A 57671-nucleotide genomic window follows, 5' to 3' on the forward strand; every position below is an offset into this window, starting at 1 on the left:
CATATTGCTAGAATCTTGGCATTCTAAGATTGTGCTGCTAGTTTGGGGGTTGTCAAGAAAATCGCGATTGAGCTTACTAGAGGTAAGTGATTGAGCGATTTTCGCAGACTCCGCCGAAATAGCAGTGCAAGCTGAATGCCCCTTAGGCGCATTTAGTCCCCATTTATCTTCACATATAAGCTTTGCTCCAATCATCGCTGGCACACCTGTCGTATAGCTCACACCTTGCGCATTAACTTCTTTATAACAAGCCTCGTGGTCGCAAATATTATAGATATAAATTGTGCGTTCTTTGCCGTCCTTCACACCCTTCATATAGCAGCCAATGTGCGTTTGCCCCTTTGTGCGAGAAGCTAGACTTGCAGGATCTGGCAGAAGCGTCTTTAGCACTTCAATAGGCACGATTTTGCCGCCCTTATGTGCCACTTCATCAATGCGTAAAAAGCCGATGTTTTCTAAGCATTTCATATGTGTGAGATAGCTCTCGCCAAAAGTCATAAAAAAGCGGATTTTTCGCAAACCTTTGATATTGCGGATAAGCGATTCTAGCTCTTCGTGGTAGAGTAAATAGCTATTTTTCACGCCAACTTCTGGGTAATCCCACTCTTTCATCAAAGCTAGGGGTGCAATATCTCGCCATTGTCCGTTAAAGTAAGATTCTACTTTCAAACCCTGCGTATTAGAATCTAGCGTAAAATGCTTTTCTTCTCGCTCAAACTTGCGATAAATGGTGTCTTGCTTTAAATCAGGGTTTAAGGCTAAGTCAGCTTGTGAAACAAGGCTGTTAGATTCTGTATTAGAACCCGCTTTTTGAGATTCCATATTGCTAGAATCTTGGCATTCTAAGATTGTGCTGCTAGTTTGGGGGTTGTCAAGAAAATCGCGATTGAGCTTACTAGAGGTAAGTGATTGAGCGATTTTCGCAGACTCCGCCGAAATAGCAGTGCAAGCTGAATGCCCATCTTTTACCCAATATCGTGCTTTAGAGCTAACCTCTCTCAAATTAATTTCAGGGTTAAAGTTTGTAGCAAACGCATAGCCGTGATCCCCTGCATTACAATCTAAAATATCAATGCTATAAATCTCATCAAAATAGTGCTTCTGCGCATAGGCACAAAATACATTTGTAACGCCCGGATCAAAGCCACTACCAAGCAAAGCAAAAATCCCTGCTTGTTTATAACGCGTATCATACGCCCACTGCTCTTTATACTCAAAATGCGCTGAATCTGGATGCTCATAATTTGCCGTGTCTAAATAATGCGTTTTTGTGCGAAGACAGGCTTCCATAATGCTTAAATCTTGGTAAGGCAGCGCGACATTTACCACGAGTTTTGGGCGGTATTTTTCAATCAAAGCCACCACAGATTCTACACTATCAGCATCGACAGAATCTATCTCAATCTCACCTAAGCCTTTTTCTCTAATAGAATCTGCTATCGCTTGGCATTTGCTAAGGGTGCGAGAAGCTAAGATAATGCGAGTAAAACTCTCCCTATTCATCGCCATTTTATGCGCTACCACACCGCCAACTCCACCTGCACCAATCTGTAAAACACAAGCCATAATTGCTCCTTATGTAGATATTTTCTAATACGCCATTTCATATACGATTTTATACGAGTGGCTGAATTATACACAATTTCATTCAATTATGACTACAAAACCCTTAGCATTAGGTTTTACACCCACTTATCGGTTTGTAAGATTTTTGTAATGTTTATGCTATGATTGCGTCTTTATTCCACATTTGAAAGGATTAGCAATGCTCCTATCCCAAGCCATAAGCACAGCTTTCAAAGGCTATCTTACCTTGCAAAATACCATACAAAATGACTTTGAACTTAGCGGTATCGCCCCATTAGAATCTGCCACCCCCACGCAAATAAGCTACATAGATCAGGATAAATATATCTCTTCTCTTGCGGATTCACAAGCTGGAGCGGTGCTTATCCGCAAAGAGTTAGAATCACAAGTGCCTAGCCACATTCAGCCCCTTATCGTGGCAAATCCACATCTTGCCTTTGCTCTGCTTTCACATCTCTTTGCCTCAAGCGATTTTAGTCAGCAGACACAGGGCAGTATCCACCCAAGCGTGAAACTCGCCCCCAATGTCAGCATAGGGGAAAACTCTAGCATAGGGCAAGATTCTAGCCTTATGCCCGGCGTGGTAGTAGGCGATAATGTCCGTATTGGTAAAAACTGCAAAATCTACCCAAATGTTGTAATTTATGGCAATACACATATCGGCGACAATGTCATTATCCACGCTGGAAGTATCATCGGCTGCGATGGCTTTGGCTACGCACATACCGATAAGGGAGAGCATATCAAAATCACACATAATGGCAGAGTGGTGATTGAAGATGATGTAGAGATTGGAGCGAATAATACCATTGATAGGGCGGTGTTTGGAGAGACAATTATCAAAAAAGGAGCAAAGATTGATAATCTCGTGCAAATTGGGCATAACTGCGTCATTGGCGAACATAGCATTCTTGTTTCACAAGTGGGCTTGGCTGGTTCCACCACAACCGGACGCAATGTCATCTTTGGCGGACAGGCTGGAACAGGCGGACATATCCATATCGGCGATTTTGTGCAAGTAGCCGGAAGAGGAGCGGTAGGTAAAAATCTCCCTGCCAATACAAAATGGGGCGGACACCCACTTATGGAGCTTGATGAGTGGATGAAATTTTATGTCTCTTTACGCAGAATGTTAAAAAAATCCACGCCACGCTAAATTTTTTAGAATCTTTTGAAAAAAGTTAAAGAAATAGCAAGATTTCTAGTATAGAATAAATCCAAATTCACAACTTACAAAGGAGCGTTATGCAAAAATGGAATGCTTTTGATACCCGCTGGATGCTCTCTCTCTTTGGCACGGCAGTGGGAGCTGGGATCTTATATCTGCCTATCAAGGCTGGAGGCGGGGGCTTTTGGCCTGTTGTAGTGATGTGTTTTGTCATCTTTCCTATGGTGTATTTAAGCCACAGGGCGTTAAGCCGCTTTGTCTGCCAAGCAAATGGTAATGACAGAGACATCACCCACGCCGCAGAAGAGTATTTTGGACGCAATGTGAGTGTGTTTATCTCTATTTTGTATTTCTTTGCGATTTTCCCTATTTGCTTGGCGTATTGTGTAGGGATCACCAACACATTTGAAAGCTTTATTTACAATCAGCTTTTGCCCCTGCTAGATTCTAATGGCTCTCTAGCTATGTTTATCAGCTCTATTTACACAACCGAACTCAATGACAAAGGCACACAAGTAGCACATTTGTTGCCATTATGGCGGGCGATTTTGGTATTTTTAGGTGTAAGTGCATTTATGTTGATTATGCTTTTTAGCGAAGAGTTTATTACCAAAGTGTGCGAATGGCTTGTGTATCCGCTATGTGCGATACTTTTTCTCTTTTCACTCTATCTTATCCCGCATTGGAATCTAGGCAGTTTAAGTGAAGTGCCAAATGTTAAAGAGTTTCTTACAATCGTGTGGCTTACCTTGCCTGTGCTTGTCTTTAGCTTCAATCACTCTCCGGCGATTTCTACATTTTCTTTGAGTGTGAAGCGTGAATATGGGGAGCATTCTGTGGCAAAAGCAAATCAGATTCTATTCCGCACGGCTACTATGTTGCTAATTTTTGTGATGTTTTTTGTCTTTTCTTGTGTGCTGTGTCTAAGCCCAGCGGAGCTTGCAGAAGCAAGGGCGCAAAATATCCCTGTGCTATCCTACTTTGCTAATAAGCTTGATAATCCTATCATCTCTTATGGCGGTCCTTTGATAGCGTTTTTGGCGATTTCTAGCTCATTTTTTGGGCATTATTTTGGAGCGCGTGAAGGGGCATATGGAATCGTGCGTAAGTGCTGTAAAATCGCCGGGAATGAAACTCCAAACCTTAAAGCCATAGCCATGATAAGCACAAGTGTGATGTATGTGGTAATGCTGCTTGTAGCCTATATCAATCCTAGTGTGCTTGGCTTTATTGAAGACTTAGGCGGTCCAATCATCGCAGCGATTTTATTCCTTATGCCAATTATTGCTATTTATAGCGTGTCAAAAATGAAGCAGTTCAAAAACCCAGCCCTAGATACCTTTGTGTTTATCACAGGGCTTTTGACAATCTTCACCGTGGCTTATAAGCTTGTCGCTTAAAACTTCTTCTCTAGATTCTATCCCTTAGAATCTAGAGCAAATCATCTTGCAGTTTTCTATCCTTATCAAGTGCAATAAATCAGTTTAAAAGCGTTGTGAGAAATTGAGGCAGATAAAATTTGCGACAAGGTAACTTCGCGTAGCAAAGCAACCCTGCATTTATAAAAGTGTCAAAAAAATAAGAATCTTAATCTTATTTTTCTTGCTTTTCAGTGTGAGTGATGTTTAGCATAATAAATTTGTAGCACACATAAATCACCACAGGCCACAAGATAAGCATAAAAATTGAAGTTCCCATTGTGTTTCTCCTTACAATATTCCTAAGATTCTAATAGGCGTGAGTGTCATTACTCATCTCTTCTTTTGTGATTTTTACCCTATCCATTGCACGCCACACATACGCAATATAAGCCAATACAAAGGGCACAAGCAGGGAGACATAGCCCATTACTGAAAGCGTATAATAACTTGAAGAGGCATTTTGTATGGTGAGAGAGCTTTGTAAATCAGCAATGGAAGGATAAAATGCACTATTGCCTAAGCCGACATTTAAAAACACCATCATCACTACAAGCACACTCCCCACACCAAGCGGAAAAATACCCTTTGTGCTACGCTTAAAGACATTAAGAAAAATTCCAAATAGCACCGCTAATACGCCAAGTAATAGCCCCACAATCAAATAAGGCTGGGATAAAAAATTATGTAAATACACATAAGATTCTAAGCTGACACTACCATCTTCACCCACATAGAATCCACTTTTAAGGCATATCCACGCCAAAAAGCCCAAAACACAAGGCAAAAACGCTAAAGTCGCTACAAACATAGCCTTTCTTGCGCGTTTAGCAATAATCTCATCATTGATATTATTGAGAAAATAACTCGCTCCTAGAATCTGGCTTAAAAACACCAAACTTAAGCCTAAGAGATAATTTGCCGGCTCAAGCAATGCCTCAAGCCCCCTACTTGCCTTGCTCCATTCTACAAAATTCCGTGAATCTAGCACAAAATGTGAGCCGCTAAAAAATGTGCTTACCGCCACACCGATTAAAAACACGCCAAACACACCATTAATCCACAAAAAGACTTCATACACCTTTGAGCCAAGCAGATTGCCTTCTTTTTTGCGATATTCATAGCTTACCGCTTGAATAATAAAGCAAAATAAAATCATTAGCCACACCCAATACGCCCCGCCAAAACTCACGCTATAAAATAATGGAAATGCCGCAAAACACGCTCCACCAAATAGCACCAATGTGGTAAATCCTAGCTCCCACTTTCGCCCCAAAGAATTGATAAGCATAGTCTTTTCTAACTCATCTTTTGCGATGATATGTAATAAACTCTGCCCACCTTGCACAAAAAACATAAACACCAAAAGTCCGCCAAGCAGACTTACAATAATCCACCAATAAATTTGTAGCCCACTCAATTCAAGTCCAAAAAACATCACTTGCCCCCTTTATGCGTAGAATCTACGCTATGCTCTTCCACAAAGCCTTTTTTAATGCTTTTAATCATAATGCCAATCTCCGCACAAAGCAAAGTCGTAAAAAGAAAAGCAAAGATAAAAAATGAGACTTGAATATGCACACTTGAAAGGTGTGTAGCGGCAATACCCACAGGGAGCAAGTCTTGTATCGCCCAAGGCTGTCGCCCAACTTCTGCGACAATCCACCCCGCTTCTGCGGCGATATAGCCAAAAGGTATAGCAACAACACAAAGCCACAGAATCTTGCGGAACTGCACGACATTATTTGCCATTGCCAAGTAAAGCACAATAATAAATAGCACAAAAAATGCACTTCCCAAAGCCACCATTATGTGAAAACTATAAAATGTCAAAGCAATCGGCGGAATAGCATCTTCGGGCTTTTCTAAATACCCATAGCCAAAGTTTGGCATATTAGATTCTAAAATCCCACGATTAAAATTCATCGCTTCGGTATCATTTTGTGCTTTTGCTTCCTTGTAGTCTTTGAGAGCAGATAAGGCTAGTTTGCCACTTTGGATTCTAGAATCTATGCCGGTTATGCCTTGCTTTTCATTGCCGTGTAATAAGTCTTCAATACCCGGTACAAAGCTATTTGGACTGCGATTGCCAAGGATTGAAAGTGCATAAGGAATGGTAATATCAAATAGGAATACTTCCTTGTCATCGCCGGGCTTTTTATCGGGGTTTAAGATTCCAAATGCGGTGATTCCCGCTCTATGTTCCCCTTGATAAATGCCCTCCATTGCAGCAAGTTTCATCGGCTGATGTTGTGTTACACGATAAGCGCTCTCATCACCACTAAAGAATAAAAACATTGAAGTGATAAGCCCAAAACTCGCCCCCACAATCAAGCTCTTTTTCGCCTCACTTATAAATCTCCCTCTTAAAAGATACAAGGCAGAAATCCCCATTACAAAAAGAGCAGAGATAACATAGCCACTTGCCACTGTGTGTAAAAACTTTGAAACAGCCACGGGTGAAAGTGCTACTTCAGCAAAGCTACTCATTTCATTTCGTGCGGTATCGGGGTTAAAAATCGTGCCAATGGGATATTGCATCCAGCCATTTGCCACTAGAATCCAAAAGGCTGAAAGATTGCTGCCAATGGCGACAAACCAAGTGGAGAGTAAATGGAATTTTTTAGAGACTTTATCCCAGCCAAAAAACATTACAGCAAAGAAAGTCGCTTCCAAGAAAAATGCCATAATGCCTTCAACCGCTAAAGGTGCGCCAAAAATATCGCCCACAAACCAGCTGTAATTCGCCCAATTCGTGCCAAACTCAAACTCCATAATAATACCCGTAGCCACACCAATGGCAAAATTTATCGCAAAGAGTGTGAGCCAAAAGCGTGTGATTTTACGCCATTGTGGATTGCCTGTTTTGACATAGATAGTCTCCATTATCGCCACGATAAAAGAAAGTCCCAAAGTCAAAGGCACAAACAAAAAGTGATACAACGCCGTCAAGGCAAACTGCGCTCTCGCCCAATCCACACTTGCAAGTTCATTTACCATATCCATAGCAACTCCTTAAGGTTTTGTGGGGGATTGTGTGAAGTTATGTAAGGGTGCAAGATTCTGTATAGGTCTCTGTGATTGCGTGAGATTATCCAAAACAAAGGCACTTCTTTCTTCAAAATCGCCCATTTGTGAAAGATTCTTATCATATACAAAAACCTTTAGCACAGCAAAAATCACAAGGAGTTTAATAAAAATGACTTTCCATAGAATCTTGCCAACTTTTAGATTCTTAAATCCATCGACATAGAGCAGTAAAGCCTTTTTGAAAAACCCCACACAAACCTCCAGATTTCACACTTCATTTTTTTATGCCTTTGTAGCCCCATAGCACAATAAGCCCATAGCCACAAAATGCAAGAGTGATTGTATCAAATTTTATACAGCTTTGAAAATGGTAAAATGTGCGTTTTTTGCAAAAAACTCCCTGCATTTTCTAAGATAATTATGCTTTTATTTTACTTTTTACATTTTGGGGTAAAATTCCCAAATCAAATTTCTATTCATTCTCTATGGAGTTTTTCAAATGTCTGTTTTGCAACATTTTTTTAATAGCTTTCATCATTTGCCCCCGCCAATGCAGCAAAATCTCCCCTTTATCACAGATTCTTCAAAAAATGCTCTAAGTATTGTTTTATGCGTCAATGCCAATAATATTGAGCTTTTTATGCAATGTCCAAGTTTTGTGAATCTCCTGCCAGATTCAAGGCAGATTCCATCAAATCTAGCTCTTGGTTATACTTCTAATCCGCTTGATTATATCCTTGCTATGCAGACAAGTATCATTACGCAAAATCCACATATTTTTGAAGAGCTTATGCCTTATTTTGCGAATCTTAATCTCGCAGGGGTGATTGATGATGAGCAACTGCGACTTTTTAGCTTGCTGAAACACACCGCCCCTTCACACATAAACACAAGCACAAATAAGTCAAGCAAAACCAAGCATTTAAAAGAGTTTCACGCTAAATTTCACACCCTTTTTGAGCTTCTCACACCACTTTTAAGTAAAGATTCCTTGCTTCAGGCAATGGATAAGAATCTTGCTAAATTACAAGAGCAGCGGTTTTGCATAGGCATTACAGGGGTTTTAAGTGCGGGGAAATCTACATTTTTAAACGCTCTTTTAGGGCAGGAGGTTTTAGGGACTTCAAGTGTGCCAGAGACGGCAAATCTTAGTATTTTGCGTTATGGAGAGACACCAAGGGCAAGGGTGCATTTTTGGAGCAAGGAGCAATGGGAGGATTTAGAATCTCAAGGTGCGTATGATGCCCATCTTCAAGCATTTGTAAAAGAGAGCAGGGAGCATTTTAAAGATAAATTACAAGATTTTATCACTTCGCCAAAATATACCAAAGACATTGAACTCAATGAGCTAAGTGCCTACACTTCGGCTAATCACACAAGCAAGTTTTGTAATCTCGTAGAAAAAGTGGAGCTTTTTATGCCCTTAGCGTTTTTGGAAAATGGTGTGGAGATTGTAGATACACCCGGGCTTGATGATCCTATCACAAAAAGAGAGGATATTACGCGGGAATATATTGAACATTGCGATATGCTTATACATATTATGAATGCCAGCTGTGCGGCGACACAAAAGGATATTGATTTTATCTTAGAAGCCCTTTTAGAGCAGAATATCTCTCGTCTGCTTGTGGTGCTTACACGCATTGATTTACTGACACAAAAGGAGCTAGAATCTAGCCTTGAATACACCAAATCAAGCCTTATAGCCCAGCTTAAAAATGCCAAATATAAAGGCGATATACAATCCCTTATCCAAAGGATTGACTTTATCCCATTAGCAGGGTATGCGGCATTGCTCCATCGCATACAGGGCGGGGATTCTAAAAATTCCAAAGATTCTAAAGATAAGCCTGTAATGAGCCTTGAAGAAAGTGGGATTTTAGAGATTGAATCTTATCTCCAAACAATGCTTTTAGGGCAGGATAGCCTTAAGGCAAAAGACAAGCTTTATCTTGCCTTTAAAGCAATGCTAAAAATCGCCCAAGATGAGAAAGAATTGACAGAGATAGAATCTACCTTGCTTTGTGCGAGTGGGGAAGAGCTAGATTCTCTTATTAGCAAATACACCGCTCAAAATCAAACCCTTTTAGATACACTTCAAAACTTTGAATCTCATCTATCCGTGCTGAATACGGATTTAGCGGATTTTCTTAGCTCACTTGAGATTCTAAGCCATAATACCCTATCAAAAGCCGCCACACTTATCAAAGATAAGGTCTTTAATGACATTCTCTATGATTTTGAACGAGAGGCAAAGCCCCAAGCTCAAGCCTTTTGCGTGATGATAGAGCAGGGGCTAAAGGACTGCTTTGCTGATATTTTGCGTGAGTATAAGTATAAGCTTAGTCGCAAAATCACACAGCTTAAAAGTGATATTGTCCCACAAGATTCCATAAATGCTATGGAATCTTCACAGAGCGATACCCTGCCAAGCATACATTTTCAGCTTAAAAGCAGTGAGATTGCACATATTTTGCAAACTTTAGAATCTTTGCCTCAAGCCTTAAGCCCTAAGCCGGAGCGTTTAAAAGCAAATTTAGATTCTTTATTTAAAAATATTTTTGAAAGCTTTGATGGGCTGATAAAAGAAAAAAATGCAGAAATCAAAACGCTTTTTATGACGCATTTTGAGCAAATAGCAATGCAGAAAAAGCAAGAGATTGAAAAAGAGATTAAAAATAAGCAAGAGAGTTTAGAATCTGCGTTGGCTACAAAAAATAATGGCAATGCTGAAGTCCAAAAAGATAGGATTCAATCTAAACAAAGCCAGATTCAAGATATTGCAAAGCAAATCACACATACTTTAGAGGAGCTAAGCTAATGGAAACCTTGAAGCAAACAGCACAAGATTCACAAGATTTAAATAGCACTTTGCTTGAAACTTTTATCAATGAATATTTAGAAGCAAAAAACAAAGCACTGCAAAGGAGCAATCCGCTGTATGCGTTGATTGACAAGACGCGTTATGTGATTCAGCAAATGATGCCCCTAAGCTCTCGCACTTCTACAACACTTAAAAATCTCACCCAAAGCATACAAGAGCCGATGAAAATTGCCATTATCGGGCAGTTTAGTAGCGGAAAATCTACATTTTTAAACGCCCTTTTAGGACAGGAGATTCTCCCTAGTGGCATCACACCCATCACGGCTAAAATCTGCCATATCGTCTATGGCAACGACTACGCCCTAGAATTGCATTACAAAAATGGCAATATCGCCACAAAACCGCTGTATTATATGAATGAAGTGAGCGTTGCTGAGAATGCTAAAATCGCCTTTTACAAGCTTTATGCACCACTAGAGCTACTTAAATCTATGAGTTTTTTAGACACGCCGGGCTTTAACTCACAAAATCAAAGCGACACAGACACGACAAATGCGGTGCTAGAAAGTGTAGATGGAATCATTTGGCTAACCCTTATTGATAATGTCGGCAAACAAAGTGAGAAAGAAATCATCAACGCACATATTAGACGCTATGCGAGTAAAAGCCTATGTGTGCTTAATCAAAAAGATAGGCTTAAAAATGAAGATGAGATAAACACAAGCCTAGAATATGCTAAAAAGGCGTTTAGTGGGCTGTTTGGGGATATTATTGCTATCTCGGCAAAAAACGCCCTGCAATCTTATAGTCATAATAATGAGCTAAACGCAAAGAAAGCAGGGGAATTGCTTTTAGATTCTAATATTCAATCTGTCGTGGCATTTTTACAAACACATATCACGCCTTTAGCTGAATCTGCCAAGACACGCACAATATGCACGCAGCTCCGCACACTTTTGCTTCGCTATGCTCGTTTGAGCTTGCACGCTAAGTTGCTATTTTCTCACCTTGAATCTTTACTTCAAGATTCAATTCAAAGTTTGAATAACAACGCCATACAAAGCCCATTTTATAAGGATTTTCCCAAGCTTTTTGATACTTTTTCTTCTCATTTAGAATCCCTTAGCCAACATATCTATAATGCTATTGAAAGAACCCCACAGGAATTTACCCGCATAGAAAAAAGCTTTGGATTCACAAAAGAGATAAAGCAAAGCAAGGAAGTGGCATTTTTGCCTAAGGAGCGGTTATCTTTAAGCTTAAATAACGCAGATTCTACTTTTGCTAGGGATTTTACAAAGCTTGGATTTGACATTATGGAGAGTGGGAAAGAGTTTGAATCCTTGCTAGATACGCACACAAAGCTAATACAAGACTTATTCATACAATGGTATGCTGCCTTTCTCCCACCATTGCAAAGCCCACTTTTGGAAAAAACCCTTGATGAAATGACACAATCTTTTCACACCCTTGCCTTAAAACACACCGCCGAATTGAAAGCTCATCTTATGCTCTTTCACAAGATTCTAAGTCTTAATTACCCTTTAAGTATAGCCTTATGCCTTAGCCACATAGGTTTAAAAATTGAAGAAGCAAAAACAAAGCATAGCAAAAGCCCAGATACACTGCCCCTTTTTAACCCAAGCTTAGAAAATATCCGCGATGAGCTAAGTCTAGGCTTTCATTTTCATTTCTTACAGGAAAATCTCCTAACCCAGCCCCTGCATAAAAAAAGCATTTGGCATTTTGAGCGAGAATATACCGAGCTTTGCAAAACTCAAGGTGAGCTACTCACGCAATATGCAGAAAAATACGCCCATCATCTTAAGCAGTTTCAAAGCCTTATAGCCACGCTTAAATCCTATCCGCAAGAGCAAGAATCGCAGAAATAAAGTGGCACTTTAAACTTATTTGCTAGTCTCAATAATATAGGGTAGATAGGAGATTCTAGCTTTGGCTAATTCTTTATACATATCCATAGCATTTTTGTCATCATCTTTGACTGGGGGCAAAAATGCTATGGATATGTATAAGTGTTTGAAGCTTGGCGATTTTATCCTCTTGACTTTTATGTTTATAGCCTTGCATTGCCGCATATAAGGACATCACTTTATGATAAGCTTCATTATTTGCTGCCACAAAAATGATTTTTATATGTGCTTGTTCTGTGAGCCTTGCTAGGTTTCTTATCTTTTCATTACAAGGCTCACAAAATGGGGCAAGGAGCATATAAAGTGTTGTTTTTGTCTTACTTGTTGCTTTAAAGTCTAGCACATATTGCGGATATGTTTTAAATATCTTTAGAATCTTAGATTCTCGCACAGACGCATTATGCTGTGTGAATATCTCATAAGCTTTATTGAAAGCTTCCATACTTGCAAACGAGGCGGAGAAAAAATCCGCGGGGCTATTGATACTCACATTTGTCTTATCATCGCCCAAATACAGCGTATAAAAGCCATCTTCATCAGTTAGAATCTTAAACTTCATCCCGCCCAAATTCGCAGGTATCACTTCCACAGGCTCTGCCTTTATCTCTGCGATTTTTTGAGCGATGTTTATTTGTGTCTCAAGCCTTTTTTCAACTGAAGGCGTTTCTCTCCATTCTTTTGCATTAATAAAGCCAAAAAAGCCCACAATGGCAAATACTGCTAAAAATCTCATTGTATTCATTTCTTTCACAGCAAGTGGCGATTTTAGATTTTAAAATACGCCATATAGTTTTTCAGTGAATCTGAGATATTTCTTAGCTCACTGATTGCTTTGTTTGCATTTTCAAGTGATAGGCTTGTCTCTTGTGAGAGTGTAGAGATACCTTGCATATCATTTGAGATACTTTGCATTGTGTCTTCTTGCTGACTTGATGAACTCGCCACAACTTTAGCTTTTTGGAGTGAATCTTGGGCTTGATTTTGAATCTCTTCAAGCGTTTGGACTGAATCCATAATCAGCTTTTGCCCTTTGTCAATTTGAGGCACAATGGCTTCAATAGCATCAACAGAAGTGCCTATGCCATCTTGGATAAGCTTTATCATATTGGCAATTTCCGCTGTCGTTGAGGCGGTGCGTTCAGCAAGTTTCCGGACTTCATCGGCAACGACTGCAAAGCCCCTGCCGTGTTCTCCAGCACGAGCGGCTTCAATAGCAGCATTAAGGGCTAAAAGGTTAGTTTGATCGGCAATTTCAGCAATCAAGCTTGCACTTCCGCCAATCTCCACAGACTGCTGCTGTAAGCCACGGATATTTTCCGCAGAAGAGCTAATCATCTCTGTAATCTTGCCAATCTCTTCAGCGGTAATATTAATAATCTCCACACCTTTTGTTGAAATCTCCACACTTTTTGTGGAATTTTCTTCAGTTTGTTGAGCGATGTTTGAGACTTCAATCACTGCCTTGTTCATCTGCCCTATTCTATCTGCTACTTGCGTTGAGCTTTGCATTTGTGTCCTAGCAGCGTCTTGAGCTTGATTTGAGATTTGAGATACTTTTAATGCAACTTCGTTGATTTGGTTTGAAGAGCGTGTGATAAACTCCACAATTTCTTTGAGTTTTTCCTGCATTGTCGCAATGGAAGAGAGCATAGAATCTTCACCCTTGTATGCTACAGATTCAGAAAGGTTGCCATTGGCGATTTTGCTGATAATTTGTGAAGCGATATGTGGCTCTCCACCGAGCAAACGCAATAATGAGCGTATAATCACAATCGCCACAATCACACCAAAAATAACGCTCAAAGCCAAAAGCACCAAAAGCACGATTCTAAACTCATTCACATCGCTTCTTAGCTCCGCAGTCAAAGCAGAATTCGTATCTTCTTGATAGTCAATAAACTGATTAATCTCGGCAAGCCATTGTGTAAAATATGGGGATAGCGTTTTTAAGAGATTATAAGCTTTTTGTGAATCTCCAGCAAGTTTAGCTTGGCTAATTTGCACGATAAGCGGAATGGACTTAGCTTGAGTAGCCTCAATAGCTTGTAAAATACTAAGCTCCTTTTCATCAAGCAGATTTGTATTGATGAATTTCTCTTTCATATTATCTTCTGCTTCTTTGTAGAATTTTTCCAATGTGGCTATTTGCTCCAAAAGCTGTTGCAAACCTTTTGTATCCTCACTATCAATCAGCACCACATCACGCACAGCAATCGCCCTATCGTGCACACTTCCACGAAAATTAATCGCATAGCGTTGAGCTAGGGCGTTGATGTCATTAATTTGACTAAGCGAAGCGTTTATCTCACTCACACGATTAAGTGCGATAAATACCATAATACACGAAAATAGAATAAGCACACCAAAGCCAAAGCCTAGCATAACGCCAACACTCACCTTTTTCTTTGGTTTTATTTTTTGTGAATCATTTGACATTTTTATCTCCTTATGTAAGTTTAATCGTGGATTGTATAACTTTTTAATAAATATTATCCATAATACCAATGCAAAAACTACTTTGTTTGACTTCAATTTACAAACTATGCTAGAATCCCCGCCATTTTTCCCACAAATAAAGGCTTAATATGAATACGGAAATGATTGCTGTTATGCTTGGCGTATCGCTTGTGCTTGGGCTATTTGGACTACTTGCTTTTATTTGGGGGCTAAAAAATGGACAATTTGATGATGCAAACAAAATGATGCAAGGCGTGCTTTTTGATTCTGTTGAGGATTTGAATCTTGCAGCAAAGGCTGAAAAAAAACATAAAAATAAGGAGCAAGAATGAATACGATATATGATGTTGTGGTTATTGGGTGCGGACCAGCGGGAATGAGTGCCGCCATAGAAGCAAGGGCGAATAATCTTAGTGTGCTTGTGCTTGAAAAAGGTGAATCTCATAATATGAGTATCCGCAAATTCTACAAAGAGGGCAAACGCGTAGATAGGGACTACAAAGGGCAAGTTGTGGAGCTTCAGGGCAACTTTGACTTTCAAGATGGCAATAGAGAAAGCACTTTAGAGTATTTTGACACGCTTTTAGAACCCATAAATGTGGAGTATCAAAGCGATGTAGAATCTGTCAGTCAAAATAATGGAATCTTTAGTGTCAATACAAGCGATAATCGCAGTTTTAATGCGAAATTTGTCATCATCGCTATCGGTAAAATGGGACAGCCAAACAAGCCAAGCTACGCTATCCCTCCTACAATCCGCAAACTTGTTAATTTTAATGCTAATGAGGCTAAGAGCAGTGAAAAGATTCTCGTTGTAGGTGGAGGAAACTCCGCTGTGGAATATGCCATTGACTTAGCTCAAAATACGCAAAGTGAGCAAGGCGGAAGTGTAACGCTCAATTACCGCCGCAAAGAATTTACACGCATTAATGACATAAACGCAAAAGAGTTAGAATCTGCTTTAAGTAATGGGCGACTTTTGGGGCGATTTGGGATTGATATTGTGGAGTTAAGCGATGAAAGCAGTAAGGTAGGTGTGAAATTTAGTGATGAAAGCAAAGAAGTGTTTGATCGTGTGATTTATGCTATCGGTGGGGCAACGCCGGTGGATTTTCTCAAAAAATGTGGGATTGAGACTGATGAAAAAGGTGTGCCACTTATCTCACAAGATTTGGAAAGCAATGTTAAAAATCTCTTTATCGCAGGGGATATTGCCCTAAAGAGCGGTGGCTCAATCGCTCTAGCCATCAAGCATAGCTATGATATTATGAATGAAATTGTCAAAAGAACAAGTCTATAAACTAAAAATATAAAATCTTATAGAATCTGTGGTTAAATTATGCAAGATTCTATAAAAAAGGCAACACGGATTCTAGATTCTAAAAAAATGTAAAAACAAAATTTATGCTATGCACAGCTTTATCTGTGCCAAAAATAAGCGGATTATCATAAAAACTCGCTCTATACAAAATATCCACATTCCCCACAGGAAACCACTTGAAAAATGCTAGTCCCGCTTCAATATATGAGCCATTGCTTGTTATGTAGCCATTCTCTGTTTGTTTTTGAGCGTTGATAATCCACCCACCACCTAGCACAATTGTAGGCAAAAAAGCAAAAGTTTCAAAGTTCTCACTTACCAAATGCCAATAGCTCACAACGCCTAGTAGATGTGAAGAATACGCACCATATTCATACAGATACCGCACGCGTAAGCCAAAATTTGAAAGATTCCAATACAATGGATTAGGTAGAAGATAATTTACCCCAGCACTTGCCCCCACACTGCCACCACTTTGAATCTTAAAATCTAGCTGTGTAGCATTGTAGCCAAGATGAAAGCTTATGAGTTGTGGCAGGATGCCACCCCAAATCATCGTAGGCAATATGCTGACTTGCATCTCATCTATCTCAAAACCCAGCTTATGAGATTCTATAATTTGCTCTGTATCATTTGGGTGTATTTTGAGTAAATCAGTTGTATTTTCTTGTGATAGGTTTTTGCCCATCAGCACACTTGCAAAACACCATATGCAACACAAAACAAATGCTATGCGATACATACCACTCCTATCTCAATATAAATCTTAGGTGAATCTATCCGCGGAGTTGCTCTAACCTATCGCGTTTTGTGCCAATATCAGTGATTTGAATCCCAAAGTTCCCATCTACAATCACCACTTCGCCTTTGGCAATCACTTTATCATCTACAAGTATATCTAAAGGGTCATTAGCAAGTTGATTAAGCTCTATCACGCTTCCTATATCCATAGCAATGACATCTTTTAAAAGCATTCTTTTCTGCCCGATACGCACCTTGACATTTAATCGCACATCTAAAATCATATTGATATTTTTAAATTCTGTTGGGCTAAGTGCGTGAGCCACAGGAGCAGAGCCAGATTCTGCGTGAGCCACAGGAGCAGCAGCCCCACCCTCAAAAAGCCCCACAAAACTTGTATTGGCTAAAATCGTAAAATTTGACTGAATAGAATCTAGTGAAAAATTAAAAATATATGCCTTATCAAAACGCGATAACTCTATGCTCTGCGTAACAAACTCAATATTACTACACGCAAAGTTAAGTTTTGGCAGCTCTTTTTGTGAGTTTAAAGATGTGGAGATTGCCCCAAAAATATTCGCACTTATCTCTTTTATCGCATCTAAATCATCTTCGCTCATCTCTGGCTTGCTCTCACCCTCGCCACCTAACATCATATCTGCTAGAGCTGTTGCCATAGCCACGGGGATAATCATAGCAAGTTCGCCACTGCCATCACCACTTGCCTGAATATAGCTGATTGAATAGGGGATTGAGAGATTTTCAAGGCTTACATTACTATCGCTTGTGTGGGTTACACTTGGTGTTTTACCCATAAGTCCTTCAATGGTAGCGGTGGCTTCTTGGACGATTAAATCTATAAAAGGCTTCATTCTCCCTCCTCTTCAATATTTGCGATTCTATTTTTGCGTTGAGATTCTAGCATTTCAAGCACTTCTTTGACTTGATCTTTTTCTGTTTTAATCACTTCTTTTACCTGCAATGTCTTGCGATACCTTTGCAAACCGATACTTGCTATATACTTTTCTCGCCCATCAACAGAGACTAAAATCGTATCATCAGCTGCCCTATCAAGCCGCACAATATCGCCAACCTGCAAGTCAAGCACTTCTTTAAGTGAAAGTGTGGCATTACCCAAATAGCCAGAGACAACGACATTCGCTCCAGCAATAAGGGCTTGAAGCTCTTTATTTCTACTCTTTTTTGAGCTTGTATCACTCAGCATCAAATCTCTACTTGCTAGGCGGGATAGCACGGTTTCAAGGGAGATAACAGGATAGCAAATACTCATCATTCCGCTACTATGTCCGATGATAATCTCCATCACCACCATAATAACAATTTCATTTTGTGCCACGATTTGCACGACATTTGGACTAGATTCTTTGGCATCTACGCTGGGGAAAATCTCTGTGATAGAGCTCCACGCCTCTTTAAGATTCTGCATAATCTGTCGCAAAAGCGTATCAAGCAAGTTCAGTTCAATATCGCTAAATTCGCGTGAGTTCTCATACGGGTCGCCCTTACCACCTAAAAGCCTATCAATCATAGGAAAGGCAATGCTTGGATTTATCTCTAAAATCGCCGCACCCTCCAAGGGCTTCATTGAAAAAATATTAAAGCTTGTAGGGGAGGGCAAGCTCATCAAAAACTCCCCATAAGTCATTTGATCCACACTATGGAGTTGAATCTCAACAATACTTCTCATCACCGCAGATACTTGCGAAGAAAGGCTTCTTGCCATTTTGTCGTGGATTGACTTAAACGCACGGAGCTGCTCTTTACTCACACGATTTGGACGCTTGAAGTCATAGAGTGTAACTTGCTTTTGATGCGTAATATCCTGCTTTTCTATCTCGGCAGTATCGCCATCATCATCAACAACCTCTAATAACGCATCAATTTCTTCTTGACTTAGTATATCAGCCATTTATATCTCCTAGTGCTTGTCGTATTTTTTTGATGACTTCTTTTGTGATTTGTGAGATTCTAGATTCAGTAATCTCTAGAATCTCGCCAATCTCTTTAAGATTTAGCTCCTCAAAATAATACAGCTGGATAATCATCTGCTCCCTTTTGCCAAGCTTTTTTAGGACATTGTGGATAATCTCCATTAGCTCATCTTTTTGCACATCTTCTAAGATATTTTCCCCACATATCGCATTATACTGCTCATCAATAGGCACAAGCGCATACACATCAGACGCCACTCTGGCTTCTTTTATCTTAGCAACATCTTCATTTAAAATCTTTGCCAAATACTCATCACTTGGCTCTTCTTGGTAGTCATTAAAATACTTTGAAATCTCATAGTCAATGGCTTTAACAAGTTTGCGGCTAGCACGAGATAGCACATCAAGGCTACGCAAATAATCAAGCATTGCCCCATTCACGCGTGTCTTAGCATAGCCCCAAAAAGAATCATTTAAGCTACTATCATACCGCCTAGCAAGTTTGATAAGCTCCTCTGTGCCGATAGAGACTAAATCCGCCATTTCAATGGAGCTAGGCAAACGCTCTTTTAGGCGGAATGCCATTGCTTTGACTGCGGGAAGATATTGCAGGGCAAGTTCATCTTGCGCGTATTTGAGCGTTTGGTTGTAGCCATTATTACTTTTCATACTTTTCATCTCTTATCCCTCTTTATTTCCTGCTCTTAGTTCGCATTCTGCTGGGCTGCCATTTCTTCATCATCAGATTCTATACTCTTAATAAAATTGCGAATCTTGGCAGATTCTTTTTCACGCTTATCAAATTCAAGGCGGTAGTATTCAAGATTGCTTTCAAGCTTACTTTTCTTTAGCCTAGAGCTTTCAAAATCCAAAAACCAAAAATACAACGCCACGCATACCGCCACAATCAAATATACGCCCATTGTTGTGATAATCGTCCATAGCACCATAAATTCCGGCTCATCAAACTTCGTAATAGAAAACGCAAGTCCAACGAAGAATCCTGCAACAACGCTAAAGCTCATATAATTATCTGGTTTCATTTCTGCCCCATTTCATTCTTACCCCAAAAAGATAAACTCTTTAAAGATTCAAACTATCAAATATAGCCAAGCACCCGCCGCCAAAAATCCGCAAATCGTTGCTTTTGTGGTGAGTTAAGCATATTTTGTTCCAACTTCATAACAACCCCTTGTGCGATATGTTGTATCTCCCCGCTTACCGCACTTAATGGCTCGGCTTTGACAAATAGCTCACGCGAACGCACCGCTTTTGCCACCACTTGACTTTGCTCGATGAATCCAAGATTCTGTAATGTAAGTGCGGGAATATTTTTCTTAGCTAAAGTTGAAATTCTATCAAACACCATTTGGGATTCTCTCTGGCTTTTTACCATATTAAGAATCATAAAAATCTCATTACGCATTTTAGCATTAAGCTTAATAGTCGCATACGCATCAGTGAGTGCTGAAGGATCGGGCATAGTAACGACAATAAGCATATCACTAGCATTCAAAAAGCCCTGCGTGATTCCGCCAATCCCAGCTCCCGTATCAATAATCATATAATCAATAGAATCTAAAATATCGCTCTCTTGTAAAAACCGCTCAAAAATACCGCTATGAGCATATTTTAGAATCTCCTCTCCATTATCACCCGGGATTAGATACAAACCTTCTTCAATGGGATAAATAATCTCCTGAAAACTCACTTCTCCACGCAATGCGTGAAGAATATTTTTTTGTGTCTTAACCCCAAAGATGAGATCAAGGTTAGCTAGTCCAATATCCGCATCAAAGATGGCTACGCGTTTTTTAAGCTTCCATAAGCAATAAGCAAGGTTGGCACTTATGCTTGATTTCCCCACACCACCCTTGCCTGAAGTGATAGCAATAAACTTTGTATTACTAAAGTTGCGTTTATCCTTGCTTTGTATGAGAGATTGTAGCTCGTGGGCTTGATTTTGTATCATATCTTTTCCTATTGAGATTCTACTTAGATTCTGGACGCTTAAACCCATCAAGCAAACAATCTACCAAATAATCATTACTCGCTAAAATCAAGTCATTAGGCACACCTTGCCCGATTGAGAGATATGAAATGGGCTTTTTTGTGTCATATACGAGTGAAAACATATTCCCAAAATTGCGACTTTCATCAAGTTTGCTAAAAATCAAAGTGTCAATATTAAGCTCACTAAAGGCATTATAGGTATCTTTCAAGTCCTCATACTTGGCATTGAGTGCAAGCACTAGGCTAATATCAATTTTATAATCCGTATTCAAATAAGACTTGATATTTTGTAATTTACCCCTATCGTGCTGTGAATGCCCCGCCGTGTCAATCAAAATATAATCACAATGTTTGAGTGAATCTATGGCTTTTGGCAGTTCCTCTGGCTCTACAACAGTATCAATACTTAGCTTCATCATACGCGCATACGCCATAAGCTGATCCACCGCTGCTAAACGATAAGTATCAAGGGTAATCACCCCCACGCGATAGCGTTTATTGAGCATAAGTGAATATCTCGCAGCAAGTTTGGCTAGAGTGGTTGTTTTCCCCACGCCCGTTGGACCAACAAGCATCATAATTTTTTTATCATTATTATTGAGATTCTCACTCCTGCAATAAATCATCTTTCGCAAAACTTCACGGAAATACCGCTTGATAGTCGTTGAGCTTGAACGCATTTTTAAAGGCATAAGCTCTAAGGATAGCTGCATTATCGTGTCTAAATGCTCCCTACTCATTCCGCTACTTTTAGCAATTCTATAAATTTCAGCAAACTCTTGGGGGATATTTATACCTTCATTCTTTGGGCTTTTCTCCTCCCACAGCATATTTTGAATGATTTTTAGCTTATCATTTAAATCATCAAGCTCACTTTTTATCTCTTTAAGCTCTAGCCTTTCATTGATATGCTGCTCTAAACGCGTTTGTTGTAAATCCTGAATCCTTTCATTTGCCCTTTCATCAAGCTTTTGCATAATCTGGGCTTTGCTGGGCTTATTAGTTGTAGTTGTGCTTGTGGGGTATGGTCGTGCGGCATTGGGGCTTAGAGCAGGTGAAGATGATGACAAAGATGGTGTTGAAGGTGGCGGGGTTTGGGGAATAATGCTTGGAGATTCTGGCATATTACTTGGCACATTAGCAATCTGTGAGATTTCTTTGACGGCGTTTGAAAGCTGCAGGGTTACTTCATCGTAGATTCTAGGTTTGTTTGCTTCTTGGCGTTTTTTTGCCATTTTCTTTTCTGCTATTTCATCAAGCTTTTTTTGCACACTATTTTGTGGAATCTGCTGGGCTAAGTCTGTGCTAGATTCTGCTTTTGGCTCTGTGCTTTGCGTATCAGTTTTGCCCTCTATCTCATCAACGGCTATGACAATCTCATATAAGCCCGGTTGGGCTAGGGACTTTTTGCGAATCTCCTTATTCTCAACAAGCAAAATATCGCTCCCAAAGGTTTCTTGTGCTTTTTTAAGAGCTTGGGCTGGAGTGTCGCCCATAAAGGTGTGAAGTTTCTTTGCCATAATATCCGCCTATCAAATAAAAATCCCTGATTATAGCTTGTTTGAGTTTTAGCGAAGTTGAAGTCGGCTAAAGTCGATGTAATTTGTATGAAAAGATTCACATTTTCACCATATTTTTTTATTACATTGTGTAGATTACAAGATATTAAAAATAAGAGTTTTTGTTAATATTTATTTAAGCTTTTTGCTGCTATAAATCCGCCCACAAACTTTTTAAATAATAAGAATTGTTTGTAATTTTAATAAAAGGATTTGCAATGAAGCTTTCAACTTCTCACCGCATTACTCAAAAAACTACTTTTAAAATATCGCTTGTCCTTAGTCTCTCGCTTAGTGGGAGCTTTGCTGATTCTCTTAATACCTTAGAATCTAGCACAACTCGCCCCGACAATGAGACAAGAAAAGTGAATCTTGGGCGATCGGTTGTTACCGCTGCGGGCTATGAGCAGGATATAAAAACCGCTCCAGCGTCCATCTCCATAATTCCCAAAGAAGAGATCTTAACCCGCCCCATTCGCGATATAGGCGATGCGGTGCAAGATGTCCCGGGCGTATATGTGGAGCAGGACAAAACCGGGCAAAACTCAATCTCTATGCGTGGGCTTAGCTCAAGCTACACGCTTATCCTTATTGATGGCAAACGCCAAAATACCACGCGTGGCTTTGTGCAAAATGGGCTTGGGAATCAAACCTCCTTTATGCCACCACCTTCAATGATAGAAAGGATTGAAGTTATTCGTGGTCCTGCCTCCACAATTTATGGTTCTGATGCTATGGGAGGGGTTATCAATATTATCACTAAAAAGCATACAAATACATTCACAAGTGGAATCCAAATGGAAACAAAGCTTTTTGAGCCAAATAGTGAATGGGGGAATGTCTATGGCACAAATGCCTATATGAATATCCCTCTTCTCAAAGATAAGCTCTCGCTGAATCTCCGCGGCTCTGCAAGATACAATGATGCAAATGAATTTTTAAAGCCCTCGTGGGTAAGCCCAAGTAGCAATGGCAATCCTTATGCGGCACACTCCTCCACAGGCTCTCGCAATTTTAGCGGCGGCTTTAGGCTCAACTACACACCAACAAACCGCGATTATATCTATCTAGATTCTGAAATCTATAATGGACGACTTGGAACGCTCAATACCTCTAGTAGGAGTATTACCTCCATACAAGAGCTTTTTAAGGTTAATTCCGTGCTTAGCCACGATGGAAACTACGAGTGGGGCAAACTCTCTAGCTATGTGCAGCACTCTTACAATCTCATTGCCCCACACGCAAATGTTGGCATTGGAGCGGATAAAGGGGATTATATCAACTACGCAAACAAACGCACCGCCCAAAATGCCATATTCCAAAGCACTTATACAAATGACTTTGATTTAAACAATTATGGGGCGATTATTTTTAATGGTGGGGTGTATTATCAGTTTGAGAATCTTATAGGCACAATCTCTAGCAAACACAGGAATATGCACCAAAATCAAGCTGCTATCTTTGCTGAAGGGGAATATCTCATAAGTGAGAGCATAAGCACCACACTTGGCTTACGATATAATTATAGCGACCGCTTCGCCACCGTGCCAAATCCTAGATTCTATGTAAATTATAATCCCACAGATTGGCTGACATTCAAAGCAGGTGTGGCAAATGGTGTGCTTATCCCCACACTTTTACAAACCACTGATGGTGTTATTACCACAAGCTCTAGCAATAGCACTACGACAGAATCTTATGGGAATCCAAACCTAAAACCCGAGCAAAGCTGGAACTACGAGCTTAGTGCGATTGTAGATACAGATCCAGCGATGTTTATTCTCACAGGCTATTACACAGATTTTAATAATCAAATTGAAACATTACAAGGCATAACAGGTGGCACACAAATCCCCGGGACAAACCAAATCTGCCCCGGCAATAGCACAACCTGCTCCACTTATCGCAATGTAGAAAAAAGTCTTGTAAGCGGAGCGGAACTAAGTGCAAAGATTAAGCCTATTGGTGGATTTTCCCTTGATGCAGGATATGGCTACACCTACACAGAAGCTCTAAGTGGCTCGGGCAAAGGAGAGCCGATAAATTCTATCCCGCGACACAGCTTTACTATTACCCCAAAATATCAATATGGTAATTTTGATATGTATGTGCGATGGAGTGGGAAATACAAAACGCCCACACCTTATGCGGGATCTAATGCACGAACAAATGTGCGAGAGATTGTAGGGCAGTATTACAAAGACTATCAGCTTGTAGATGTTGCAGCAAGCTACAAAATCGGCAAACACTATGCCCTAACTCTAGCGGTTAATAATCTCTTTGATGTGTATTTTATGGACTATGCAAGTTACACAAGTGGCAGTAACACAAACGCGCAAAACAGATACCAAAGAATCTTGCCAAGCCGAAACTATTGGATAAGCTTTAGAGCGGACTTCTAGGCTTTAGAGTATAGAATCTCAGCACTATGCACTTCACATTTAACTCACAATCTTTAGATAGGATTGTGAGAATTTATATCATTACTTAAGGACTTTCACATTATGAAACTTCATCGTAAATTTTGGATGCAAATGCACTTGTATTTGAGCCTATTTTTTCTCCCAGCAGCGTTGATATATGCGATAACAGGTGTGCTTTACATCTTTGAAATTCGTCAAAATTCCGGTGCGACCATTATTGATATTCCACTAGATTCTATGCCACAAAAGGGGCAAGAAGAGGAGTTTATCATCACCATTCTTAAAAATAAGAATCTCCAAATCCCCAAAGACACGCAAGTGCGTATGATGAAAGGCAATCTCTCAATGGGGAATATCAAATACAGCGTAAGCTTAAGCAAAGATAAAGAGGGCAAACCTATGCTTCGCACGATAGATAGGGGATTATATGGAATCTTAATGCTTATGCACAAAAGCACTGGAAGCAAACACGAAATAGCTGGATTCAAACTCTCATATTTTGACTTCATCGCCATTGGCTTTGGACTTTCAATGCTCCTATTTTACCTATCAGGGCTTATTGTTACTTCATTTTGTAAGGGCAAACGCAAAGTTGCTTTTAGTGTTTTGGGTGGAGGCTTTATTCTCACAGCCTTAGCAGTGTATGGGAGTATTTAGGGTTTGATACTTAGATTCCAATATGCCTTGTCTGTCTTTTTGAGTAAGATAATATGACAAGGCGTATCAATGACACAACTTTATGGCAGTAAAAAGCCGTATTCATAGACTTTTATTTCTATCTTTTTGGCTAAGTTTTTTAGGGCGTAGTTGAGTATGCCTAGCTTTTCTTTGTAGGCTTCATCATCGGCTTTTTGGGGTGGGTTCATTTTGCCTTTGTCATTAAAGCCTTGAAAGTGGGCTTTGATGTCATAGAGTGCGGCGTTTGGGTTGTAGTCTTTAGAATCTTTTGCTTGTGTGTGATAGTGCTTGAAAATCTCTTTTCCTGCTTGTAGCACTTCTTTTGCTTCATCGCTAAAAATTAGCGGCTTTGTGGGGATAAAGTCTAGCTCATCTTTAAACAAGCTTTTACTATCAGTGCTTTTAGAATCTGGCTTGATTTTGCCTTGCAAAAAGTCTTGCATAAAGTGAGATTCAAAGGCTTCGGCTGCGTCTATATCTTTTTCACTAAAGGGGATAAAGTGATTTATGCCCTCTTTGCAAGTGATTCTATTTTGTCCGTGAAAAAGCATAAAAATAAGGCAGTCGCTATGAAACTCTGTGTCCTTTTCCCATTTTTTATTTGGGGCTAGGAATTGATCTCTATCATTTATCCAAGTGGCTTTAATACAATGGCGGACGGAGAGATAAATACTTGTTGGGATAAGATTGTTTGGTGTGATTGTGTTTGTATGATTATAATTATTTGTACTAGTGATTCTAATGTAATTTTGGTTTTGAAAGTCGTTGCCTCGTGTATTCATTATACCCACTATGTTTGCGTTTTTGTCATAATAAGCACTATACCAATCGTTAATTTTCTTGCTTATATTTTTTGTATAAAATCGCTTTTTTCCTAAACTCGCCCCGTTTTCATCAAAAGTATCTAGGGTTATGCTCTTTTTCATTGAATGCCTTTTAGCATATCGCTTAGAATCTGTTTTAGCTCATCTTTGCTTATCTCATCACTTGCTACGCTTACAATAACATCTTCTAGCTTTTGGTAAAAGTCCCTTGGCGTGGCTTTGTGGTTGAGCGTTATAAAGGCATCGCCGATAAGCAATGCGGTGCGTTTATTCCCGTCTGCAAATGGGTGAAACTTCACACAGGCAAACATTATATGCGTAAGCTTATCTATAAATCTTGGGTAATAATCATCATTTTGGATTTGTGTCAGGGCAGAATCTAAAAGAGCGATTTGCTTAGGATTTGCCCCTTTTAGTCCACCTATTTCATCTAGCATATCATCGTGGATTTTTTGCACTTCTTGTAAGCTTAAATATCTCATTTGTCTTTTAGCCTTTCAAATACAGCACGAATCTCTGGGTCTTGTAGTTTGCTTTGTAACTGCTCTCTTACACTTTCAAAATCGCTTTTAGATTCTAGCTCTTTTGTAATCTTTAAATCACTTTTTAAGCCTTTTAGGCTTTCAATCACTTGCAAAAGTTTAGAATCTACATTTTCTAATATCAAAGTCATTTTCTACTCCTTAATGTATTTTTTGGATTCTAGCAAAAATATTTGTGCTTTAGCTTATTACTATTCCTTTTGGCTTAAATCCCATATCAAAAAGCCTATGGGGAAGTTTCCTTTGACATTATCAAAGGTGTAAGCTGGAGCGATAAAGCCTTTTAGAAATTTTGCTTGAAAAGTCTCTCTAAACTTTATGAAATTACTAGAATTGACATATTTCAGTGTTGAAAAGGCGGCTAGGTGGCAGTGTGGAATCTCTTTATAGATTCTAAAGAAAAATTGTGCGAAAAGCTCATTACTCGCCTTCCCCATAGAATCTTTGTAGCGTTCATAAGTGGCATTACCTAGGCTTACGCCATCTTTATTTTTGCCTGTATTTGTTACCTGTGTCGCTGAGGCGGCTTCCGCATAGGGTGGATTGATAAAGATAATGAGTTTTTTGCGTTTTTCATCATCTTTTAGAATCTCTTGCAGGGATTTTGGCAGTTTAGATTCTACGCAATTAGGGCATTTAGAATCTAGTCCATTTTTAGTATGTTTATCACAAGGCTTGTCAAAAAACTCATCGTTTAAAAAGTCAAATTGAAAAATATGCTTTGGCAGTAGGTGCAGGGCATTTTCACTTGATAATTCTTGCATAATCTCTACATCGGCTTTATCTAAGGTAGAGGCATAGAGCCTGTGAGATTCTGTAAGGTTTGTGAGTAGATTGCCTGTCCCTGCGGCACAATCCCATACATAATACTCACTTTGATAGTTTTCACCTAGGGCTTTTTCTAGGTAGCTTTGGGCTTTGCTAACCCAAATTTGCGGGGTGAAAAACGCACCCTTTCGCTCTCTAATATCGCTAGGGACTAGCAAATCTCGCCTATCTATAATGTAGCTCCAATACTCCTCTTTTGGTGGTCGTTCATAGAGATTCCAAAAGGCTGTGTGGGCTTTTTGATTATCATTAAAACTTGCGGTATCTTTTTGCTGTGTCCCCATAAATGTGGTGGTTTTATTAAACTCATAATGCGTTTGTTTTAGCACGACAAAGAGTTTATCTAGTAGGCTTTGATTTTCAGCACTTAATAAATCTGCTAGATAGAAATCTGCGTCTAAAATCCCTGCGTTTTTAGCAAGATTCCAATCAATGCCAATGCTTGGGGCTACGCTTGTAAGCCACTTTTGATAAATGGTGGTGAAGTTGTTTTTGGTTATGGGGATTTTGGCGATGTTTTCATTATTTAGCGTGAAATTTGCTTGTATGAAAGATTGTAATTCTTTATAGTCGCTTTTGAAGCTAAATTGCAATTTTTTAGATTCTAAAAGTTCTTTTGTTTTGGTGTGGAGTGTTTTAAACTCTTTTGTGTCGTGGTTACTTGGGGTTACGTTCCAATTAAAGTCATTTTGTGTGAATATAGAATCTAGCTCGTGGTAGGGGATAAAGGCGATTTTCTCACAATCGAGCGCTCCTAAGAAAATGGGCGGGAGATTGTTTTCATAGGTTTTTTCCTTGCCTATGGTTAGGATTAGCTGGATAAAAGATTCTATAATATCTGCCTTATTGCCTTTTTTGGCTTCTGCCCACAAAAAGTTTATAGGCTGGAAAAGTGTCTTTGCGTTGTAGCTTATACAAAAATCAATCCGCCCTAGAATCTGCGTGGAATCTAGATATTTTAAAAGGGCTTTTTGCTCTTTGTCTAGTTTGATATTTTCACTTTGTGGGTTTGGGCTGAAAAAATCAGCTGCCACTTTGTGCTTTAGCTCTTCTTCTGGGAGGTTTAGGGGATACATTTTACTCGCCTTTTGTGATTAAAGTTTGTATTGTAGCAAAATCGTTGCTTTTACGATTTTAGAGTGTGTATAGCAGACTCTAAACTTGCAAGAATCCTACTTAAGCTTAGATTCTTATCGCTATATACACTCATCTTTTCTTAACTCACAATATGCCATTTTGTCCTTGCGGCTAGAATCTAAAACAACGGCTTATCCATCTCCTGCGGTATAGGCAGATTCATCGCCTTTAGAATGCTTGGGGCGATATTATTTAATCCACCATTAGCGATATGTGTAACTCCATTAATCATTCCAAAGCACCATACCTGCCCGATTGTGTGATTTGTCAGTGTGTTGCCATTGTCATCTTTCATCTCTTCGCAATTGCCGTGATCGCTTGTGATAAATAACGCATAGTCATTTGCCCTAGCAGATTCTATAATCCTGCCAAGCTCATAATCCACCGCTTCAACAGCCCTAATCGCCGCTTCAAAATTGCCCGTATGCCCTACCATATCGCCATTAGCAAAATTCACAACAATAAAATCATAGCCCTTTTCCATCGCCCCTAGCACACATTCACTCACTTCATTTGCACTCATCTCCGGTTGCAAATCATAAGTCTTCACATTAGGTGAAGGTACAAGGCAACGCTCTTCATTGGGATATGGCTCTTCACGCCCACCATTAAAGAAAAATGTAATGTGTGCGTATTTCTCTGTTTCAGCGGTGTGAAACTGCCTTAAACCATTTGTGGCAATGACTTCTGCAAGGGTATTTTGCACCTTTTGCTTGGGAAAAAGTATGGGATAGGGAAATGTCGCATCATACTCTGTCATCGTGGCGATAGATAGCGGGATAAACTCTCGCTCAAACTCACTAAATTGTGGATTGCCTAAAGATTCTACAATCTCTCTTGCCCTATCAGAGCGGAAATTCACAAAAATAAAAGCCTCTCCTGCCTCCATACCCTTATATCCGCCAAAACTCGCCGGGATTATAAACTCATCAAAAATCCCTTGATTATATTGATTCTTAATATACTCTTGCGGAGAAAGGGAGCTAGGATTCTTGCCTTGTGCTATGCTTTGATGGGCTTGTTGCACTCGCTCCCACCGCTTATCCCTATCCATAGCATAAAATCGCCCTGAAATACTTGCGATACTTACTTTTTCATTACACAGCTTTTCTATCTCGCTTAAATACCCTAATGCACTCTGTGGCAGGACATCTCGCCCATCAGTGATAAGATGAAGCTTGATAGTTTTGCCTTGAATGGATAAAATCTCCACTAACGCCTTAAAATGTGAGATATGCGAATGCACCCCGCCATCACTTAACAACCCACATAAATGCACCACGCTAGAATCTGCCACCGCTTGAAGCAGCGCAGGATTTTGAGCCAACTCACCGCTTGTAATGGCATTTGCAATCCTAACTAAATCTTGATACAAAATCCGCCCCGAGCCAATACACATATGCCCCACTTCCGAGTTTCCCATTTGCCCTTCCGGCAGCCCCACACTCAAGCCAAAGGTATCAATCATACCATAAGGCACATTTTCAAATAAATAATCATAGTTTGGCTTTTTGGCGTGATAAAAAGCGTTGTGTGTTGTTTTATGGCTATAACCTATCCCGTCAGTAATCACAAGAATCGCTTTCATTGTCTTTCCTTTAATATTTGATTGAAATTAACTAATTGTAGCTAAAATCAAACATCTTTCACCAACCAAATCAAATTCCCTAGCTTTATGTGAGATTCACATAACTACCAAAGGATTCAAATATGCTCTATTGGCTTTACCAACATTTTGGGATTAATATTTTCTCCTACATTACTTTCCGTGCGGGAATGGCGTTTTTTCTCGCCTTTGGAAGTGCTGTGCTGCTTATGCCTTATTTCATCAAATGGGCAAAGGCAAAAAAGGCTAATCAGCCCATATCCACTTATGTAGCCGCACACGAGGGTAAGAAAAATACTCCCACAATGGGCGGAATTGTCTTTATTGTAAGTATGCTCTTTGCCTCTTTACTCTGTGCGAATCTTTTTAATCCCTATGTGTTGCTTGGGCTATTTTGTATTGTGAGCTTTGCACTCATTGGAGCTAGAGATGATTATATGAAAATATCAGCAAAAAGCAACGCGGGAATGAGTGCTAAGATGAAGTTCTTTTTACTCTTTGTTGTAGCACTGCTTGTTACTTCTGCTCTTTTATATATCGGGCATAATACAAACCTTTATGTGCCATTTATGAAATATCCGCTTTTTGATTTAGGTGCGTTTAAAATCGCTGGAATCCCTGTCCTTGCGTTGGGATTTTGGATACTTGTATTTTTAGCCACAAGTAATGCGGTCAATATCACCGATGGACTTGATGGCTTGGCTACTGTGCCTAGCATTTGTGCGTTATTTTCACTCTCCATTTTTGTATATGTGGCTGGACACGCAGGATTTTCTGGCTATCTTTTATGGCCCAAGGTCGTGGATAGTGGGGAATTAGCCATTTTATCGGTAGCCCTAATTGGTGCGCTTTTTGGATTCTTGTGGTATAACTGCCACCCGGCTCAAGTCTTTATGGGAGATAGTGGAAGCCTTAGCCTTGGGGCATTCATCGCATTTATGGCGATTGTTTCAAATAATGAGATTCTGCTCTTACTCATTGGCATTATTTTTGTGATTGAAGCATTATCGGTGATTTTACAAGTGGGGAGCTATAAATATAGAAAGAAAAGAATCTTTGCTATGGCACCTATTCATCATCACTTTGAAGTGCGAGGCTGGGCGGAAAATAAAATCATTGTGCGATTTTGGATTATTGCGATTTTAGCAAATCTCATCGCCATTCTTAGCCTTAAAATCCGCTAAGAATCTAAGAATCTATAAGGAAAATCTATGCGTATCAGTATTTTTGGTTATGGCGTTACGACCACTCCACTTGTGAGCTTCCTTAACAATCAAGGACATACACTTCATATTTATGATGATAAGTTTGAATCTGCAAGCACAGATAGCTTTGGCAATGCCCTGCTCCCTTCAAATGCCTTTAAGCCAGAATCTAGTGATATGGAGATTCTAAGTCCGGGCATTCCGCCCTATCATCAGCTCGTGCAAAAGGCACAAAATCTTATAAGCGAGTATGATTATTTTAATATGCTCTTACAAAATGAAGCAAATCCGCCCTTAAACATTTGGATAAGTGGCACAAATGGCAAAACCACCACCACGGAAATGACAACTTTGCTTTTAGAGCCTTTTCACGCACAAAGCGGAGGGAATATCGGCACGCCCTTAGCCCTTTTATATCAAAACAAAGCCACAAAAATATGGGTGCTTGAGACTAGCTCCTTTACCCTGCACTACACACACAAAGCCTACCCTAGAATCTACGCTCTTTTGCCTGTGAAAGAAGATCATATCACTTGGCACGGCAGTTTTGAAAACTACATTAGCGACAAGCTTAGCCCGCTTACAATTATGGATAGTCTAACCCACGCCATTATCCCCGCACAATTTGTTAATCACAAGATAGTAGCCCAATACAAAGGCAATCTTATCACTTATGAATCTAGCCTTGATCTCGCCCAAAAATGCTCTATCGCCCTGCAAGATATTGTGTTTAAAGAGCCTTTTTTGCTTGATAGCGTGATTGCTTTAAGTATTGCAAAACTCGCCGCTAAAGCCGATAACATAGAGCGATTAAACACCTTTAGCATAGGCAAACATAGGATTGAAGAGTTTTATGATAAGCATAATCGCCTATGGGTTGATGATAGCAAAGGCACAAATGTTGATGCTACCATTCAAGCGATTAAACGCTATGCTAACACGCACCTTATGCTTATCTTAGGCGGTGATGACAAGGGGGCAAATCTCACGCCCCTTTTTGAAGCTATGCAGGGAGCGGATATTGAGATTTTTAGCATTGGGGCAAATGAAGAGCGTCTAGCCACTTTAGCAAAGCAGTATGGTATCCCCCTTACAAAATGTGAAAATCTCACAAACGCTATGGGTAAAATCCACGCCAAACGCACACCAGATTCTAAAGATGTCGTTTTGCTATCCCCCGCTGCGGCAAGCCTAGATCAATTTAGCTCATATAAGCAAAGGGGCGAACTCTTTGTCTCACTTGCCCTACAAAATGAGTAAGATGAACACTAAAAAAACTCTTTAATAATCAGCCTTATAGACATAATAAAGCATAGGCAAATCACCACAGGGCGGATAATTTTCGCTCCGTGTTTTATGGCAAGTTTCGCCCCCAGACTCGCCCCTATCATCTGCCCTACACACATTAATATGCCTAGAATCCACAGCACATTCCCACCTGCAATAAAAAGCAATGCCGAAGAGAGATTGATACTAAAAACAAGAACGCGAGAGTGTGCTAGGGCTTTACTCAAGCCGTAACCTGCTATACTAACAAATATCATCAGCACAAAAGAGCCTATCCCCACGCCTAAAAGCCCACCATACACACTTGCCACCGCACAAGAAGCGTATAAAAGCAAGGGATATTTTGTCCTTGCCCTATCCTCATCACTTAGCTTTGGTGAAAACAAAAAATACATTCCTACAAGAATCATCACAAAAGGCAGGATTTTAGATAGAATCTCAAGCGATACAAACTGCACAGCAAAAGCCCCCAAGCCAGAAAATATCACCGCTATGGCAATGCAAATGCGACTTTGCTGAAAGTCCATTAGTCCATTTTTATAGTAATGAGCCGCCCCGGTGAATGAACCCACACAGGCTTGAAGCTTGTTTGTCGCTAGGGCTTGAAGGGGATTTAGCCCACTCAACAAAAGCAGGGGCATAGTTATCATTCCAGCCCCGCCAGAGAGTGAGCCTACAAACCCACCAAAGATAGATGCCACAAACAGCACAATATACCAAACTACTTCAATACTGCCAAACATACCACAACCTTTATTTTGCCTTGTATAATCATAGTTCGCAAAGCTTAATGTTTTTTCACAAAGTTGTTTGAATCTGCCATTAATAAATTACCAAGCTTTCTATCTCTTATTTCTGCTTATTTAAAAACCCATCAAATTCATCAATAAATGTTTGATTTTTGCTTATATCTTTATTTATAAAAAATGGTAAAGATTCTAATGTCAATATTTGATTTGTATCTGTGTCAAGCTTTTTGCCCTTTAGCATTGCTAGAAAATCCTCTTTCCAACTATCTTTAGGGGCTAAATGCTCTCCCTTTGTCTCCATAAAACATTGAATACTTAAAAACTTATCATTCCTTTCACTCAATTTTTTGCCAAAGAAAATAAAATCAGGCTCAAAGCCCATTCCATAAGTTACTTCATTTGCGCGATTATCATAAATTTTAAATTCTTTAAATCCCTCATTTCTTATAATAAACCATTGAGAAAACATCTTATCAATATCATCTTTTCTGCTCTCTATAAATTCCAAAAATTCTCTTTCTAGCTTACTATCATAACAAAATGTCTTATGATATAACCAAGTGAATCTAGAATCTTCAAAATTATCATCATTTTTAAAGATTATTCTATCGCCTATATTAAATTTATGAGACTGAAACTCACTTACTTCATATTCTTGCTTGATACTTTGCTTTAAGGATTTAAAATTTTCCAAAATATACTTTGCTATTTCAAGTTTATTTTCCATATTAAATGTTTGTTTTTTTGAAAAGCATACATATATTTTTTTTAAATAATTTTCTATAAAATCCCTTTTGCTTTTAAAGTCAAGATTCTTATTAATTTCTTTAAAACTAAGCCCTAACATATTCATTGCTTTAAGAAAATATTTAGTATCTATAATAGATTCAAGCGTTGAAGAGTTTTGTAAATCATATTCTTCTTTCACAATCTCAAATTTCTCTTCACTTTCTTTTATAGAGTTTGAAAAAAGTGGAATTTGCAGTCCCTTTATTTTCTGCTCTATTTCAGCTCTTGTCATAGAGAAAAGTTGTAAATCCCCTCTTCTAATCCTTTTATTATTGGCATAATAAATTTTGTTATCATCAATAATAGGCTTTATCTTTTCATTGACAATTAAATCTACACGCCTTTTTTCTTCTTCAAATAACAAGCCTTGCTTATTCATACTTTCATTAAGATTTTTAATAAATGCGACATCATTAATGGTATGATAGCTTAGTCTCTCTAGGGCGTTTAGCTCATTATCTAAGTCATTATCATATTTTCTTATATAAATAGAATCACTATCAAACATAAATGATGGGTCTTTAAAAGGATAATATCTAGCACCTCTTCCTATAAGCTGAACTTCCTTAGTCGTAATAGCCTTACTAGCTTTATTACTACCAAGTCTTACTATATCAAAAAGGTTTAGCACATCCCAACCCTCATTGAGTTTATCTACTGAAAAAATCACTCTTATTTCATTGCTTGTATCCTCCAAAGTATTTAATAATACTTGATTTTTTTCAAGCTCTTTTTCATCATTTGTATTTAATATATACAATGATTTAAAATTATTCTTTAAAAAGTTGATAATGCTATTTGCATACGATAAACCATATTCTTTTTTAAAAAATTCTAAGCTTTTATGTAAAAGCTCACTCTCTTTATCAATATTTTCATAAAAGCTACTTATTTGAGAAGCTTCTAAATTTTCTAAAAAATTTATAAAAAACTTTTCATTTTGCTTTGATTCATTTATAGATTCACTTTTATACATTATTACAGGTTTTAGTATGATATTATGCTTTTGTGCGAGTAGCTCTCTATAAAGGCTTGTTAGCATACTGCCTAAGATTCTATACTCTAAAGTTTCATTGTTATATTTTGTTAGAAATATCCGTTTAGAATAGCCGTCTTTGCAAAACTCTTTTAAAGCGTATTCATAAATTATTTTATTTGTATATTTTTCTAAAACATTAGCCTCTTGTGGTATCGTAGCACTAAATTCAAATAATAAATTTTCTTTATTGCTTTCATAAGCCTTTGTTATGATTGTCTCCCAACCCTCTTTATTTTCCTTTTCACTTTTACTTTTAGTATCGCTATTTAAATGATGTGCTTCATCAGCCAATAACACAATCTTTTTATCCACTAAATCACTAAAGCTTAAAGAATTTTCCCTTTCTGTTTTAAATAAAGAAAACAAAGCCTGTATAGTCGTAAAATGTATATTGATACATTCATCTTTACTTTCACTTAGATTATTTAATAAATTAATCTCTACATTTTCAGAATCTATATTGATACTCTCTTTAAAAAGGTATTTACTTGAATATTTATCAGCAAAATTCGCCTTAGTTTTTTCCAATATAGAATTAGAATTTACAAAGAAAATAAAATCTCTATATCCCCTTTTATAGCAATCAAGTATCAAAGCAGCCATTATCAGCGTTTTCCCACTGCCTGTTGCCATATTAAACATTAAATGATTTTGTTTTATAGAATCTACATTAGCATAATAATATTTCAGTACTTTTTCTTGGTAGATTCTTAGCTCTTTAGATAAATTTTCTTTGATATACAAAGGTATCTCTATATCTTCCAGCCCTCTTTTTCCAAACTCTTCTAGTAAGGTCTCATATAACTTTTTATTAAACATTATCATCACCATAAAATATTTTATTAAGTTCTATAACTTCGCTAGATATTGCATAATCCTCATCTTCTATATCCCCATACAGCACATAGTCCATATTAGAATCTAAAATGTCTAGCAAAACTTCTTTTTTCTCTTGTAAATCTAATTCTTTAAACTCTTTATCTTTTAAAATACTATCTAAATCTATACGATAATCCAAAAAAGCCTTAGATTCTAAATCTTTGTAAATAGAATCTAGCATTTTTTCATCATTTATATTTTTTATTCTCTCTTTATATATTGCATTTAAAGGCATAAGCTCTGCATAAATAAAGCTTCCACCTCCTTGCCAATCTACCGCTTTGCTAATCCCCCCTTGCTCTCCATTTATCACCTTTTTAAGCCGCTCTTTTGTGATAGATTCTATATAGTCCATTTGTTCAATCCCTATAAATCGCCTTTTCATTTTCATAGCGACGGCTAGAGTTGTGCCACTTCCTGCAAAAAAGTCCATTACTAAATCGTTTTCGTTTGTAGTATGATTTAAAATTTCATAGATTAAACTTTCAGGTTTTGGGTTTTTAAAAACTGCACTATCGCCAAAAAGTTTTACAAACTCTTTTGTGCCAACTTGATTCATAAAAGCATTATCTACAAATTTTAAAGAATCAAAAGTCTTTTTTGTTGTCTTTAAATCTTTCAAATAGCGTTTATAGATAAACCCTCTTTCATCATCTTTATGTTCTTTTTTAAAGCAGATTCTGCCCTCATCAATATGCCTTTGGATTGTGTTTTGAGAAAAAAGCCAAAACCGCCCCTCTGGTGGATAGTCTTCTTTTCCCGTGTAAGGATTTTTTACTGCAAAATATCCCGTTTTTGGGTCACCGCTTTTGGCGCTTGGGTTATCACTGACCCAAGCGCCAAAAGGGTCATTATCTGGATTTTGATACTTGCTTAAGTCCTTTTGTCCCCCTAGTAAATTTACATTATTTTTATTTTTTGCATAGCAAAGTAAAAATTCGTGTTGATAATTTAGCCCTATTTTTGAATCATTTGTTGTGCTTTTTGTCTTGCGGATAAAATCGCCCACAAAATTATCCCTACCAAAAATTTCGTCCATTAAAACCTTGCAATAGTGTGATTCATATTCATCAATGGAAATAAATATCACGCCATCATCTCTTAAAAAATCCCTTGCAATTTCAAGGCGATTTTTCATAAATGTTAGCCAAGTGGAGTGATTGAAGTTATCATTATAATTAAAGCTATCATTGCCTGTATTATAAGGTGGGTCAATATAGATTAGTTTTACTTTATTTGCAAACTTCTTTTTTAAAGAGTGCAGGGCTAAAAGGTTATTGCCTTTGATTAAGAGATTAGCATTGTTAAGATTTTCTTTTAAATCCCCTTGCCCTATAAGCTCAAAATTTTGCAAAGCTTTTCTTGCAAACAACACATCTATTTCATCTTTTGCTAGAATCTCATTGAAAAATATCTCATTCTTTTTATCCTCATCTTTACTTTGTCCGCCTTTTATCACGCCATCTTTGTAAGCAAAGTTTAGCACGACTTCATTATTTGTTTTTAAAAAGCTTTTTGTTTTAAATGCTAGTCCTATTTTATTTGTATAACTTGTGAAGCTACCGCTTAAATTTCTAAGGTCTAAAAAGGTCAAAAAGTCATTAAGCTTAAAAATATAAGTGTTATTTCGCACAATAAAAAATCTATTCTTAAACTCATCTTTGTATGTGCTTTGCTCCAAAAGATAACAAAACAATTTTTCATCATAGCTTTGTGCTAAATTTCTAATATGCTTTAAAGTTTCAAAGCGATTTTCTAAATCTTGCAATAATTCATTTTTCATAACTTCTCCTAACTGCAAAATGTAATGTGTAAAAACTTACAATGTAAGAATATGAAGTATCTCCTTTGCCTACAGACTCATATATTAGCACTGCTTTCAAGCCATCTATAGCTCGTTTGTTATTATGAAAACAAAACTAAACGAGATTCTATAAATAATATATGTTATAGTCAAGTCCAAAGCCTTTGGTATTTGATATTTTTAGTCTCCACACTCACCCAAAGTAATAGAATCTAGAGCAAGGATTCTAGCAGAATCCTTGTAGTCTCATCCCTCCAAGCTTCCCATATCAATCACATAGCGGAATTTTGCCTTGCCGTTTGTGAGATTGCTATATGCTGTGTCAATGTCCTTTACACTAATGATTTCTACTTCAGGGTAGATTCCCTGCTGGATAGAAATATCTAGCATTTCTTGCGTCTCTTTAATACCGCCAATGAGTGAGCCATACACCTTTTTACCCGCAGAAAAAACAAGCCTTGTTACATCAATATGCGTTTTTAGCTCCACAGGCGGCAGCCCAACAATTGCCATCTCACCGCCAAACTTTAGCAAATCCACATAGCTATTGACATCATAAGCCGTAGGAATGGTAGAGATGATAAAATCAAATCGCTCTTTGCATTCACTTGTGGCAGTGTAAAGGGCTTTTACACCTAGATTCTTAGCAACTTGAGCCTTAAGTGTATTTCGTGCAAACACACTCACTTCCGCCCCAAGATAAAGGGCGTATTTCACCGCCATAAGCCCAAGTCCGCCAAATCCCGCTACCGCGACTTTATCGCCCCTTTTTACCTTGCTAAATTTTAAGGGGCTATAAGTGGTGATCCCTGCACAAAGCAGTGGGGCGACTTTCTCTAGCTGGGCATTTTGTGGCACTTGTATCGCAAAGTTTTCACTCACAACAATATTATTTGAGTAGCCGCCATAGGTTGGGGCATTATCGTGGAAGCAATCAAGGCAATCATAGGTAAAAACCGCCTTACCATTTTCGCAAAACTGCTCTTGACTCTGCTTGCACGCACTACACTCCCCACAGGAATTCACCATACAGCCAACGCCTGCATAATCGCCAATCTTAAACTTACTCACGCTTTTACCCACAGCTACCACACGCCCGGCTATCTCGTGCCCGGGGACCATAGGATAGATCCCACTTTTCCACTCACTTCTAGCAGAGTGTATATCGCTATGGCAGATTCCAGCATAGAGAATCTCAAGTAAAATATCATTCTCTCCCATTGCGTGGCGAGTGAAGTGAAAAGGCTTAAATGTGTCGTCTTTGTGGGCTACTGCATAGCCTTTTGCACTGATTTTTTGCCCATTGTTGGCTTGGGCTAAGTTTTCTTCTAAAAGCATAAAAATTCCTTTGGGTAGTAAAATAGCTAAGATTCTATAATATTTGTTTATAAGAAGTGCTAACAAGCGGGTTTAGACAAACACATAAAATCTTTAAGAGTGATATTATAAAGCCTAACACCTAGTGTTTGTCAAGGGGAAAATGTCAAAAAATAAAAGAGCTACGACAGTCGCCACAACCCTAAAGTTTAAGATTCTGCAACGCCTTATGCTTTGTAGAATCTAGGGTAAGTTAAAATTTCTTTTTCTGCACATCGGCTTGAATCTCACTTGCAATACCATTAACCTGCTGTGTAATGCCATTTGTCAAATCCGCGATTTGGACATTTTCTTGCGTAATCATCTGAATCTGATTAATAGAATCATTAATCTGTGTCAGTCCCAAAGTCTGCTCATTGACCGCTTCTGAAATCTCATTGACACTTTGCACAAGCATATTAATGTTTGCTTCAATCTCGCCTAGTGATTTGCTTGTTTTTTCAGCAAGTTTTCTTACCTCATCAGCCACAACCGCAAAGCCCCGTCCGTGTTCCCCAGCACGAGCAGCTTCAATGGCGGCATTGAGTGCTAAAAGATTTGTCTGTTCAGCAATATCCTGAATCACACTCACAATATTTTTAATATCTTGGGCTTGAGCGGTAGCTTCTGTAGTTTGCTCACTCACACTATGCATAGATGCGTTAATCTCACTTACCGCACTGACAGACTGCTCTAAAGCACTTGCTTGAGAATGTGTCCCTTGCAGCAACTTATTCATTGAAGATTCTAGCTCTTTGCTTTGCTCAGCAAGTGTATTAGCAAAGCCCGATGAAGTTTTAAGCATTTGGACAATCTCTTTTCCTAGCATATTTGCTGTAACCTCAACACCGCCCTTTGCATCAGGTATATCTTGAGTAAAATCAAGTCTTTCATACGCTGCAAATACCGCAGAAATCATATTCATATCCGCACCGATTTTAGATTCTAACACGGCTAGCATTTTATTTAGAATCTCGCCAAGCTCTTTAATCTGTGGGTTGGTGGGCTTCACATTCACCCGTGCTGTCATATTACCAGATTCTATGGCTTTGACAACTTCTAGCGTTTGAGCGATAGCTTGTTTATCTTTTGAAAGCGATTCTTTAGTGTTTGTGATATTCTCATCAATCGCCCTTGCCATCACGCCAAACTCATCTTGTGTCTGCAAACCTAAAAGTGGTGTGTCCTTAGTCTTATGATTAATAAAATCAAAAAAGCTTAGAAGTCCTTGTGTGATATTTTTGATATGGCGTAATTGATACACCACAATCCAATACAACACAATCGCCACAATCACAACAACGACAAAAAATAGCCCAACTTGAGACATCAAAAGTGAATATAACTCCTGTTCAAAATCTTCTTCAGAATTCGCCGAGCAAAGAAGCCAATTATGGTCATTAAGAATACATACTGCCATTTTTTCTATGCTATTATAGGTATAATGGATAATTTCTGATGGAGTATTAGGCGTTTTAGGTGTGTGAGCATAGAGAAAATCATATACTTCATTTTTTTGTGAATCTTGCGAAAATAGCACTTTTTCATCAGAATGCACGATGTTATAGTTGCCCCTATCATCAAAGCCAACGAGATATACCGAGCTACTTGGTGTTGTTTTAAGCGACACAAAATCGTGTTGCAAATTTTTTAGGAATATATTTGCTCCAATAACACCCACAAGCTTACCATCTACGACAAGTGGACTAAAAGCCGTGGCAATCAACTCGCCTGTTGTGATGTCATTAAAAGGTCGTGAAAGTCCAGATTTCATTGTCTTTTTAGCTGCTTGATACCACTCGCGTGTGCGGGAATCAAAGCCTTTGCTCTTATCAAGGATATAAGCCTTATTTTTTGACTGAATATCTGTTTTAATCAACAATCCATTATCTTCGTAGCCAATATACAAAGCATCAAGATGAATGGGAGTGAGCTTAAAGGCATCTTCTAGTTTTTTAGCAATCACCCCATAAGACAAATCTCCGCCTTGGGCAATTTCCTGTGCTACCTCTTCTACGAAGTGAAGTTTAGATTCAAAATATGCGTTGATAAAGTTCTCCGCATTTTTCACACTCTCCTGTTTGCCGTGTGCTACACTTGTAACAATGCTGGATTTAGTAAGAGAGAAACTCGCCAAAGCCAACAATGCAAACGACACAAGAAGCAATGCCACGATCGTGATAGCAATCTTTCCACTCACACTCTTTAACATCAACACTCTCCATTTCAGATTCTAAAATAATGTGCTTGTTTGTAAATCGCACAACAAGCTTGGGATTATATAATAAAACAATCCAAATTTAAAGTAATATTTACATAAATTTTGTAAATTAAGTGTAAAGTATCCCTGTTTTCATTCTAACTGCTATCTATCTTAACTCAATATCAAAATTTAATACTGCTACTATGAAAGTTTATATTTTTATAGAAAAAAGATTTAATAGAATCTATTTTTTAATATTTCTCATACTTTTTAAGCCAAATTTCAAACCAAGTAGAGTATAATCCGCACTCTTTTTTGTATGGCTCGATAGCTCAGTCGGTAGAGCAGGAGACTGAAAATCTCCGTGTCGGTGGTTCGATTCCGCCTCGAGCCACCACGATTACTTTTCTTTCATTTTCATTCGTTTTCAAATAACTACCAAATACCGCTATTTAAGGCTCTTATCTTTTCATTTGACTATCATTTGTTTTCATTTGTTTTCTACTTATTTTGGAAAAAATTATGGAAAGAGTTTAGATAGGAAAGGTAAATTTTCGCATATTCGCATATATGTATCACGCGCGCCTGTAATTGTAATATATTCTCTTTAGAGAAGAGAATTTTTTTTGAAAAAATCATTGTAATGCCCTACTATACGATGTTTTATAACAATTTTGTATTCAAAACAAGTTCCATTCTGGCGACCTACAAATACCGCCAAAATTCCCCAAAAAGTAGTCCATAATATACCAATAATTCTAATTATTTACGAACTTTTGGTAGGATTTTTCATACTTTCACAAGGAGAGATTTATGAAAGAGCCAAAGAGAAAAATAGCTGGTGCAAAGCAATTTGTTAATGCAGAAACAGGCGAAGTGCTTAATTTGCAAGAAATCATTGAATATTATGGCGATGATGAGCCTTGGCAAAGGGTGAGAGTTGCTCCACTTATGGCATTGCTAGATAGGGGCATAAGCCATTCTAAAATGAAAGTAATCCATTGGGTTGTAGAGCATTTGGATAGGGAAAACAATTTGATATACACACAAAGGCATATAGCAGAGCAAACACAAGTGGCAAAAAGCACAATCAATGAGCTGTTTAAATTTTTGCTTGATAGCAACTTTATGAAAAAAAAGGGCAGTGTATATCATATTAACCCCTACTTCATAGGTCCCAAAGCTTGCAGTGAGCAAGATTACAATGCGTTTGTAATACGATATAAAAAAATGGATAGTGCTGATGAGTCGTAGAGTTGTGCTTGAGATACGATACAAACAAGTCAATGCAAAAGATGAAGTAAGGCAAGTGAAAAATGAGTAGAGTAGCTAGAAAGATTCTATTTGATAAGGATATAAGAGCATTACAACCAAAAGAAAAGAAATATCGTGTAGTTGTAGGCAATCCTAGTGAGCTCATCTTGTTTGTGTATCCAAGTGGCACAAAAACCTTTGCACTGCGTTTGAGAAATGGTAATAAGGAAAAAAATATCCCACTCAAACGATTTAGGCAAGGTATTTATAGTGTAGCAGAAGCAAGAAAGGAAGCCACAGAAAAGCTTAGAATTATTGAAAGTGGTGGTGAGTTAGATACAGACAAGTATCTCTTTAAGAAGCTTTACAAGGATTTCATCGCACAAAAGCGTAAAAAAGGACAAACTCAAAGAACAATTAGAGTTGTAGAAAATTTATGCAATAGACATTTATTGCCTCATTTTGGACATTTAGACGCAAGAGAGATTAAGTATTCAAATATTCTATCAGTCTTTAATACGATATTTGATTCTAACAATCCACGCTTACCTAGACTAGAGACAATTAAAAGAGCAAAGACTGCCTTGCGAAATATCCTAGCCCCTGCACTAAAAGACCGCTATATAGAGTATGACCCAACACTAGGGCTAGAAAAAGAATTTCCAAGCATTAAGAGGTATTACATAGACAATGATATTGACCCACGCCTTGCAGCATTGACTAAAGAGAATGATTTGCGTGAGTTTTTGCAAGATTTAAGTGCGGCACATATAGAAAAACAAATTAAGAGGGCATTATATTTGCAGATTCTATGTGTAAATCGCCCAGCAAATACTGCAGGTAGCAAATGGCAACACATAGATTTAGAAACTAAAGTGTGGAGCATACCTGCCAAAGAAATGAAAATGCGAGAGCCTTTTACTATTGCTCTTAGCTCTTATGCCTTAAGAATCCTAGAGCTACAAAAAGCAGACTTTGGTATGCTTAATAGCTCATTTGTATTCCCTACTCTTAGCAAAGAGGGACATATTCATAGAGACACACTAAGCAAGGCTTTAAGACGACTAAATAAAGGCAAATGGCAAGGCAAGGTTACTACTCACGGATTTAGAGCCACATTTAGAACTATATGCACTTTACATAAAGCTGAATTATTACAAATGGGTATTAGTGATGAAGTGATTGAGGTTTGTTTGGCACATAAAGAGACAAATAGTATTAAATATGCATATGAGCGAGAAAAAAGCACACTGCAACAGCAGAGGATTCTAATGCAATGGTATGGGGATTATTTGAATGCTTTGTGTGATTTTAATTGTAATTTACCTATAAAAATGCAGGGATAAGCAGGATAGGGGTGAGCGGGGTCATTCTCACCGACAGATTAACGACCCCGATTTTCTCCGTCCTGCTAGTGAAACTATACTGTAATTTAGAGCCACGCAGTGCAAATTAATGCCTTGAACTTGTGAAAGGTGAATAATTTGCAAATTATCCACCTTAAAAGGTTAATTTGTTTAAGATATAATTTCACAAGTTCAACCAATCTTAAAAAGGATAGACAATGAATGCAGCAGTATTAGAAACTTATTCAAGCAGAAAGCTTACAAATTTGGAGCAGAAAATTCATAAACAAATCACACAAACACAAAAAGAATTTGACGCAACAAGAATTAAGGCTGAAAAGAAAATTGAAGCCTTAAAAAACAATCTAATAGAAGTTCAAAAGGCACAAATAAAAATACGCCAAAAACAAATAATGCAAATGGAGCAGGAGCTAGAGCCAACTAAAAAGTGTTTAGAATCTTTAACGAGCGAGACAGCTATCATTACTCCATCAAATGAGCCGACAGATATACTTAAGGCTATGGAGCAGGCAAGTAGGAATAATCTCTAATGCGTGAGCTTGAATATAAAAAATCTTTCTTTAAAGATGCACAAGTATTAGCCAAAAATGGATTTGACCTAACAATTCTCAATCCATTGTTAGACAAGCTCCGCAGTGGCGAAGCACTAGAATCAAAATATAAAGACCACCAACTACAAGGAAAACTCAAAGATTATAGAGAGTTTCACCTAAAAGGCGATATTTTAGTGCTTTATAAAATTACTGACACAATGCTTACTCTCTGTGCAATAGATAATCACAACAACCTTTTTAAGCGATTTAGCAAATGACAAAACAAGAGTTAGAAGAAGAGCTTGAAGCAAGGCAGTGGCGACCCAAACAAGTTTATACACCACAAGCAAAAAAAGCATTAGCACAAATTACAAAAGCCAAAAATTACAGGAAAAAAGCCCAACAAAAAGCCCAAGTTAAAGCTCATTTAGAATCCAGCAAAAATGCACCACGCAACCAAAAAGGAAGCATAAGTTTCAAAAAATCAAACCCTATCCAAATGTGTCACAATGACCGCACAGAGCCACCTAGCTATTTGTTAGAAAGTGGTGGTATGGGCGTGGAGTGTAATAGAGACAATAGGGAAGCTCAAATTCTCAAACAAAAACTCATAGATGAAGCAAGTAGGGCATACACCGCACGCACAGGGCAAAGACTACAAGCCAAAAGTTACGAGTGGAGTGCTGTTTGCAATATCAAGCCTGATACCACAATGCAGGATTTAGAAAGACTTGCAAAGCATTTTGAAACTAAGTATGGATTCCAATGCTATCAAATCGCCATACATAGAGATGAAGGGCATATTGATGATAATGGGCTAGAGCAAATCAATCACCACGCCCATTTGGAGTTTATAACGCTTGATAAAGAAAGTGGCAGAAACAATTATCGCCGAGAGCTTATCACGCCTAGCGTATTGCGACAAATGCAAACCGAAGTCGCTGAGATTCTACAAATGGAGCGGGGTATTGATAAGCGTGTTAGTAAGCGAGAACGCATAGAGCCTAGATATTTTGCCAAACTTGCTGATGAAATCAAACAAGAAACAAAAATACAAAAAGAGCGTGAAATTCTACAATCTGCTATCACAAAACTAAAAGACCAAATCACGCAAGAGCCACAAGAATCACAAATCAAACTCACAAGCGATAAAAACGAGATAATCTATCTCAATGTCCCATACAATGAAAAAGACGAAGCAAAGGAGCTAGGAGCTAAGTGGGATAGGGACAAAAAGCAGTGGTATATACCACAAGTAGATTGCACTCCATTTGCTAAATGGTGGCTACCAAACTTTAAGACAAAATCCCAAGAAATCGCAGAATTACACGATAAAGTGGCAGAAAAAGATAAAGCACTTGATAAGGTGCGTGGCGAACGCAACACCGCACAAGCTTCATTAGAGAATGCCAAAAAAGAAATTGTAACCATAAAAGCTATTAAAGCGGAATATGAAGTCCTTAGAAAAGAAATGATTAAGTGGGGATTCTGCGACAAAGATGACTACAAAATCCGCACAGACCTTTTAAAGCAAAGTTTAGAGAATGCCAAAAAGAAAGAATTTACCCAAGATGATTTAAACACCGCTATTGCAGAAGCAAAACAAGAGATACAAGAAAGGCATAAAGCCGAGATTGAAGCCCTAAAAACAACCCTACAAGAAGCAAATGAAAAAGTTAGCAAAGAGCCAAATATCGCAACAAGCGGAGAGAGAAAACCCATTGTCATTGCTTCGCCTTACGATTCTGGTGTGATTATGACAACCTATGCCACCACAACATTTATTGAGCCTAGCAATCTAGTGCAAGAAAATGAACTATTAAGACAAGAGCTTGCAAAGACAAAACTAGCAGAAAATGAAAAAGATAGAGCATTAAATGAAATAGCTCAAATTGTAGGTAGAGAGGGCAAAAGTTATCAATCAATAGAAATAGGTGTAAGAATGTTAGCTAACAGACTTAAAGAATTAGAGCAAAACAAACTACAAGAGCAGGATTTAGATTCTAGTTTCACACAAACACGCAAAAACAAAGACTTTGAGAGATAAAATCAAATTTTCATTTTTTTTTTTTTTTTGAAAAAATCCTAGTGGAGCGTTGCTCCGCGTGATTTTTTCAATGCTTGTTGATAAATACTTCGCTTATGCTTCGTATTTCTAAACAAGCAGATTTGAAACACCAAAAAGAAAAAAATGCATTTAAAGCCAAAATAAACCATATTAAAACACTAACTAATACTTACCACTACTATTGCATAGTTTTTTGATTTTTGATAGGATTCCACGCTTTTTAAGAGTATTTTTATTTTGGTGTTAATCACACGATTAGAAATGCGAAGCATTTATCATCGTGGATAATGCAAAAAATTAAGAATTATGGAAAGTATAAAGGAAATGTAAAATTTAAATAGTTACTGAAATGCTATGTATAGGCCGTTTAAAGTATTGTGTAAGATTCCGCCTCGAGCCACCACTTGCAGATTCTGTATATCGTTATCAAAATCTTACTCACTTCAGCTATAATCCCAAACATAAGTTATTTTAAGCGTTTGCATTTGATATTTTGCCAAGCTCCCAAACTTAGAATCTTTGATTAAGGAAAAATAATGAAAAATATTGGCTTTTTTTACGCTTTTGTGCTGCTTAGCGTGTTAAGTGCTATCTCTATGTTTATCTCCTCCACACTCACGCCTTTTCTTTCCCCACTCATTATTGGAATCTTGCTTGGCAGTATTCTCTCGCCCTTTTACCCCAAACTCAATAGAGTCTATCATCTCCAAAAAGGTATGGACTTTAGTGCTAAAAAGCTCCTGCGGTTAGGCATTGTGCTGTATGGCTCTTTTATTACGCTTAATGAACTTACCACGCTTGGATTCAAAGGCTTTCTTCTTGCCTTAATTGTGGTAGCAGTAGTGTTTGTCTCTGCGATTTTTATCGGCAGGGCTTTAAAGCTTGATAGAGAAATCTCTTTGCTTGTAGGCATTGGCAGTGCGGTATGTGGAGCAGCGGCAATTCTCGCTTTAGAATCCACGCTTAAATCAAGCCCTAGCAAAAGCTCTGTGGCGTTGGGATTTATTGTGATTTTTGGGCTTATAGGTATGGTTATCCTGCCTTTGGTGTATTATAGTGGGCTTCTGCCATTCAGCGATTATCAGTGGGGGATTTTCATCGGCGGGAGTTTGCACGAAGTAGCAAATGTCGTAGGAGCAGCGGCAATCTCACCTGAATCTCAAAGTGTTGCCCTGCTTGTGAAAATGACTCGTGTAGTGCTGCTCGTGCCACTTTTGCTTATTATCTCTTATCTTATCTTTGCTTCAAATGATAGCAAACAAAAAGGCACACTTTATATTCCCTATTTTGCCTTTGGCTTTTTGGGCGTGATTTTGCTAAACTCCTTTATTGACTTTCCACCTTTTATTGTAGAATCTACACAATTTGCTTCAAAGCTCCTGCTTGTGTTTGCGATGGTCGCACTTGGCTTACAGATTGATTGGCAGAAATTTATCTCATTTGGGGCAAAGACATTTATCCTTGCGTTAGTTTTGTTTATTATCCTTTTATGTGGCACTTATTTTTTAGTGTATTTTATGTTTTAGGAGAGCAAAATGATAGAAAATATTGACAAAACACGATTTTATGAAGTCATTCAACAAGGGTGCGTGGTGGTGGATTTTAGTGCATCTTGGTGTCCTGATTGTCGGCATATTGATCCTATGCTTGAGATTTTAGAGCAAGAGTTTGCGGGGAAGATTCAGTTTTATAAAGTAGGCTTTGATACGGAGCTTGAGCTTAAAGACACGCTGAATATCCGCAAGATTCCCACACTTATTTTTTACAAAAATGGAGAGGAAGTGGGGGAGCGTCTCATTGAACTTCGCTCTATTGAAAGCATTAGAGAAGCATTAAATAGCCTTTTGTAGCTTTGCAAGAATCTAAGAATCTTTAGCAAAAAATTATTCCAAAAAGTAAAGGAAACAGCTTGATACTTACCAAAAACACACGGATATATTTGAAATTTCTCCTATTCCTATGGCTCATTGCAATTACCCTGCGTATTGGCTTTTTAGCGTGGCAATGGGAAAGTCTATCGGCGTTTTCTTGGGAGGATATAGCTAAAGCTTTTTATATTGGTGTGCGTTTTGATGGTCGCATTGCAGCATTTATGTCTTTACCACTTCTTGTGTTTCTCTTTACACCATTTTTATCAAGGTTTTTTGGCAATATCCGCCCTTTTTTACTTGGGTTTTATGTCATTGCATTTGCTTTTTATATTCTTATTTACATTGCGGATTTTGCCCACTACGCTTATCTTAATTCGCGTGTTAATTTTGCTGCCGTTGGGCTTTTAGAAGATACAAAAGAAGCTCTAGGTATGATTTGGCAGACTTACCCTGTCATTAAGCTTTTGCTTGTGCTTGTAGTTGTTGTTGCAATTCTCACACTTTGTGCCAAGACAATTCTTAACAAATGGGTATATGCAAAAAATGCTCTTTCACACAAAATAACATCAGCATTCGCCACTTTGTTTATGCTTGTTATACTGATATATGGACAATATGGTATTGTCTATTATCCATTGCGGTGGAGTGAGGCATATTTTTCTGGCTACAATCAAATCACCGCTCTAGGGCTTAATCCTATACAGAATCTCGCTGACACTCGCCCACAAAACTTCTATGTAGATAATACAGAGCAAGCTCGCAAGGCATACCCAAACACTGCAAAATACCTAGGTGTGCAAAATCCAAATGCAGATTCTATAAGATACGATCGCTTTTCACAAGCTGCTGGGGATAAGCCTAATATTGTCATCATTGTTATTGAATCTATGAGCACCCATAAAAGTTCGCTGATGTTTGATGAGTTGGACACGACACGCTTTCTTAAACAACTCTCCACAGAATCTTTATATTTTCCAAACTACTATGCCTCGGCTAGAACCACTGCACGAGCAATGTTTTCTATCATTACAGGCATACCTGATGTAAATGAGTATTTTAAAACGAGTTCTCGCGATCCATACACAATGGATCAAAATCTTGTGTGGAATAATTTTGATGGATACACAAAGCTCTATATGATTGGTGGCAATGCGAATTGGGCAAATATCCGTGGGGTGATGAGCAATAACGTCTCAGGGCTACAAATATATGATGAAGGCTACTGGAAGTCGCCAAGAATGGATGTGTGGGGTATTTCAGACCACGATCTTTTGCAAGAAGCTAATGTGCTACTTGAAATGCAAAAAGAGCCTTTTATAAGCCTTATCCAACTTGCAAGTTTCCACACTCCATTCACCGTCCCCGATGGGATTGCAGATCTTGATTATACAATCCCAAATGATGAATATTTGGCAAAATACGCCTTTGGTAGCAAACAAGAGTATCTTGCCCTAAAATTTTGCGACTATGCACTGAAGAAGTTTTTTGAGAGTGCGAAAAAATCATCATATTATGACAATACAATTTTTATTATCACGGGTGATCACGGAATGTCGCAAGTTTCTCCATCGGTTGAATCAACTTACTCAAACTTATCTCTACACGAATTTCAAGTCCCGCTTATTATCCACTCGCCAAAATACTTCCCACAAGCCAAAATTATGAAGCAAACAGGCGGACATATTGACATATTCCCAACAGCAGCAGGTTTGGCTGGAGTGAAAGTCCATAATACCACTATGGGACGAGACTTGCTTGATCCGTCTTTTGGCGAGGATAGATTCACATTTATCCGCCGCCTAAATAGACCGCCATTGCTTGTAAGCAATGAATATTGCTTTTCTAATGAGTATGAACAAGCCGGTGGCGGCTCACTCTATAAACGAGTAAGCAAAGATTCCACAAATACAGAATCTACAAAATGGGAGCTTGTGGAAGGCAAGGATACGGAGCTTTACTCAAAACTTAAAGCAATCAATGAAGATTTATGGCAGAGTGCAATCTATATGCTTTATCACAACTCCAAAGCAAAAGCCAATGAGATTACAAATCCTACTCACACAAAGTGATTTATAATGATCCCATTGTGTGAAACATACGGACAAATGCTCTTTTACACCAAAAGGGCAAAACATTATAGAATCTCGCTCCAAATGCCAACCACCAAGGAAACGCGTAGAATCTTCTCCCCTTAATGATGACTTTATACATTTTTTTAACCGCAGATTCTACGCTCATCTGTGGGACAAGCGGATGGATAAACTGCGTAAGTGGTGTTCTAATAAAGCCCGGACAAATGGTTGTAACACACACTTCACTTTGCCCAACAGATAGGCTCTCCCCCAAAGTTTTCACAAAGATTTTAGACGCACTATAACTTGGTGCATTTGGCAGGGCAAGTAACGCTGCAATAGAGCTTATAAGCACGATCTGCCCCCTTTTTCCGCTTATAACTTCCTGCCTACTCATAGATTCCAACGCATAAAAACTCCCAAACGCCACGCCAAGTGCATTTATCTTACAAATCTCGCTATGTTTTGCCGCACTTTGCTCTTCCCCCATAGCCACACCCGCATTCATAATCACTATATCCACACGAGATTGAAAAATATTTTCACACCACTGCTTCACCGCCTTTTCGCTACTCACATCAAAACATTGCAAAAGCACCTTTGCAGTGGGATTGCATAATAGAATCTGCTCCTTACTTTCTTGTAATCTCGCCTCATTTCTCCCAGCAATGTGTAAAGTAATGCTCTTATGATTTTTAGCAAACTCCAATGCCAACGCCCTGCCTATACCACTACTTGCCCCTGTAATCGCCACACTTATAGAATCTCCACCCATTTTTACCACGCCATTTGCCACATTCGCCCCCTTAATCTTTTAAAATCATTATAGCAAATATGCTACAATACACGCGTAATCCCACCCCACAAGGACATCTATGATAAACATCGCAATCAATGGCTTTGGACGCATTGGTAGAAGTATCTTGCGTGCAAGTTTGCTAGATAAAGATATGTGCGAAGATATACGCATTGTAGCGATAAATGATATACACGATTGGGAGATTCTAAGCTATCTTTTGGAGCGAGATAGCACACATAGGGCTTTGGGGCTTGAGACAACGCATTCACAAAACACACTAGAGATTGAAGGACTCCCACCTATTCATACACTCACACAAAGCAATCCCACAAAGCTTGATTTTGCCGCACTTGGAGCGGATATAATCTTAGAATCTAGCGGTAAATTCTTAGATTCTAAAACACTAGCCCACCATTGCCAAAAAGGCGTTAAACAAAAAGGTATAACAAAAGTAATGCTTTGTGCCTCCCCCACAGATGATATGCCAACTTTTGCCCTAGGGGTTAATCACACGCAATACAAAGGTGAATCTATCTTTTCAAATGCCTCTTGCACGGCTAATGCCCTTGCTCCACTTTGCAAGATTCTAAACCAAGATTTTGGCATAGAGCTGATGAGTTTTTGTATCACGCATAGCTATACAAATGAGCAATCCCTGCTAGATAGTGTCTATCCAAACGACAAAAGACGCTCTCGTGCTGCGGCTCAAAATATCATTCCAACAAGCACGGGGGCGAGTGGAACGCTTATCCGCCTTTTACCAGAATTGAAGGGTAAAATCGCAGGACATAGCGTGCGTGTGCCTGTGCCTAATGTCTTATTACTTGATATAACGCTCACTCTCTCACGCCATATCACCACGCAGAATCTGCATCAAAGCCTGATTGCCGCCGCACAAGATTCAATGAAAGGCATTATTGATATTGATTATAATCAGGGTGTGAGTAGTGATTTTATAGGTAATCCGCATAGTGTTGTATTTGTGCCGGATTTAAGCTATGTGTTAAATGGCAAGATGGCTCGTGTTATGGCGTGGTGCGATAATGAATGGGGCTATGCCAATCGCGTGCTTGATATGGCAAGATTCTGTGTTTCTAATTAAATGTTACACTTCCCCCCACTTGATAAACCCGCTCTAGCCCAGCTTCAAAAGCTCAAAGTGAGCGACATACTTGACTTTATTATCCACTATCTACCAAAGTCCTATACAGACACCACGCCAAGCACAACCCTTACTCCCCATACAAATGCCGTGCTACGCGTTAAGATTCAATCTCTTAGCACACTAGGCTTTGGTAAAAATGCCAGACTTCGCATTCACGCGTGGCTTTGTGATTTTAAGCAGGATATTGAGCTGCTTATCTTCCACGCAAAGCCCTTTCACAAAGCAATTTTTGCGTTAGATAAAGAGCTGTATATTATGGGAAAGCTAGAGCTGTATCAGGGCAGATTTAGCCTTATCCAGCCAAAGATGATTACAGAGATTAATACCATAACGCCCCACTTTAAAACCACACTGCTTAAAAACCAAACGATGATACAACTCGCTCAAACGCTCATTACACAAGAGAATCTAGCCTTTCTCCCCAAACATATCGCACAAGATATTTATGAGATTTTTCACCCAAATGCCGAGTTTGTAGCCCTTCATCAAGTTAATGGCTTCTCACCCAAACATTTATACGCCCTAAAATTTGTAGAAATCTATCGGTATTTATTCCTGCTCTCTCGCAAGAAGATTCAAGCTCCCTCGCGTTTTATCTGCGATAATGATATAGATTCATTTTTGCAATCCCTGCCCTTTACACTCACACAAGGGCAGCAAAATGCCATAAAAGACATTCGGCAGGATTTACAATCCCCCATTGCCTCGCGGCGACTGATTATGGGCGATGTGGGCTGTGGGAAAAGTGTTGTGATTTTTAGTGCGGTGATGTGTGCTTATCCGCATACCAGTGTGCTTATGGCACCAACGACCATTCTAGCCACCCAGCTTTATGAAGAAGCCAAGCGTTTATTGCCCCCCTTTGTGAAAATCCACTTAATCACTTCAAAAACCCCAAATCTCTCACAAGAAGCGAAAGATTCGCATTTTATCATCGGCACGCAGGCTTTGCTTTATAGAGATTTTAGACTAGAAAATCTAGCCCTTGTGATGAGTGATGAGCAACACCGCTTTGGCACCAAAGAGCGACATATTTTAGAAAAAATAGGACAAGAAAATCTAGATTCTACACCTAATCTTTTTGACTTTAGCCCTAATGCCCCAGCAGATTCTGCTACGGATACAAACAAGTTAGATTCTAAAACGCCCCTTGAATCTACAAACAAAACGCGTCCGCATACTTTACAATTCTCCGCCACGCCCATACCCAGAACCCTAGCGATGATTAATTCTCAATTTATTAATCTAAGCGTCATTAAAGACTTGCCCTTTAAAAAAGATATTACAACACGCATTATTGATAAAAGTGGCTTTAAGGCATTGCTAACGCATCTTAAAGAAGAGATAGCAAAGGGCAATCAAGCCATTATCGTCTATCCCCTTGTAGAAGAAAGTCAAACCCTTGATTATCTCTCACTCACTGAAGGGCAGGGCTTTTGGCAGCGACATTTTGAAAGTGTGTATTGCACTTCGGGCAAGGATAAAAATAAGCAAGATGTCATTGATGAGTTTGCGCTCAAAGGCTCACTGCTTCTTGCTACCACACTTATTGAAGTGGGAATCTCCCTGCCAAAAGTCTCAACTATTGTTATCGTTGCACCCGAGCGACTAGGACTAGCCACACTTCATCAGCTTAGGGGGCGTGTCAGTCGTAATGGGCTAAAGGGGTATTGCTATCTTTATACGCACAAAAGCGATAACCCAAGACTTCAAGCCTTTGCTCAAACCTTAAGCGGATTTGACATTGCCGAGCTTGATTTGCAATACCGCAGCAGTGGGGATTTACTCAGCGGCACAAGGCAGAGTGGCAATGAGTTTGAATTTATTGATATAAGCCAAGATTCACAAGTGATAGAAGAAGCTAGGGCGTTTTTAGGCTCATCTAAACTCATCTAAACTAATGTTTGCTTTTATAATCCCAAATGAGAAAAATACACGCACTTAAGAGCAATATCACGCCATTAAGATTTAACATAAAAGGTATGCCGCCATATCGCACAAGGGGCTGTGTGATAAAGGGAGAGCAAAACTGCCCCATAAACACACTTGCCGATAAGAATCCTGCTGCCCTAGCCCTTTCACGCTCCTGTGCTACGCTTAAAAGCCACGAGCTATTATTCACAAGGATAATGCCAAGCCCAGAGCCAACAAGCACAAGAGCAAAAAGCAAAATCTCATAGCTCTGCACAATACCTATGAGTAAGAATCCACTCCCAATGCTACCAAGCGAGATAAAATACAGCATAAAAACACTAAATCTTGAACGCAGTCTCGCATAAAAAAGTGAAAGAAAAGCCGTGCAAAGTGAGCTTACCGCTAAACTCACACCGATAAGATTCCCGCTTTTATTGAGATTATGCGTGATGAAGTGCGGGATTTGGGTAGGCATCACATAAAACATACTCATCGCATAAAATGAAAAAAGATAAATAGGCAGGAATCTAAAAAAATTAAACTTTGATTCATTCTTGCTGACGGGAGCGGACACATTGCGTTGTGGCTCAAATAGCACAAAAACCGCCATAAGCAGAATAAGAAAGCCCGAAGTATAGACCAAAAAGGGATACCGCCAATCCACATCGCTTAGCACCCCACCTAGCACCAAAAATACAGCTCCACCCCCTGCCATAAAAAAGCCCTGCAACCCTAAAGCCCTTTCACGCCTTGTCCCTTGGTAATAATCCCCCACCAACGCACTTACAGAAGTCATCACAAAAGCCGTTGCTATGCCAAAAATCGCCCTTGAGATAAGAATAAGATAAATACTAGATTCTAAAAAGAATCCACTCGCCCCACTTACACTCCATATAAAAATCGCCGGATACAAAAACCGCAGTCGCCCATACTTATCAAGCAAAAATCCACTCACAGGTGCAAATATCATAATAAACAACGCCGGGAGCGTCAGCACAAGGCGGGAGAGCATATCAATATGTGGAATCTGGCTAAATTGTTCTTCAAAATGCGGAATGGAAGGTGCGATAATCGTCCCACCTAGCACAGTCATTGAAGCGGTGGCAAAAAGGGCAGTTTGGAATATTACAGAATCTGTTAGGCTTGTTTTATCTTTTATTTCACTTGACATAATATGTATGCTCCAAAGCTTTGTATAGCTAAAGACTACACTATCTACGATAACCTCTCATAAATAACCCACACACTCAAGCTAAATTAAACCCGCTCTCACCCAAAATCAACAAACAAACCTAAGCATTATCCATAGTCTGCTGAATCTTGCTTTTTAACTCTTCAATGATGCCTTTTGTAGCAGAATCTGTGGCTATCTCGCTTTCAATGGCTTTGAGTGCTTTACTCACAGAGCTATGATCTTTCATATTGAGTTCTTTTGCAATCATCGGCATAGAATTAATTGTCAAAGCCCGAGCCAAGTAAATCACCACCCTGCGTGCAAAAGCCACCTTGCGACTTCGCTCTTTGCTTAGAATCTCACTTGGCTTAATGTTTAGCTCCTTGCCAACAAGCTTGATAATATTATCAAGCGTAACGCCCTCTAATCGCTCATTTTGATAATTTTTCAATACATTCTTAGCCACTTTCAAGGCATTTGCTTCAGGGGATAGGCTCATATGCGTATTTATCGTGGAGAGAATCCCTTCAATCTGGCGGATATTGCCATAGATATTTGAAGCGATGTAATCAATCACTTCCTTGTCAAAATTTATACGATTGATTTGACATTTAAGCTCGATAATGGAGATTTTCGTCTCAAGCTCTGGATTTGTAATCTCCGCCATTACCCCACCTTCAAAACGCGATCGCAATCTATCTTCTAGCCCCTTAATCTCTTTTGGGGGCTTATCGCTTGTCATCACAATTTGCTTTTGTGTGCTATACAAAGCATTAAAAGTATTGAGCAGCTCTTCTTGCACACCCTCTCTATTGCCAAGAAACTGCACATCATCAATCAGCAAATAATCGCATTTGCGGTATTTCTCACGGAAGCTATCCATAGTCCCACGCCTTATTTTGCTGATAAAGTCATTGAGAAGCTCTTCAGCCGTGGTATAAAGCACATTCTTATTCTGCTCTTTAACAACATTCCCTATGGCGTGGAGCAAATGCGTCTTGCCAAGCCCAGACTTCCCATAAAACAACACAGGATTATACGCCAAAGCTTGTTGCCTAGCCACAACTTTTGCGATGGTGTGGGCGTGTTCATTTGACTTGCCAACGACAAAATTTTCAAAAGTATAAAATGGATTCAAAGAGAGTAAATTTTGCTGAAAATGAGTGGGTATTTTATTGAAGTTTAAACTTTTCACATTTTGATTTTTTTCTTTAACTCTTATGTGAATTTCTGGGCGGATTCCGTTGGGATTTTCCTCCATAAACGCATCGGCGATAGATTCTAAATAGTTACTTTTTATCCAATTTGCTACAAATATATTAGGCACATAAAAAACTTCTAAGTCCGTTCTTGAAGCACTTTCATCATATTCCATAAGGGAGATATAAGAGCTGTATTCTAAATCCGATAGCTTATTTTTAAGTTTTTTTAATATATTATCCAAATGCAATTTATTTCCTAAAGTGAGATGAATATTTTTACTTTCACGATGTGAATAAAATGTGAAAAGTCAAAAAATCTTTTAATATGATGACCTTAAAAAGCGGAAGCGAAATCATAATGAAAAAATCTTTTAATTTGGATTAAATGATGTATATTTTAGGTATAGATCCCGGTAGCAGAAATTGTGGCTATGCTGTTATCCAAATGGCAGATACACATACGCATTTGAAAGGGAGTCTAAAGCTCGTAGAAGCAGGGATTATTAAGATTAAAGAGCGAAGTTTGCAACATCAAATCGTGGAGTTTGTGGAGGGGATTGATATGGTGCTAAAACTTCACCATATTGATGAAGTGGCGATTGAAGATATCTTTTTTGCCTACAATCCCAAAAGTGTCATCAAACTCGCACAATTCCGCGGGGCATTGAGCCTAAAAATCCTCCAAGAGATAGGCAACTTTGCTGAATACACCCCGCTACAAGTCAAAAAAGCCATCACAGGTAATGGCAAAGCAGATAAAGCCCAAGTCGCCTTTATGGTGAAAAAAATCCTAGGGATTAAAGGTGAGATAAAGCCCCTTGATATTACCGATGCACTCGCCATTGCCATTACGCATTCCCAACGCGTGGGATTAGAATCTAGCCTAAAATCAGCACAATGAA

Annotated in this window: 48 protein-coding genes and 1 tRNA gene (1 of these 49 running past the window's edge); 23 read left to right on the top strand and 26 right to left on the bottom strand. The window is 38.7% G+C overall.

What is annotated here, in order from left to right; genetic code table 11:
- A partial coding sequence (locus tag LS74_RS02460; RefSeq protein ID WP_138128764.1) for a saccharopine dehydrogenase family protein occupies nucleotides 1–1566 on the bottom strand: 1566 nt, incomplete at its 3' end.
- Between the two features lie 199 nt (nucleotides 1567–1765).
- Here LS74_RS02460 and lpxD point away from each other — a divergent pair.
- Together lpxD and LS74_RS02470 are read left to right on the top strand one after the other, a co-directional pair.
- Nucleotides 1766–2743: a UDP-3-O-(3-hydroxymyristoyl)glucosamine N-acyltransferase gene (gene lpxD, locus LS74_RS02465; protein WP_138128766.1), complete on the top strand. Its 978-nt coding sequence runs from the start codon at nucleotides 1766–1768 to the stop codon at nucleotides 2741–2743.
- Nucleotides 2744–2832: 89 nt separating this feature from the next.
- A complete protein-coding gene (locus tag LS74_RS02470; RefSeq protein ID WP_034588414.1) occupies nucleotides 2833–4155 on the top strand; it encodes an aromatic amino acid transport family protein in 1323 nt (440 codons plus the stop codon).
- Between the two features lie 328 nt (nucleotides 4156–4483).
- Here the strand turns inward: LS74_RS02470 and cydB are convergent, their stop codons facing one another.
- Genes cydB through LS74_RS02485 form a run of 3 tightly spaced genes read right to left on the bottom strand, consistent with a single transcriptional unit; the run spans nucleotide 4484 to nucleotide 7455 of the window.
- Complete coding sequence (gene cydB, locus LS74_RS02475) at nucleotides 4484–5611, bottom strand: cytochrome d ubiquinol oxidase subunit II (protein ID WP_034588415.1); 1128 nt, start codon at nucleotides 5609–5611, stop codon at nucleotides 4484–4486.
- The gene (locus LS74_RS02480; protein WP_201274701.1) at nucleotides 5611–7173 is read right to left on the bottom strand and encodes a cytochrome ubiquinol oxidase subunit I; all 1563 of its coding nucleotides are present in this window, start codon (nucleotides 7171–7173) and stop codon (nucleotides 5611–5613) included. The genes cydB and LS74_RS02480 overlap by 1 nt, the downstream gene beginning before the upstream one ends.
- A gap of 15 nt (nucleotides 7174–7188) precedes the next feature.
- Complete coding sequence (locus tag LS74_RS02485) at nucleotides 7189–7455, bottom strand: DUF4492 domain-containing protein (protein WP_034588421.1); 267 nt, start codon at nucleotides 7453–7455, stop codon at nucleotides 7189–7191.
- A 247-nt stretch (nucleotides 7456–7702) separates the two neighbouring features.
- Here LS74_RS02485 and LS74_RS02490 point away from each other — a divergent pair, with 247 nt between their 5' ends.
- Together LS74_RS02490 and LS74_RS02495 are read left to right on the top strand one after the other, a co-directional pair.
- Nucleotides 7703–10024 (top strand): dynamin family protein, encoded by a 2322-nt coding sequence (locus tag LS74_RS02490; RefSeq protein WP_138128768.1) that lies wholly within the window; start codon nucleotides 7703–7705, stop codon nucleotides 10022–10024.
- Nucleotides 10024–11919 (top strand): dynamin family protein, encoded by a 1896-nt coding sequence (locus tag LS74_RS02495; protein WP_034586112.1) that lies wholly within the window; start codon nucleotides 10024–10026, stop codon nucleotides 11917–11919. Before LS74_RS02490 ends, LS74_RS02495 begins: the two co-directional genes overlap by 1 nt.
- A 100-nt stretch (nucleotides 11920–12019) precedes the next feature.
- On the opposite strand, the gene LS74_RS02500 is transcribed toward LS74_RS02495, so the two are convergent.
- Both LS74_RS02500 and LS74_RS02505 read right to left on the bottom strand, forming a co-directional pair.
- The gene (locus tag LS74_RS02500) at nucleotides 12020–12691 is read right to left on the bottom strand and encodes a hypothetical protein (RefSeq protein WP_236096777.1); all 672 of its coding nucleotides are present in this window, start codon (nucleotides 12689–12691) and stop codon (nucleotides 12020–12022) included.
- Nucleotides 12692–12723: 32 nt separating this feature from the next.
- Complete coding sequence (locus tag LS74_RS02505; protein ID WP_034586115.1) at nucleotides 12724–14394, bottom strand: methyl-accepting chemotaxis protein; 1671 nt, start codon at nucleotides 14392–14394, stop codon at nucleotides 12724–12726.
- Nucleotides 14395–14543: 149 nt separating this feature from the next.
- Here LS74_RS02505 and ccoS point away from each other — a divergent pair, with 149 nt between their 5' ends.
- Nucleotides 14544–14747 (top strand): cbb3-type cytochrome oxidase assembly protein CcoS, encoded by a 204-nt coding sequence (gene ccoS / locus LS74_RS02510; RefSeq protein WP_034586117.1) that lies wholly within the window; start codon nucleotides 14544–14546, stop codon nucleotides 14745–14747.
- A complete protein-coding gene (locus tag LS74_RS02515) occupies nucleotides 14744–15715 on the top strand; it encodes an NAD(P)-binding domain-containing protein (RefSeq protein ID WP_034586119.1) in 972 nt (323 codons plus the stop codon). The genes ccoS and LS74_RS02515 overlap by 4 nt, the downstream gene beginning before the upstream one ends.
- Nucleotides 15716–15794: 79 nt before the next feature.
- Here LS74_RS02515 and LS74_RS02520 read toward each other — a convergent pair whose 3' ends face one another.
- The 7 genes from LS74_RS02520 to flhF are packed head-to-tail and all read right to left on the bottom strand — an operon-like array spanning nucleotide 15795 to nucleotide 21962.
- Complete coding sequence (locus LS74_RS02520) at nucleotides 15795–16478, bottom strand: hypothetical protein (RefSeq protein WP_034586121.1); 684 nt, start codon at nucleotides 16476–16478, stop codon at nucleotides 15795–15797.
- 34 nt (nucleotides 16479–16512) lie between these two features.
- Nucleotides 16513–17349: a flagellar motor switch protein FliY gene (gene fliY / locus LS74_RS02525; RefSeq protein ID WP_034586123.1), complete on the bottom strand. Its 837-nt coding sequence runs from the start codon at nucleotides 17347–17349 to the stop codon at nucleotides 16513–16515.
- The gene (fliM, locus tag LS74_RS02530) at nucleotides 17346–18407 is read right to left on the bottom strand and encodes a flagellar motor switch protein FliM (RefSeq protein ID WP_034586126.1); all 1062 of its coding nucleotides are present in this window, start codon (nucleotides 18405–18407) and stop codon (nucleotides 17346–17348) included. The genes fliY and fliM overlap by 4 nt, the downstream gene beginning before the upstream one ends.
- Entirely contained in the window at nucleotides 18400–19107 is a 708-nt protein-coding gene (locus LS74_RS02535) for an RNA polymerase sigma factor FliA (RefSeq protein WP_034586129.1), read from the bottom strand. The genes fliM and LS74_RS02535 overlap by 8 nt, the downstream gene beginning before the upstream one ends.
- A gap of 26 nt (nucleotides 19108–19133) precedes the next feature.
- The gene (locus tag LS74_RS02540; protein ID WP_034586131.1) at nucleotides 19134–19472 is read right to left on the bottom strand and encodes a hypothetical protein; all 339 of its coding nucleotides are present in this window, start codon (nucleotides 19470–19472) and stop codon (nucleotides 19134–19136) included.
- A gap of 56 nt (nucleotides 19473–19528) precedes the next feature.
- Nucleotides 19529–20401: a MinD/ParA family protein gene (locus LS74_RS02545; protein WP_034586134.1), complete on the bottom strand. Its 873-nt coding sequence runs from the start codon at nucleotides 20399–20401 to the stop codon at nucleotides 19529–19531.
- A gap of 19 nt (nucleotides 20402–20420) precedes the next feature.
- Nucleotides 20421–21962, bottom strand: coding sequence for a flagellar biosynthesis protein FlhF (gene flhF, locus LS74_RS02550; RefSeq protein WP_034586137.1), 1542 nt, complete (start codon nucleotides 21960–21962; stop codon nucleotides 20421–20423).
- Between the two features lie 257 nt (nucleotides 21963–22219).
- Between flhF and LS74_RS02555 the strand changes: the two genes are divergently transcribed.
- Together LS74_RS02555 and LS74_RS02560 are read left to right on the top strand one after the other, a co-directional pair.
- Nucleotides 22220–24403 (top strand): TonB-dependent receptor domain-containing protein, encoded by a 2184-nt coding sequence (locus LS74_RS02555; protein ID WP_034586140.1) that lies wholly within the window; start codon nucleotides 22220–22222, stop codon nucleotides 24401–24403.
- 102 nt (nucleotides 24404–24505) lie between these two features.
- A complete protein-coding gene (locus LS74_RS02560) occupies nucleotides 24506–25081 on the top strand; it encodes a hypothetical protein (protein ID WP_034586143.1) in 576 nt (191 codons plus the stop codon).
- A gap of 80 nt (nucleotides 25082–25161) precedes the next feature.
- On the opposite strand, the gene LS74_RS02565 is transcribed toward LS74_RS02560, so the two are convergent.
- The 5 genes from LS74_RS02565 to gpmI all read right to left on the bottom strand — a co-directional run bounded on the left by LS74_RS02565 (nucleotide 25162) and on the right by gpmI (nucleotide 30021).
- Nucleotides 25162–26028, bottom strand: a complete 867-nt coding sequence (locus tag LS74_RS02565) for a hypothetical protein (RefSeq protein ID WP_034586146.1) — start codon at nucleotides 26026–26028, stop codon at nucleotides 25162–25164.
- A complete protein-coding gene (locus LS74_RS02570; protein WP_034586149.1) occupies nucleotides 26025–26408 on the bottom strand; it encodes a type II toxin-antitoxin system death-on-curing family toxin in 384 nt (127 codons plus the stop codon). Before LS74_RS02570 ends, LS74_RS02565 begins: the two co-directional genes overlap by 4 nt.
- Nucleotides 26405–26599: a hypothetical protein gene (locus tag LS74_RS02575; RefSeq protein WP_034586152.1), complete on the bottom strand. Its 195-nt coding sequence runs from the start codon at nucleotides 26597–26599 to the stop codon at nucleotides 26405–26407. The genes LS74_RS02570 and LS74_RS02575 overlap by 4 nt, the downstream gene beginning before the upstream one ends.
- A gap of 60 nt (nucleotides 26600–26659) precedes the next feature.
- On the bottom strand, nucleotides 26660–28372 hold the full coding sequence (locus LS74_RS02580; RefSeq protein ID WP_138128770.1) for a hypothetical protein: 1713 nt from the start codon (nucleotides 28370–28372) through the stop codon (nucleotides 26660–26662).
- A 179-nt stretch (nucleotides 28373–28551) separates the two neighbouring features.
- Nucleotides 28552–30021 carry a 2,3-bisphosphoglycerate-independent phosphoglycerate mutase gene (gpmI, locus tag LS74_RS02585; RefSeq protein ID WP_138128772.1) on the bottom strand — a complete coding sequence of 490 codons (1470 nt, stop codon included), beginning with the start codon at nucleotides 30019–30021 and terminating at the stop codon, nucleotides 28552–28554.
- A gap of 122 nt (nucleotides 30022–30143) precedes the next feature.
- Here gpmI and mraY point away from each other — a divergent pair, with 122 nt between their 5' ends.
- Together mraY and murD are read left to right on the top strand one after the other, a co-directional pair.
- On the top strand, nucleotides 30144–31223 hold the full coding sequence (gene mraY / locus LS74_RS02590) for a phospho-N-acetylmuramoyl-pentapeptide-transferase (RefSeq protein WP_034588707.1): 1080 nt from the start codon (nucleotides 30144–30146) through the stop codon (nucleotides 31221–31223).
- A 27-nt stretch (nucleotides 31224–31250) separates the two neighbouring features.
- The gene (gene murD / locus LS74_RS02595; RefSeq protein WP_034588709.1) at nucleotides 31251–32504 is read left to right on the top strand and encodes a UDP-N-acetylmuramoyl-L-alanine--D-glutamate ligase; all 1254 of its coding nucleotides are present in this window, start codon (nucleotides 31251–31253) and stop codon (nucleotides 32502–32504) included.
- Between the two features lie 8 nt (nucleotides 32505–32512).
- Here murD and LS74_RS02600 read toward each other — a convergent pair whose 3' ends face one another.
- The 5 genes from LS74_RS02600 to LS74_RS11050 all read right to left on the bottom strand — a co-directional run bounded on the left by LS74_RS02600 (nucleotide 32513) and on the right by LS74_RS11050 (nucleotide 41359).
- Entirely contained in the window at nucleotides 32513–33274 is a 762-nt protein-coding gene (locus LS74_RS02600; protein WP_034588711.1) for a TSUP family transporter, read from the bottom strand.
- 106 nt (nucleotides 33275–33380) lie between these two features.
- Nucleotides 33381–35927, bottom strand: coding sequence for a DEAD/DEAH box helicase family protein (locus tag LS74_RS02605; protein ID WP_138128774.1), 2547 nt, complete (start codon nucleotides 35925–35927; stop codon nucleotides 33381–33383).
- Nucleotides 35920–37770 carry a site-specific DNA-methyltransferase gene (locus tag LS74_RS02610; protein ID WP_034587481.1) on the bottom strand — a complete coding sequence of 617 codons (1851 nt, stop codon included), beginning with the start codon at nucleotides 37768–37770 and terminating at the stop codon, nucleotides 35920–35922. The genes LS74_RS02605 and LS74_RS02610 overlap by 8 nt, the downstream gene beginning before the upstream one ends.
- A gap of 267 nt (nucleotides 37771–38037) precedes the next feature.
- A complete protein-coding gene (locus LS74_RS02615) occupies nucleotides 38038–39129 on the bottom strand; it encodes an NAD(P)-dependent alcohol dehydrogenase (protein ID WP_004087112.1) in 1092 nt (363 codons plus the stop codon).
- Between the two features lie 232 nt (nucleotides 39130–39361).
- A complete protein-coding gene (locus tag LS74_RS11050; RefSeq protein WP_034587482.1) occupies nucleotides 39362–41359 on the bottom strand; it encodes a methyl-accepting chemotaxis protein in 1998 nt (665 codons plus the stop codon).
- A gap of 312 nt (nucleotides 41360–41671) precedes the next feature.
- On the opposite strand from LS74_RS11050, the gene LS74_RS02625 reads away from it, so the two are divergent.
- From LS74_RS02625 to LS74_RS02665, 9 genes are all read left to right on the top strand, one after another.
- Nucleotides 41672–41747: transfer RNA gene (locus tag LS74_RS02625), tRNA-Phe, on the top strand.
- A gap of 416 nt (nucleotides 41748–42163) precedes the next feature.
- Nucleotides 42164–42604 (top strand): replication/maintenance protein RepL, encoded by a 441-nt coding sequence (locus tag LS74_RS02630; protein WP_034587483.1) that lies wholly within the window; start codon nucleotides 42164–42166, stop codon nucleotides 42602–42604.
- Nucleotides 42605–42666: 62 nt separating this feature from the next.
- Entirely contained in the window at nucleotides 42667–43950 is a 1284-nt protein-coding gene (locus LS74_RS02635; protein WP_052086425.1) for a tyrosine-type recombinase/integrase, read from the top strand.
- 218 nt (nucleotides 43951–44168) lie between these two features.
- Complete coding sequence (locus tag LS74_RS02640; RefSeq protein WP_014666173.1) at nucleotides 44169–44501, top strand: hypothetical protein; 333 nt, start codon at nucleotides 44169–44171, stop codon at nucleotides 44499–44501.
- On the top strand, nucleotides 44501–44782 hold the full coding sequence (locus LS74_RS02645) for a type II toxin-antitoxin system YafQ family toxin (protein WP_034587484.1): 282 nt from the start codon (nucleotides 44501–44503) through the stop codon (nucleotides 44780–44782). The genes LS74_RS02640 and LS74_RS02645 overlap by 1 nt, the downstream gene beginning before the upstream one ends.
- Nucleotides 44779–46551: a DUF5710 domain-containing protein gene (locus tag LS74_RS11240; protein WP_236096778.1), complete on the top strand. Its 1773-nt coding sequence runs from the start codon at nucleotides 44779–44781 to the stop codon at nucleotides 46549–46551. Before LS74_RS02645 ends, LS74_RS11240 begins: the two co-directional genes overlap by 4 nt.
- 557 nt (nucleotides 46552–47108) lie before the next feature.
- Nucleotides 47109–48098: a YeiH family protein gene (locus LS74_RS02655; RefSeq protein WP_034585367.1), complete on the top strand. Its 990-nt coding sequence runs from the start codon at nucleotides 47109–47111 to the stop codon at nucleotides 48096–48098.
- A 9-nt stretch (nucleotides 48099–48107) separates the two neighbouring features.
- Nucleotides 48108–48422, top strand: a complete 315-nt coding sequence (locus LS74_RS02660; RefSeq protein WP_034585364.1) for a thioredoxin family protein — start codon at nucleotides 48108–48110, stop codon at nucleotides 48420–48422.
- 89 nt (nucleotides 48423–48511) lie between these two features.
- Nucleotides 48512–50512: an LTA synthase family protein gene (locus LS74_RS02665; protein WP_236096779.1), complete on the top strand. Its 2001-nt coding sequence runs from the start codon at nucleotides 48512–48514 to the stop codon at nucleotides 50510–50512.
- Nucleotide 50513: 1 nt separating this feature from the next.
- Here the strand turns inward: LS74_RS02665 and LS74_RS02670 are convergent, their stop codons facing one another.
- On the bottom strand, nucleotides 50514–51311 hold the full coding sequence (locus LS74_RS02670) for an SDR family NAD(P)-dependent oxidoreductase (protein ID WP_034585359.1): 798 nt from the start codon (nucleotides 51309–51311) through the stop codon (nucleotides 50514–50516).
- Between the two features lie 79 nt (nucleotides 51312–51390).
- On the opposite strand from LS74_RS02670, the gene LS74_RS02675 reads away from it, so the two are divergent.
- Together LS74_RS02675 and LS74_RS02680 are read left to right on the top strand one after the other, a co-directional pair.
- Nucleotides 51391–52416 (top strand): type I glyceraldehyde-3-phosphate dehydrogenase, encoded by a 1026-nt coding sequence (locus LS74_RS02675; protein ID WP_034585355.1) that lies wholly within the window; start codon nucleotides 51391–51393, stop codon nucleotides 52414–52416.
- Nucleotides 52417–54375 (top strand): DEAD/DEAH box helicase, encoded by a 1959-nt coding sequence (locus LS74_RS02680; RefSeq protein ID WP_034585352.1) that lies wholly within the window; start codon nucleotides 52417–52419, stop codon nucleotides 54373–54375.
- A 1-nt stretch (nucleotide 54376) separates the two neighbouring features.
- Here the strand turns inward: LS74_RS02680 and LS74_RS02685 are convergent, their stop codons facing one another.
- Nucleotides 54377–55564 (bottom strand): MFS transporter, encoded by a 1188-nt coding sequence (locus LS74_RS02685; RefSeq protein ID WP_034585349.1) that lies wholly within the window; start codon nucleotides 55562–55564, stop codon nucleotides 54377–54379.
- Between the two features lie 121 nt (nucleotides 55565–55685).
- Nucleotides 55686–57011 carry a chromosomal replication initiator protein DnaA gene (dnaA, locus tag LS74_RS02690; protein WP_233705440.1) on the bottom strand — a complete coding sequence of 442 codons (1326 nt, stop codon included), beginning with the start codon at nucleotides 57009–57011 and terminating at the stop codon, nucleotides 55686–55688.
- Nucleotides 57012–57157: 146 nt separating this feature from the next.
- On the opposite strand from dnaA, the gene ruvC reads away from it, so the two are divergent.
- Both ruvC and LS74_RS02700 read left to right on the top strand, forming a co-directional pair.
- Nucleotides 57158–57670: a crossover junction endodeoxyribonuclease RuvC gene (gene ruvC / locus LS74_RS02695; protein WP_181892100.1), complete on the top strand. Its 513-nt coding sequence runs from the start codon at nucleotides 57158–57160 to the stop codon at nucleotides 57668–57670.
- Nucleotides 57667–57671, top strand: the beginning of a protein-coding gene (locus LS74_RS02700) for a hypothetical protein (protein WP_034585341.1). 1297 nt of this gene lie beyond the right edge of the window; 5 of the gene's 1302 nt are visible here — the first part of the coding sequence; the start codon lies at nucleotides 57667–57669; its stop codon lies beyond the right edge, outside the window. The genes ruvC and LS74_RS02700 overlap by 4 nt, the downstream gene beginning before the upstream one ends.

The organism is Helicobacter magdeburgensis, from assembly GCF_000765825.2.
In the GTDB taxonomy this organism is placed as follows: Bacteria; Campylobacterota; Campylobacteria; order Campylobacterales; family Helicobacteraceae; genus Helicobacter_C; species Helicobacter_C magdeburgensis.

Bases quoted from the DNA above. Each gene is read 5' to 3' on its own strand.
- lpxD (WP_138128766.1), top strand. From the start codon at position 1,766: ATGCTCCTATCCCAAGCCATAAGCACAGCTTTCAAAGGCTATCTTACC.
- LS74_RS02470 (WP_034588414.1), top strand. From the start codon at position 2,833: ATGCAAAAATGGAATGCTTTTGATACCCGCTGGATGCTCTCTCTCTTT.
- cydB (WP_034588415.1), bottom strand. From the start codon at position 5,611: ATGTTTTTTGGACTTGAATTGAGTGGGCTACAAATTTATTGGTGGATT.
- LS74_RS02480 (WP_201274701.1), bottom strand. From the start codon at position 7,173: ATGGTAAATGAACTTGCAAGTGTGGATTGGGCGAGAGCGCAGTTTGCC.
- LS74_RS02490 (WP_138128768.1), top strand. From the start codon at position 7,703: ATGTCTGTTTTGCAACATTTTTTTAATAGCTTTCATCATTTGCCCCCG.
- LS74_RS02495 (WP_034586112.1), top strand. From the start codon at position 10,024: ATGGAAACCTTGAAGCAAACAGCACAAGATTCACAAGATTTAAATAGC.
- LS74_RS02500 (WP_236096777.1), bottom strand. From the start codon at position 12,691: ATGAGATTTTTAGCAGTATTTGCCATTGTGGGCTTTTTTGGCTTTATT.
- LS74_RS02505 (WP_034586115.1), bottom strand. From the start codon at position 14,394: ATGTCAAATGATTCACAAAAAATAAAACCAAAGAAAAAGGTGAGTGTT.
- ccoS (WP_034586117.1), top strand. From the start codon at position 14,544: ATGAATACGGAAATGATTGCTGTTATGCTTGGCGTATCGCTTGTGCTT.
- LS74_RS02515 (WP_034586119.1), top strand. From the start codon at position 14,744: ATGAATACGATATATGATGTTGTGGTTATTGGGTGCGGACCAGCGGGA.
- LS74_RS02520 (WP_034586121.1), bottom strand. From the start codon at position 16,478: ATGTATCGCATAGCATTTGTTTTGTGTTGCATATGGTGTTTTGCAAGT.
- fliY (WP_034586123.1), bottom strand. From the start codon at position 17,349: ATGAAGCCTTTTATAGATTTAATCGTCCAAGAAGCCACCGCTACCATT.
- fliM (WP_034586126.1), bottom strand. From the start codon at position 18,407: ATGGCTGATATACTAAGTCAAGAAGAAATTGATGCGTTATTAGAGGTT.
- LS74_RS02535 (WP_034586129.1), bottom strand. From the start codon at position 19,107: ATGAAAAGTATGAAAAGTAATAATGGCTACAACCAAACGCTCAAATAC.
- LS74_RS02540 (WP_034586131.1), bottom strand. From the start codon at position 19,472: ATGAAACCAGATAATTATATGAGCTTTAGCGTTGTTGCAGGATTCTTC.
- LS74_RS02545 (WP_034586134.1), bottom strand. From the start codon at position 20,401: ATGATACAAAATCAAGCCCACGAGCTACAATCTCTCATACAAAGCAAG.
- flhF (WP_034586137.1), bottom strand. From the start codon at position 21,962: ATGGCAAAGAAACTTCACACCTTTATGGGCGACACTCCAGCCCAAGCT.
- LS74_RS02555 (WP_034586140.1), top strand. From the start codon at position 22,220: ATGAAGCTTTCAACTTCTCACCGCATTACTCAAAAAACTACTTTTAAA.
- LS74_RS02560 (WP_034586143.1), top strand. From the start codon at position 24,506: ATGAAACTTCATCGTAAATTTTGGATGCAAATGCACTTGTATTTGAGC.
- LS74_RS02565 (WP_034586146.1), bottom strand. From the start codon at position 26,028: ATGAAAAAGAGCATAACCCTAGATACTTTTGATGAAAACGGGGCGAGT.
- LS74_RS02570 (WP_034586149.1), bottom strand. From the start codon at position 26,408: ATGAGATATTTAAGCTTACAAGAAGTGCAAAAAATCCACGATGATATG.
- LS74_RS02575 (WP_034586152.1), bottom strand. From the start codon at position 26,599: ATGACTTTGATATTAGAAAATGTAGATTCTAAACTTTTGCAAGTGATT.
- LS74_RS02580 (WP_138128770.1), bottom strand. From the start codon at position 28,372: ATGTATCCCCTAAACCTCCCAGAAGAAGAGCTAAAGCACAAAGTGGCA.
- gpmI (WP_138128772.1), bottom strand. From the start codon at position 30,021: ATGAAAGCGATTCTTGTGATTACTGACGGGATAGGTTATAGCCATAAA.
- mraY (WP_034588707.1), top strand. From the start codon at position 30,144: ATGCTCTATTGGCTTTACCAACATTTTGGGATTAATATTTTCTCCTAC.
- murD (WP_034588709.1), top strand. From the start codon at position 31,251: ATGCGTATCAGTATTTTTGGTTATGGCGTTACGACCACTCCACTTGTG.
- LS74_RS02600 (WP_034588711.1), bottom strand. From the start codon at position 33,274: ATGTTTGGCAGTATTGAAGTAGTTTGGTATATTGTGCTGTTTGTGGCA.
- LS74_RS02605 (WP_138128774.1), bottom strand. From the start codon at position 35,927: ATGTTTAATAAAAAGTTATATGAGACCTTACTAGAAGAGTTTGGAAAA.
- LS74_RS02610 (WP_034587481.1), bottom strand. From the start codon at position 37,770: ATGAAAAATGAATTATTGCAAGATTTAGAAAATCGCTTTGAAACTTTA.
- LS74_RS02615 (WP_004087112.1), bottom strand. From the start codon at position 39,129: ATGCTTTTAGAAGAAAACTTAGCCCAAGCCAACAATGGGCAAAAAATC.
- LS74_RS11050 (WP_034587482.1), bottom strand. From the start codon at position 41,359: ATGTTAAAGAGTGTGAGTGGAAAGATTGCTATCACGATCGTGGCATTG.
- LS74_RS02630 (WP_034587483.1), top strand. From the start codon at position 42,164: ATGAAAGAGCCAAAGAGAAAAATAGCTGGTGCAAAGCAATTTGTTAAT.
- LS74_RS02635 (WP_052086425.1), top strand. From the start codon at position 42,667: ATGAGTAGAGTAGCTAGAAAGATTCTATTTGATAAGGATATAAGAGCA.
- LS74_RS02640 (WP_014666173.1), top strand. From the start codon at position 44,169: ATGAATGCAGCAGTATTAGAAACTTATTCAAGCAGAAAGCTTACAAAT.
- LS74_RS02645 (WP_034587484.1), top strand. From the start codon at position 44,501: ATGCGTGAGCTTGAATATAAAAAATCTTTCTTTAAAGATGCACAAGTA.
- LS74_RS11240 (WP_236096778.1), top strand. From the start codon at position 44,779: ATGACAAAACAAGAGTTAGAAGAAGAGCTTGAAGCAAGGCAGTGGCGA.
- LS74_RS02655 (WP_034585367.1), top strand. From the start codon at position 47,109: ATGAAAAATATTGGCTTTTTTTACGCTTTTGTGCTGCTTAGCGTGTTA.
- LS74_RS02660 (WP_034585364.1), top strand. From the start codon at position 48,108: ATGATAGAAAATATTGACAAAACACGATTTTATGAAGTCATTCAACAA.
- LS74_RS02675 (WP_034585355.1), top strand. From the start codon at position 51,391: ATGATAAACATCGCAATCAATGGCTTTGGACGCATTGGTAGAAGTATC.
- LS74_RS02680 (WP_034585352.1), top strand. From the start codon at position 52,417: ATGTTACACTTCCCCCCACTTGATAAACCCGCTCTAGCCCAGCTTCAA.
- LS74_RS02685 (WP_034585349.1), bottom strand. From the start codon at position 55,564: ATGTCAAGTGAAATAAAAGATAAAACAAGCCTAACAGATTCTGTAATA.
- ruvC (WP_181892100.1), top strand. From the start codon at position 57,158: ATGTATATTTTAGGTATAGATCCCGGTAGCAGAAATTGTGGCTATGCT.